The sequence below is a fragment of the Rhizobium sp. LjRoot98 genome, assembly GCF_964252935.1.
GTDB lineage: Bacteria > Pseudomonadota > Alphaproteobacteria > Rhizobiales > Rhizobiaceae > Pararhizobium.
In genome coordinates this window covers 172,278-215,940 of the sequence record NZ_CAXUPW020000010.1, presented here as the reverse complement: position 1 = coordinate 215,940, position 43,663 = coordinate 172,278, and the positions used below count along the sequence as shown (strand labels likewise).

The following is a 43,663-nucleotide window of genomic DNA, read 5'->3' as shown; positions in this document are numbered from 1 at the left end:
ACCGTTGAGGAAGGCGACGATCTCCCTCTTCTCCCCATCGGGGAGAAGGTGGCCCGCAGGGCCGGATGAGGGGGGCGAAGCCACCTTTACCTGACGAAACCGGGCACACTGGGATTGAAAGCCATGGCAAAACGCTTGACTAACAAGACAGTCGCTCTCCCCGCCGGGGAGAAGGCGGAGTCCACCTCCCCCTCGAAAGGAGGTAAACATACCGCTTGCAACAAAGCCGAAAGCCGGAAAAAATCACTGTCAAACCAATCTGATACGAAACGTCCGAAGTCCCCGCATCATCCCGAGGTACCCCGATGCCGAACCTGCCCGCTTCTTCCCTCGGCGCCACGCTCACCGGCAGCGGCACGACCTTCGCGGTCCATTCTTCCTCGGCCTCGGGCATCGAGCTCTGCCTCTACGACGCGAGCGGCAACAACGAATTGCGCCGTCTGCCGATGCAACGCGGCGAAGACGATGTTTGCAGCCTGACAATCCCGGACGCCCCGTCGGGCACGCGGTACGGTTTTCGGGCTTCAGGAGATTACGATCCGGACAACGGCCTCTGGTTCGACCCCGCCAAGCTGCTGGTCGACCCCTATGCCCGTGAACTCGACCGGCCGTTCCATTACGATCCCCGCCTGTCGGCTTTCGGGGACGACACCGCCGATCTGGTGCCAAAGGCGATCGTGACCGCGCCGCAGAGCGCACAACGCCAGCCCCCGGTCTTCCAGACCGGCGGCCTGATTTACGAAGTTGCCGTCCGCCCCTTCACCATGCTGCATCCCGATGTGCCGGAACAGCAACGCGGCACCGTTGCGGCCCTTGCCCATCCCGCCGTCATCGCCCACCTGAAGCGCATCGGCGTTTCCGCCATCGAGCTGATGCCGATCACCGCCTGGATCGACGAGCGCCATCTGCCCCCGCTCGGCCTTACCAACGGCTGGGGCTACAATCCCGTCGCCTTCATGGCGCTCGACCCGCGCCTTGTGCCTGGCGGCATGACGGAACTGCGCGAAACGGTTGCGACCCTGCATGCCGCGGGCATTGGCGTTCTTCTCGATCTGGTCTTCAACCATTCCGGCGAAAGTGACCGCTTCGGCGCGACGCTCTCGATGCGCGGCCTCGACAACCATGCCTATTACCGCCACGCCGAGGACCGGCCCGGCGAACTGATCAACGACACAGGTACGGGCAACACCATCGCCTGCGATCACCCGGTGGTGCGCCAGTTGATCCTCGACAGCCTGCGCCATTTCGTTCTGTCGGCAGGCATAGACGGCTTCCGGTTCGATCTCGGCTCGATCCTCGGCCGAGATGCCAATGGTTTCCGCAGCGATGCCGCCCTGCTTACCGAAATGCGCACCGACCCAGTCCTGAAAGACCGCATCCTGATCGCCGAACCCTGGGATATCGGTCCCGGCGGCTACCAGCTCGGCAATTTCCCGGCCTCCTTCCTCGAATGGAACGACCGGGCGCGCGATGACCTGCGCCGCGTCTGGCGCGGTGATAGCCACACGATCGGCGATCTGGCGACGGCGCTCGCCGGCTCATCCAATATCTTCTCCCGCAATGGCGGTGAAAAGACCCGTAGCGTCAATTTCATCGCCGCCCATGATGGCTTCACGCTGATGGATCTCGTCTCCTATGCCGGCAAACACAACGAGGCGAATGGCGAGCACAATCGCGACGGCCACAACGAAAATCACTCCTGGAACAATGGCGTCGAAGGCGCAACAGCCGATCCCGAAGTTCTGGGCTTCCGCCGCCGCGATGTCATGGGCCTGCTCTCCACCCTGTTTGCCAGCCGCGGCGCCATCATGCTGACAGCGGGTGATGAAGGCGGCCGCAGTCAGCACGGCAACAACAACGCCTATTGCCAGGACAACGCCATCACCTGGGTCGATTGGAGCCAACTGGACGACACGCTTATCGCCCACACCGCCGCTCTGTCGCACATCCGCGCCCGCTTCGATGTCTTCAGCGATACCACGTTCTTTACCGGCAACGGTGATGTCGAGTGGCTGCGTTTCGACGGCCAACCGATGACGACGGGCGACTGGGAAAGCGCAACTACCGACCATCTGGTCATGCTGCTGTCCACCGGCGACAGGGACCAAAGCAGACGCACCCGGCTTGCCATCGCCATCAACCGCAGCCACGCGCCGCATGCGGTTCATCTGCCGGTCCGGCCGGGCTCGGGCTGGCAAAGCCTGCTACCGTCAGCCAACGCCGGTATCGGCATGACGGCGGCACGAAGTGTCAGTTTCCACGTCGAAATTTTGTAACCCTATACTGCTTCCCCGATTGCCGTTTTTCGAAAGAGCGGCATATAGAGAAACGGGGGGATGTTTTTGATCGGAAAAGAGAATGCCGCAGGAAATTTCGCTATCTGACGTCAAGAACCTGGTGGGCACCGAAGTCGGTATTTCCGACTGGATCACAGTGACGCAAGACACCATCGACAGCTTTGCCGGTGCCACCGACGACCATCAGTTCATCCATACGGACCCGATACGCGCCGCCGCAGAAACTCCGTTCGGCGGCACCATTGCCCACGGCTTCCTGTCACTCTCGCTGCTCTCGGCGATGAACTACAACTGCCTGCCGCGTGTGCGCGAACAGACGATGGGTATCAACTACGGCTTCGACAAGGTGCGCTTCATGACGCCGGTGAAAAGCGGCGCCAAGGTGCGCGGCCGCTTCACCATGGCCGAAGCCCGCTTCCGCGGCGCCGGCATGCTGATGGTCACCTATGAGGTTACCGTCGATATCGAAGGCGAACGCAAGCCGGCGCTGACGGCAACGTGGCTCACCATCATCCAGTTCGACCCGAAGGATCGGCCGGAGGATGCGTGATCCAGAGGCGATAGGAGACCCTCGGAACTGACCGCCGATTTCATGACCGTGGGGTCGGATCGCTCGAGTGAGCCCGGATGCCATCGAGACCGGGCTACACCATCAGTTCCCCGCGTCCTCGGCAGCTTCGGCGAGAAGCGTCGAGACATACGGCGAAAACGACCGCCAGCACTCGACCCGGAACGTATCTTCGGCAGTACGCAAAAGCACGATCTCGGCCTTGGCCAGAACCGTGCGCGAGCAGGCGCCAACCGGGAAGGCCGCCAGCGACAGGTCCTGCGGGCAGCCGCCGTTGATCGCCACAGCGGCACCCCGGCCCTTGACGATAATGGCCGTGTTGCGATGGGAAACATCGGTCGCCGAATGCAGCACGTTGCTGGACGCCACCGCTGCCATCAGGTCGGCCCCGTTCTCGTCGATGATGAGCCATTCATCCGGCCCGAGCCAGAGCGCGTGGCGGCCATTCGAAGATGCAGACGTCTTGGCTTTGGTGGGCAGCAACAGGCCGAGCACTCCCGAGAGAGCTGCAACAGCATCTGGCTTGGCCCTGAGCGATATCCGGGTTGCGGGAGAAGCGACGGAAAGCGCGGCAGCACCGGAGCCGCCGTGAAAGCCGGAAAGCGGCAGGGTACGGGTTGCGAGATCAGCCATTGATGCGGCCTCCTTCCTTGTCAAAGAACACCATGTCGCTCACCTCGACGGCGATCGTCTTGTCGGGCATCGGCACATACAGCGTCTGGCCAATCTTCGCCTTGCCGCCAGCAACCAGCGCCAGAGCGATCGAGCGGCCGCAGTTTTCCGACCAGTAGGCCGAGGTCACATGACCGATCATCGTCATCGGCAGCGGCTGGTTCGGATTGGCAACGATCTGCGCCCCCTCTTCCAGCACCACCGCCGGGTCCTTGGTCAAAAGCCCGACAAGCTGCTTGCGGCCATCGGCGACCAGATCGGGACGGCGCAGGCCGCGAATGCCGACGAAATCAGCCTTCCTCTTGCCGACCGCCCAGCCAAGCGAGGCATCGTCGGGGGTCACTGTCCCGTCGGTATCCTGACCGACGATGATGTAGCCCTTCTCGGCGCGCAGGATATGCATCGCCTCGGTGCCATAGGCGCAACCGCCGAGCGCTTCGGTCCGCTCGGAAATCGCCGCCCAGACGGCCGGGCCGAAATCGGCGGGAACGTTGACTTCGAAGCCGGTTTCGCCGGTAAACGACATGCGGAACAGCCGGGTCGGCACGCCGCAGATCTTGCCTTCGCGAACGCTCATATGCGGGAAGGCGTCGTTCGACAGATCGATACCTTCCACCAGCGGTCCGATGATCTCGCGCGCCTTCGGCCCCTGCACGGCGATGACAGCCCACTGCTCGGTAGCGGAGGTCAGCCAGACGTTCAGATGCGGAAACTCGGTCTGAAGATAGTCTTCCATATGGTTCATGACGCGGGCAGCGCCGCCCGTCGTCGTGGTGACATGGAAGCGGTCTTCCGCCATGCGGCCGACGACACCGTCGTCATAGACGAAGCCGTCTTCGCGAAGCATGATGCCATAGCGGCAGCGGCCGGGCTTCAGCGTATCCCAGCTATTGGTGTAGATCAGGTTGAGGAACTGCGCTGCATCCGGGCCGACAACCTCGATCTTGCCGAGCGTCGAGGCATCGAAGATACCGGCGACGTCGCGCACCGTCTTGCACTCGCGGTTGACGGCCTGATGCATGTCCTCACCAGCCCGCGGATAATACCAGGCACGCTTCCACTGGCCGACATCCTCGAACACTGCGCCTTGAGCTTCTTCCAGCGCATGCATCGGCGTCTTGCGGGTCGGGTCAAACAATTCGCCACGCGAATGGTTGATCAGCGTCCCGAAAGTCACCGGGGTATAGGGCGCACGGAACGTGGTGAGGCCAACCTTGGGGATTTCGCGGCCGAGCGTTTCAGCCGCGATCGCCAGACCATGGATGTTGGACAGCTTGCCCTGATCGGTCGCCATGCCATTGGTGGTGAAGCGCTTGATATGCTCGATCGAGTGCATGCCCTCGCGCACCGCAAGGCGAATGTCCTTGGCGCAGACGTCGTTCTGGAAATCGATGAACGCCTTGACGGTCGTGTCCGGTCCAGCGCCCTCCGCAGCGCCGGCCATGCCGCCGGTCCAGGCAAAGGCATTCGCGCCCTGAAGCGCCAGCTTTTGCGAGGCGGTAAAGCCCGAGGCATTCGACATCAGTTCGCCGGCCGCTAGCGATTCCTCGATGGTCGCCTGCAAATCGTTGGTGCCATTGCAGGCACCGACCGACAGGCAGTCCTGCGCATAGGTGCCAGGCAGGAAGCGCTGCGTCTCGGCGTCATAGGCGACCTTACCGCGCGACTGCGAGAACATGTGCACCGAAGGCGTCCAGCCCGCCGACATCAACAGCGCATCGATGGCGATCTTGCGCGCACCGCCGCCGCCATTGCGGGCAACCGACATGGAGGAAACCCGAAGCTTGCCGCCGGTATCGACAACAGCGTGACCAGCCAGCACTTCGATGCCAAGGGAACGCGCTTCGGCCAGCACCGCTTCGCCCGGCTGCTCCCTGGTATCAACGATAGCAGCAACGGTAATACCGGCGCGCTTCAGATCGAAGGCAGCCTCATAGGCGGAATCGTTGGCCGTGTAGACGCCAACCTTCTTGCCGACGGCGACGCCGAAATGGTTGAGGAACGTGCGGGCGGCGGATGCCAGCATGATGCCCGGACGGTCATTGTTGGCAAACACCATATGCCGCTCGATGGCGCCGGTGGCGATGATGACGCGCTTGGCGCGGACCTGCCAGAGGCGCTCGCGCGGCAGTTTTTTATCCGGCTTGGCCAGATGCTCCGTCACCCGCTCGTTCAGGCCGACGAAATTCTGGGCGTAATAGCCGAACGCCGTCGTGCGCGGCAGGACGGTGACGTTGTCCATCTTCGCCAGATTGGCGGCGGTGGCCTGAGCCCAGGAATAACCGTCCTGTCCATCGATCGTGACGCTCTTGTCGTAATGCAGTGCACCGCCAACTTCCGGCTGCTCGTCACAGATGATGACCCGCGCGCCAGTCTTGGCGGCGGCAAGCGCTGCCGAAAGGCCAGCCACCCCGGCGCCAATCACCAGAACATCGCAATGGGCGTAGCGGCTGGAATAATGATCGGTGTCGTCTTCGGTCGGCGACACGCCGAGACCCGCCGCCGCACGGATTTGCGGCTCGTAGACGTGTTTCCAGGCCTGCTTCGGCCACATGAAGGTCTTGTAGTAGAAACCGGCGGCAAAGAACGGTGCCAGCAGGTTGTTGACCGCGCCAACGTCGAAGGCGAGCGACGGCCAGCGGTTCTGCGAGATGACCTTCATGCCGTCAAAGACGTCCTGCACGGTGGCCCGCACGTTCGGCTGCTTGCGGGCAGCATCGCGCTCAACGCCGATCAACGCATTCGGCTCTTCCGCACCAGCCGACACGATGCCGCGTGGACGGTGATACTTGAACGAGCGGCCGACCAGATGAACGCCGTTGGCCAGCAGCGCCGAGGCGACGGTATCGCCTTCAAGGGCGGCATAGCTCTTGCCGTCGAAGAAGATTCGGGCGGTTTTTGCAGGGGTGAGACGGCCTGCACCGGGGATACGATTGGCGCCGCTCATTTAGCATTCGACTCCGTGGCTTCATAGGTTTCGACTGTCGCTTCCGTTGCCGGACGCAGCGTGCTGAGATCCGGGCGCGGCAAGCCGGCCTTGTAAGTGGTCAGGAATTTGTCGCTGACGGTATCGCGGGCAGCATTGAAGAAGCGGCCACAACCGTTCAGATGCCGCCAGCGCTCGAAGGTCAGCCCCTTGACGTTGTCGCGCAGGAAGAAGAAGGCCTCGAATTCCTCATCGGTCATCTCGGTCATGTTGGTGGGACGGGCGATATGCGCGTCACCGGCCTGGCGGAATTCGAGCTCTGAACGCTCTTCCTCGCAATAGGGGCAGTAGATCAAAAGCATGGTGTTTCCCCTTAGTGCGCAACGGCGGCGGCGGCCGCTTCGTCGATCAGGCGGCCCGAACGGAAACGTTCCAGCGTGAACGGCGCATTGATCTTGTGCGGCGCGTCGTTGGCGATGGTATGGGCAAAGACATTGGCCGAACCCGGCGTTGCCTTGAAGCCGCCGGTGCCCCAGCCACAGTTGACGTAAAGGCCGGAAACCGGAGTCTTGGCGAGGATCGGCGAGCGATCCGGCGTCACGTCGACAATACCGCCCCAGGAACGCATCATCTTCATGCGCCGGAAGATCGGGAAGAGTTCGCAGATGGCATCCAGCGTGTGGGTGATGATCTGCAGACCGCCAGTCTGGGAATAGGACGAATACTGGTCAGTCCCGGCGCCGATGACGAGCTCGCCCTTGTCGGACTGCGAGATGTAGGCGTGTACGGTGTTGGACATGACCACGCAAGGAAAGATCGGCTTGATCGGCTCCGACACCAGCGCCTGCAGCGGATAGCTGACCAGCGGCATGCGCACGCCGGCCATCTCCATCAGCACCGAGGTATGACCGGCAGCCACGACGCCGACCTTCTTGGCATTGATCTGGCCGCGATTGGTATCGACACCAGCGACGGAACCATCCGGATTGCGGCGGATGCCGGTGACTTCACAATTCTGGATGATATGAACGCCGCGATCGGCAGCCGCACGGGCGTAACCCCAGGCGACGGCGTCGTGACGCGCAGTACCGCCGCGCCGCTGCAGGGCGGCACCGTTGATCGGGTAGCGGGCGGTGCGGGAAATATCGAGCGGCGGGCAGAATTCTTTCGCCTGTTCCGGCGTCAGCCATTCATTGTCGATGCCGTTCAGGCGGTTGGCATGGATATGGCGTTTGAACACCTGCTGGTCATGGATGTTGTGCGACAGCATCATCACGCCGCGGGCCGAGTACATCACGTTGTAGTTGAGATCCTGGCTGAGCCCGTCCCAGAGCTTCAAGGCGTGATCGTAGATCCCCGCACTTTCGTCATAGAGATAATTGGAGCGGATGATGGTGGTGTTGCGGCCGGTATTGCCGCCACCGAGCCAGCCCTTTTCGAGCACGGCGATATTGGTGATGCCGTGTTCCTTGGCGAGGTAATAGGCGGTGCCCAGGCCATGGCCGCCGGCGCCGATGATGATGACATCATATTCCTTGCGCGGCTCGGGCGAGGTCCACTGAGCCTCCCATCCCCTGTGGCCGCGCATCGCTTCGCGAGCGACAGCAAAAACCGAATATTTGCGCATCCGCTTTCACACTCCGTAGTCCTGCCAGAAGGCCGGTGAATTTCTTGTGGTCGATCCTAGAAATCGCAAATCCCGAACTTCCGCAACGTTTCTTTTGCGACGCGAGACGGCGCTTGTCGCACGAGTTGCGACATGCCGCTTTCCGGGCACAATATAAGGCAGCGCCCATATTGGAAGCTGCAGCACACCGGGCCTGCTTCAGTGCGGTTACCGTTGCCGGAGCCGCGAAGCCATGGTTTTCCGGCGCTTTCGGCCGCCAAAAGCAACTGGAAGCTGGACTTTGAGCAACCGATCTGGTATCCGCTCTCTCAATCGTAAAGCTTCCGGGCTCCGCGAACTATATTTTTTTGCCTCGTTGACCTGATTTCATGAGGCGATCACTCCAAACTGAAGGAACGGGATTCTCGTGCAGGTACTAGTCCGCGACAACAATGTCGATCAAGCGCTTCGCGCACTCAAGAAGAAGCTGCAGCGCGAAGGCGTTTTCCGCGAAATGAAGATGCGTGAGGCCTACGAAAAGCCATCCCAGAAGCGCGCCCGCGAAAAGGCTGAAGGCGTTCGCCGCATTCGCAAGCTGGCCCGCAAGCGCCTGCAGCGCGAAATGGGTATCGTTACCCCCCGCCCTTCGGCGGCAGCGCGCTGATCAGCGTTTACGGCGTATTTGACGCGTAAATTGGGCGGGGGCGACATGATCGCCACCGCTCTTTCTGTTTCAATCGCATGTTGCCGGATATAATTCCTGACACAGGCGACGGGCGCGCAGAGCGTGCTACACTGTCTTCGGACACGGAGCGCATCGATGACGATGCATCTGACGCTCCAGAACATTGAAACTGTGCATGCTGGCCCGGTCTGCCGCTTCAGGCCCGGGACATGCCGAGACGCTTCGCTTAACGAGGGAATCAATCTTGACATCGACTGCCAGGACTGCGGATTTTTCCGACCATACCGGCCTTGCCGGGCGCTCCAATCGGCGCGGTTTTGCCCTCGCCTCCATGCTGGCTGTGACGGGCGCACTTGTCCTTTCCGGCTGCTCGACCGCAGATACGCCAAGCAACATGATGCGGGTCGAGCGGGCACAGGGAAGCAACGAGAACATTGCGTCTCTGTCTGCCGTGATCGCCGCCAATCCGAGCGACCCGGAAGGCTACAATGTCCGTGGTTCCGCCTACGGCCGCGCGGGTGAATTCCGCCGGGCACTCGCCGATTTCAACAAGGCGATCGAGCTCAATCCGCAATTCTATCAGGCCTATGCCAACCGCGCGCTTGTCCAGCGCAACATGGGCGACCAGTCGGCAGCGCAGTCCGATTACAACAAGGCCTTGCAGCTCAACCCGCGTTATGACGTCGCCTTCATCGGCCGCGGCAATCTTTACCGTCAGGCCGGACAGCTGGATCAGGCGTTTGCCGATTTCAACAAGGCCATCGAACTCGACACGACAGACCCGCGCGCCTATCACAACCGTGGCTTGATCTATCAGGCCCGCAAGCAGCATGCCCAGGCGATCGAAGATTTTTCGACGGCGATCTCGCTGTCACCAAGCGCGCCGGAGCCCTATAACGGCCGTGGCATTTCCTATGTTGCCACCAATGACGACGACAATGCGTTCGCAGATTTCAACACCGCGATCAACCTGAACGGCAAGATCGCCGAATCCTGGGCCAACCAGGCGCTGGTCTATGAGCGGCGCGGCGACAAGGCGAAGGCAGCGAAGTCCTACGGTCACGCACTGTCGCTGGATCCGAAATACGAACCGGCTCGCGCCGGTCTTGCCCGCGTCAAGGCTGCCGGCTGACGAGACAAGGCGCGGCGTCACGCCGCGCGCCGGTCACGCGACCGCAGCTACAGGGATTGGGCGCTCAACAATCGTACGATTGCGCCCCTCCCGTTTGGCCTCGTAAAGCAGCTGATCTGCACGATCGAGAGCCGCCCAGGCCGTTTCCTGCGGTTGCAGCAGCACACCTCCGATACTGGCCGTCACGAAAGCGCAGATATCCGAAGTGGCGTGATCGATGCGAAGCCCTCGCACCGCGGCGCAAAGCTCATCCATGCGGCCCTTCAGCGACGCTTCCCCGCAATCGTAGAGAACAAGCGCGAACTCCTCTCCGCCCATCCGGCAGGCCAGGTCGAGCGGACGGTGCGCAAAGGCGTCCAGGCACGCCGCCACGCGTTGCAAGGCCAGATCACCGGCCTGATGCCCGTAGCGATCATTGTAACGCTTGAAAAAGTCGACATCGAGCAACAGCAAGCCGACGGGTACGTTTTCGCGCCGGGCCTGCTGGCGGACCGTCTCAAGCTGCTCATCAAGACCACGCCGGTTGGCAAGCCCGGTCAGCGGATCGTGTGACGCCTGCTCCTTGAGAATGCCGCGCAGAAGGAATTGCTCCCGATGCGCACGCTCCCGCAGATAACCGCCGACTGCCGAGAAGACCAGCGTCAGAAGCAGCATGGCGTTGAATTGCAGCCCTTGCAGTTCCAGTGGTAGCAGCCAGTATCGCAACGCGAAGGTCAGGACGACAACCCCTAAGGCCAGTTCGAAGCTGTGACGGAAACGGAGCCCCAGCGGCGAGAACGCTCCCATGACGAATAGAAGCTGGGCGAATTCGGCGTGCCCCAGACCGTTGCGCTTGTAGAGGCAGACCGACACCGCCCCACACACCGCAAGCGCCAGCACGGTAGCGATCGACAAAGGTGCTGCCCGCGACGCCCCACCCTGGCGATGGCAAAGATACAGGCAGACAAGCAGGAACAGGACCGCCACCACCCGGCTTGCCAGAATGCCCCACATATCGGCGGTGAGATCTGGAAACTGCCCCATCAAAGGGAGCCGGACAAAATCGGAAACTCCGAAGAGAATGATGAATGCCAGGGAGAAAACCGCACTGACCATCGCGGGCCGGCGCTCGTCCTTGTCGATCTGAAGCGCATATTCGCGCTCCATCTCGTCCGGGAAGCGCAACCACCCGATGCCCGCATCAAGCTGCCGGGCGTAGCGCCCGATCCGGGCATGACCGAATTGCGAAGATGAACTCATGATCCTCTTTCGTACCGGCGCCACGCATTGCAGCTGGCACCCGACGATAGGCGAGGACAATTGAATTTCGATTAAAATGCCGGGCGGGAAGGACGTCCGGATTGATACACGATGGAGTGCCGCCTTAACGGACGGCACTCCAGGTTCAGCGGTTCATCGCTTAGTGGTTCATGGCCTTGACGATATCATCGGTCATCTTCTTGGCGTCGCCGAGCAGCATCATGGTGCCGTCCTTGTAGAACAGCGTATTGTCGATGCCAGCATAACCGGAGCCGAGAGAGCGCTTGACGAACAGGCAGGTCTTGGCCTTATCGACATCGAGGATCGGCATGCCGTAGATCGGCGACGTCTTGTCGTCGCGCGCCGCCGGATTGGTGACGTCGTTGGCGCCGATGACATAGGCGACATCGGCCTGCGCAAACTCGGAATTGATATCCTCAAGTTCGAACACCTCATCATACGGCACGTTGGCTTCGGCGAGCAGCACGTTCATATGGCCCGGCATACGGCCGGCAACCGGATGAATGGCATATTTCACTTCGACACCGTTGGCCTTCAGCGCATCGGCAAGCTCGCGCACGGCGTGCTGCGCCTGCGCAACAGCCATGCCGTAGCCCGGCACGATGATCACTTTCGACGCATTGGCCATCAGGAAGGCGGCATCGTCGGCCGAGCCCTGCTTGACCGTACGCTGCACGCCATCGTCGCTGGTTGCGGCTGCGGCATCGCCGCCAAAGCCGCCTAGGATGACCGAGATGAAGGAGCGGTTCATGCCCTTGCACATGATGTAGGACAGGATCGCGCCGGACGAGCCGACCAGCGCACCGGTGATGATCAGCGCCAGATTGCCAAGCGTGAAGCCGATACCGGCGGCGGCCCAGCCGGAGTAGGAATTCAGCATCGAGACGACGACCGGCATGTCGGCGCCACCGATCGGCACGATCAGCAGAACGCCGAGCGCCAGCGACAGAACGACAATCGCCCAGAAATCGAAATGACTTTCCGACGCCGCAAGACCGACGATGAAGAAGATGATCAGCAGCAGAAGCGCCGCGTTGATGACATGGCGGAACGGCAGCATGATCGGCTTGCCCGACATGCGCCCGTCAAGCTTCAGGAAGGCGACGATCGAGCCGGTAAAGGTGATCGCACCGATGGCAACGCCGAGCGCCATTTCGACCAGCGCCTGCGCGTGGATCGAACCAATCTCGCCGATACCGAAGGACGACGGCGTATAGAGTGCGGAGGCTGCGACCAAGACGGCGGCAAGGCCGACCAGCGAATGGAAGCCGGCCACCAGCTGCGGCATCGAGGTCATCGGGATGGAACGGGCGATGTAGGCACCTGCACCACCGCCAATGGCAAGACCGAGCACGATCAGCACCAGGCCGCCAAACGACGGGGTGGCAAGGAGCAGCGTCGTGACGATGGCGATGCCCATGCCCACCATGCCGAGGATATTGCCGCGGCGCGAGGTGGTCGGATGCGATAGGCCGCGCAGCGCCATGATGAACAGGACACCGGAAACCAGATAGAGGAAGGCTGCGATATTGGCACTCATGACGGCAGCCTCACTTCTCTTTTTTCTTGTACATAGCGAGCATGCGCTGGGTCACCAGGAAGCCGCCGAAGATGTTGACCGAGGCAAGGATCAGCGCCACGAAGCCGAAGCCTGTGGCGAGGCCGGACGCCGAGATGCCGACCGCAAGCAGCGCGCCGACGACAATAACCGAGGAAATCGCGTTGGTGACCGCCATCAGCGGCGTATGCAGCGCCGGCGTTACCGACCAAACCACGTAATAGCCGACGAAGATCGACAGAACGAAGATTGCCAGCTGAAACACGAACGGGTCGATCGCGCCACCACTCAATCCGTGAACAACATTACCGGCGGCATCCGGCACATATTCGGCGGCAGTGCGCACCGCTTCGACCGCCCGGTCGAGGTCGCCGATCGCCTTGTCGAGCATCTCATTGGCCATCATATTTCTCCCTTAGGCAGCCGCACTTCTCCCCGAAGCACGCGCGCTGCCCTCTCCAATTTTCAAGCTGTTGCTGTGGCCACGGCCGGCGATGCAAAGTTTGGATGCACCACGGCACCGCCATGCGTCAGCATCGTCGCCTTGACGAGTTCGTCCTCGGCATTGAGCGCAAGCGCCTTGGTCTCCTTGGAAACCATGGTTTCAAGGAAGGTCACGAGGTTCTTGGCATAGAGGACCGAGGCGGAAGCGGCGATACGGCCCGGCATATTCGTATAGCCGACGACCTTGACGCCCTCGACCTCGACCACTTGATCGGCAACCGCACCTTCGACATTGCCGCCACGCTCGACAGCGAGATCAACGGCGATCGAGCCGGGTTTCATGGCTTTCAGCATCTCGCGGGTAATCAGCCGTGGTGCCGGACGGCCCGGGATCAAAGCCGTGGTAATGACGATGTCCTGCTTGGCGAGGTGCTCGGCGGTCAGCACCGCCTGCTTGGCCTTATATTCCGCCGACATCTCCTTGGCGTAACCGCCTGCAGTTTCGGCCGCCTTGAATTCCTCGTCCTCGACCGCAATGAACTTGGCGCCGAGCGAAGCGACCTGTTCCTTGGAGGCCGGGCGAACGTCGGTGGCGGAGACGACCGCGCCGAGACGCCGTGCCGTGGCAATCGCCTGCAGACCGGCAACGCCCGCCCCCATGACGAAGACTTTCGCAGCAGGAACAGTGCCCGCCGCCGTCATCATCATCGGCATGGCCCGGTCATATTCGGATGCAGCTTCGATCACCGCCTGATAGCCGGCAAGGTTGGCCTGTGACGACAGCACGTCCATCGACTGGGCACGGGTGATGCGCGGCATCAATTCCATCGCAAAGGCAGATACACCGGCCTTGGCCATATCTGCCAGCGCCTGATCATTCCCATAGGGATCCATGATCGCCAGCACGATGGCGCCGGACTTGTAGCCGGCAACTTCGGCAGAGGACGGACGGCGCACCTTCAGCACCACATCGGCACTTGCAGCATCGGCAGCAGAACCGATTACAGCGCCGGCCTTCTCGAACTCGCTATCAGGAATACGTGATAACGTGCCGGCACCGGCCTGCACGACAACCTCGAAGCCGAGGGTCTTGAGCTTCTTCACACTCTCGGGTGATGCCGCAATACGGCCCTCGCCCGGAAATGTTTCCAACGGTATGAATACGGTTTCTGCCACAGGTTCCTCCCTGACACGGGCGGGAACACGGCGGACCGCGATTTCCACTCTCCCGCACACTCTTAAATCACGCTTTGAACCACCCTCCGGCAGCCCGCGCGCATGTCTACCATGGCCTGGAAACCGCCGGGCCATGGAAAAGCCGGCACCTCACTCCCAAGTGCCGCTTTCATCAAAACTTTGGAAAACCGGTCAGCGCAGAAGAACGAAACCGGCGATATTGAGGAGAATGAAGAGAACGAAGGCGGTGAAGAAGCCGGCGCTGGTGAAGAAACCGGCAGCCATGGCGATCAGCAACGCGACGCAGAAGATCGTGACAATCTTAGTGCCTTCGAGGAAGAAGTTGTAGGTCTTCTCGTGTTCGGCATAATCCATCGGTGCGCCCAATTCGGCCGGTCCGGAATGATGTTCAGCCATCGTCCATATCTCCCTGAAATTCAGCCACACCCTACTCTGCCCCTGGTGGCGAGCGCAGCATCCCGTCTCTATTCCATTCTATGCGCATCCGACGTGCCCGAAAGCATCGATCGCGCATAGGTGGCCTTACACAAAGCCACAGTCAAACGCAACGAAAACTGCAGGCGCAACATGCGGCATAACGGTTGATAAGATAGCCACCTCCGCTACGCCAAAGCCCGATCAGGACTGGCTGCGCGCGCGGCTCTGCATCGTCAACGCCAGACGCGCGGTTGGCAGCACCGTCAGTGGCGCATACTGCGCCTCCCGGTCATCGCCGAACATCATGCGCCGCTCGAACGGTTCCGAATCGAAGAACGGAAACCGGGTATAGAGCCAGGGACGGATCTCGCGGACGCGGGCAGCGAGCAGCGTCAGGTCGATCTTGTAGTCGCCGCAGTTCTTTTGCGGGGAGACAATCGTATCGGCATCGAAAACCCGCTTGTAGAAGGCTGCGTGCTGCGGCTTTACCAGCGACAGGCAGCGATCGACGTCGAAATGCTCGGACGCCATGGTGGCAACGCGCAGAGTGAGATACGGGATGGCTGGCATTTCCTTCAGGATTTCCGGATCGGCGGCAAGCCGGACCGGATCGATCAACGACAGACCCGCATCGAGAAAGCTGTCGATCTCCGCCCCAAAGACGGACCCGGACGAACTGATCCGATGCTCCGGCGTCACATGGTGCACCCGCACGGTGCTGATCAAGCGCTCTTCGAAATAGATTCCGAAAACATAGGCGTGACTGTCGAAATCAATGTCATCAATGAGCATCGTGCCGGACAAGGGCAATATATCGGCCATCTTATAGGCCTTGAAACGGATACGGGCGACATCTTCCATGTCCTCCCCTGTTTCGACCCTTCGATATTCAACATGATCCAACAGTTCCAGCAGTCGCTCTGAAAACCTGTTCTGCTGCTCCACTTTCATTTCATCAAACGCCCCCGTTGAAGGGGGCATTCATCTTCCAAACGGAGGCACCTCACAATGTTTTAATAGATTATTAAGCATAAACCATTTGTTAAGGTTAACAGGTAGTTAATGCTAAATTATCATTGTGTATTTTGGCAGCGTAACAGCTTGAAACAGGTCGCATTCCGGCATCTCGGAATGATCACCTGGCTGGATCAAAAAAAGCTGCAGAAAGAGGTTGGATATCTAAGCCGTGCGCCGATTGCGCCGTTTTGGCACGGAAAGCTTCTTCAACAAGGTATCCGACAGGCTTTCGATCGCCAGCGAAGGCATGGGGGCTGCGAAGACATATCCCTGGATCAGGTCGGCACATTTGTACTGATTGATCAGCGCCAGCTGATCGTTGGTCTCGACCCCTTCGATGACGATTTTCAACCCGAGCTCGCGCGACAGGTTGACCATGCCGCGCAGAAGCTTGAAGCGTCGCGCATCCTCGCGGATGTTGCGCACGAAGGAGCGGTCGATCTTGATGATATCGAGCGGCAGTGCATCGAGATAACTGAGGCTCGAATACCCTGTTCCGAAATCATCGATGGCGATGGTAATACCGCGGGCGCGCAATTCCTGGAGGATCGTCTGCACCTTGGCCGCTTCTTCCATCAGGCAGCTTTCGGTCACCTCAAGGTGAAGCCGCGATGGATCCAGGCCGGTTTCAGACAGAATATCCGCGACGATCGGAATGATTTCGCCATTGCGCAGATCAAGGACTGACAGATTGACGGAAACGGCGATGTGACTGGGCCATTTCAGGCAATCAAGGCAGGCTTGGCGCAGCATGAATTTGGTGATGTTGGAAACAACACCGATTTCCTCGGCCAATTGAATGAACACATCCGGCGCGACCGGGCCGCGCTCGGGGTGGATCCAGCGCGCGAGCGCCTCGCAGCATTCGACGCGCGAGCCATCGGCGAGGAACATCGGCTGATAGGCAATCGACAGCCCACCCGTTTCAATCGCATCTCGCAGATCGGTCTTCATTTTCTGCCGGTCGAGATAGTTCGCGTCCATTTCCGCTTCGAACGCGGTGCAGCTTCCCTTTTCACGGCTCTTGCTTTCAAACAGCGCCAGGTCGGCCTTGATCTGCATGTCTTCAAGACGGAAATCTGAGCTATCGGCAATCACATAGCCGGCGCTCATCGCGATATTGAAGGTAAAGCCGCTGGCAAGATAAGCGCCGCGCATTTGCGCATGCACCGCCCGTATCCGCTCTTCGAGAAGACGGCGGTTGCTTTCGCCCGCAAAGAACAGAACGAATTCGTCGCCCATCAGGCGTGCAGCAATCGCCTTGTCTCCCGTCACCTTCTTCAATCGTTCGGAAATCGCACACAGCAACCTGTCGCCAACGACGTGGCCGCGCGTATCGTTGACATGCTTGAATTCGGCGACATCCAGAACCATGAAGCCGGTCACGCCGGTGCGGTTCTGATCGGCAAGCGCATTGCTCACCAGTTCGCCGAAATAATCACGATTTGGCAGACCGGTCAGCGTATCGAACCGCACCATCTGCAGGATTTTCTTTTCCGCCCGCACACGCGCCGTGACGTCTTCAAAGATCAACACAATGCCGCCATTGGCACGGCGGCTTGCTGAAAACTCGAGAAACAGATCGTCGGAGAACGGAATGAGCGCACGCGACTGAATGCCCTGCATCAACTGGCCCAGCTGCTTCAGCACCTGTTTTGCCTGATCCTGTTCCAGAAACGTGTGACGGACACCATAGCGCAGAACGGCATCGAGATGGCAATCCTTCAGGCGATCGCGATCGCCGAGATTGAGCAGTTCGCAGGCCCGTCGGTTGGCGACCAGAATACGGTTGTCGGCATCGAGCATGAACAGGCCATGCGGCATATTGTTGAGCGCAAGGTCGAAACGGCCGGCGATGGTTGAAATCTCCCGCGCGGCCAAAACGTTCTTGTGCAAGGTTTCGCGCACACCCCGGGCCATCGCCCAGGTCGTCAGAACAAACGGCACGATCAAGACGGCCAGCAATGCCATGAACCAGTCCATCAGGCCCAGCAGGCCGAGGATGATCGGGCCGCAAGCCGACAGGGACATGACGACGACGGCACGCGCCGAACCATAATTGCGGCCGACGAGCGACACCATGGTGGCAAGCGTCACGGAAATGCAGGCGAGTTCGGCAAAGGGATCGCGGCTGACGAGAATTGCGTAACCACAGGCTATGCCGAGCGTCATGGTGGCGCAGACACCTCCGGCATTATAGCGATTTTCCCAGCGGCGGATGCCTTCAAAATCCAGAGAGGCCAGGTTCTCGCGATCAAACCGCCGCATATCGATGCCACGCACGAACCAGATCAGCACAATCGCGATCGTGCAGCCGATGAAGAAGGGGTCACTGGTTTTTGCAAAGACGAGCAGGAATGTCACGACATGCGACAGCATGCCGATCAACAATGTCTGGCGGTAATCGTAGAGCGAGCTTACGAACGAAAGATACACATCGGTCGGAAGAGCGCTCTGTTCATTTGACTTCATGAACCCCCTGCTCCGGTTTGGCGAAGTGTTATTCCCGAGGGTTTAACGAAAGATTTCGCGCGCTTACCGGAAAAAATCTTCCCATATATTAGGCAAATTGGCTCAAACACGCCGGCATTGCAGATATTCAACCCAGTATTGCAGCAGGCTCCGCGGAGTAATGCTTTTATACAACCTTGCATGGTTTCGGCTGCGAGCCGGTTATTCGCGCACGCCAAAGCGAAGCCTTCTTCAAAACTGTTCCCAAGGATTTATCTGTCGCAATGGTTACTGCAGTTCTAAGGCAAAAAGCCAGATCTTGCCAGTCGCTTGCAACCGGTTTAGGCACGCTGCAGCCAGCATCGGAATTGACTTCTCCCCTCCCTGAGCGCAATGGCTTTATACCGTGATATGAGGCTGGGCTTCGAGCGAGGTGACCAGCCGTAGGTGGAGATCCAGCAGTGCCCAAACCCGTTGTTGCCATACCCGCTGATTTCAGGTCCTTCGACGGCAATGTTTGGCATGCCACGCCGCATCAATATGTTCGCGCTGCTGTCGAAGGCTCCGGCGTTATGACATTCCTGGTGCCAGCCCTTGAGAGTGGCAACGATGCCGATGAAATCCTCGACCGGGTGGACGGCGTTCTCGTCAGCGGATCGCGCACCAATGTGCATCCCTCCCTCTATGGACAGGAACCGTCGGAGGCCTATGGTCCCTTCGATCCCGGCCGCGACGCGACAAGTCTGCCGCTGATCCGCCGCGCGTTGGAACGGGGCGTGCCTTTGCTTGCCATTTGCCGCGGCATCCAGGAATTGAACGTTGTCCTGGGCGGCACGCTGGCAAACGAAATCCAGGACCTGCCCGGCATCTCGGATCACCGCAAGCCGGATGTGCCGGAACTCGATATCGCCTACGGCATCCGCCAGAACGTCATCATCAAGGAAGGCAGCTGCCTCGCTTCGGTGCTCGGCGCTGGCGAAGTACAGGTGAATTCGCTGCACCGGCAGGCGATCTCGAAGGCCGCCCCGCGTCTCGCTGTCGAGGCCATCGCCGAAGACGGCACGATCGAGGCGGTATCGGTCATCGACGCCAAGGCCTTTGCCGTCGGCGTGCAATGGCACCCGGAATACTGGGTCGGCAAGGACGCTCCGTCCTCGACCCTGTTTCAGGCCTTTGGCGATGCGGTTCGCGCCTATGCCGAAACAAAGAAGAAGGCGTTGACGGCTGTTTAAGCCGTCTTCCGCTTGAACGGCGTTTCCGGCACTGGCGTCAATGCGGCACCGGTATCGAACCACGCAACGAGATTATCCACGACCAGATCGGCCATCGCATTGCGCGTCGCTTGCGAGGCTGAGCCGACATGCGGCAGCAGCGAGAGGTTCGGCAGGGAAAGCAGCGCCTCGGGCACATGCGGCTCGTTCTCGAAGACATCGAGGCCGGCTGCCGCGATGACGCCGCGCTGCAAGGCATCGGCAAGGGCAGCCTCATCCACGGTGGTGCCGCGGCCGACGTTGATCAATACACCCTGTGGCCCCAAGGCCTCCAGGACGCTGGCGTTGATGGTTTTGCGGGTGCTTTCGGTGCCTGGCACGATCACGATGATCGTATCGACCGCCTCTGCCATTCCCTTGAGCGTTGGATAATGGGTGTAGGCCAGCCCCTCACGCGGCGTGCGGGTATGATAGGCGATGGAAACGCCGAACGCTTCCAGTCTCTTGGCAATCGCCAGCCCGATACGGCCGAGACCATAAAGGCCGACCGTCCGGCCGCGCAGGGTCAAGGGCGAAAGGCCAAAGGCTCCGTCTTTGACCCAGCGGCCCTGGCGCAGCCATTGTTCGGCGACGGGAAAACGGCGCAGGGTGTTGAGGAGCAGGCCAATCGCGGTATCGGCCACCTCATCCGTGAGCACATCCGGCGTATTGGTGACGGCAACGCCACGCTTGGCCGCATGCCCGGCATCGACACCATCATATCCGACACCAAAGCTGGCGATGATCTCGAGATTGGGAAACGCATCGATGAATTCAGCCGCGATTTTGCCCTGAACGGCGATACCGGAAACACTGGATGCAAGGTCAGCCGTCACCAGGCCGGGATCAGCGGCTACGATGAAAACAGGCTCAAAATGAGCCGGCAAACGGTCGAGCACACGCTGGCTCATTTTTCCGGGTACGAGAATACGCGGGCGACCGTTGGGCATGGTTTGCTCCTTGCGGAATTGGATCGAATTATTCGGAGGGATTGGGCCGAAACGGGCCGGTCGACTGGCGTATCCGCATTTCCGGCTTGATCAGGTGGATACCATCCGGCTCATGGCTGCCGTTCAGCTTATCAAGCAGCGCACGGGCGGCACTGCGGCCGACATCAGACTGTCCGTTCCAAACGGTGGTCAGCGCCGGCGTGGAGATCGAGGCTTCCTCGAGATCGTCGTAACCGGTGACCGACACATCGCGGCCGGGCACAAGACCGGCGCGGGCAATGCCATTCATCATGCCGATGGCGACAAGATCATTCCAGCAGACGACGGCCGTCGGCTTTTGCGGCAGCGACAACAGATGAACGGCAGCCTCGAAACCGCCCTGCATCGACCGGGGGCCGGGAATGCGCAGGTCCGGATCGACATCGATATTGGCCTTGCGCAGCGCGTTGACGTAGCCCTGATAGCGATCACGTCCTGTCGAGGTCTGGTCCGTGCCACCGACCATGGCGATGACACGATGACCAAGGCTGATCAGATGGTTGGTCGCGAGAGAAATGCCGTAGGCATCATCACCCCGGAAGATCGGCACATCGAGGCCTTCGATCGAACGGGCAATCAGGATTGCCGGCATGCCATTGTCTTCGGCGAGCTGGATGTCCTCCGGCGGCGTGCCGATGGCAGGCGACATGATGACGCCGTCGCCGCCCAGCTGTAGCAGGGTTTCGATGAAGGCGCGCTGTTTTTCGACGGAATCGTAATGGTTGGACAGAATGAAGGTTTGCCGGTCGCGATCGAGCTCAGCCTCGATGGCTTTCAGGATTTCGCCGTAGAACGGGTTCATGATGTCGTGCACGACAACACCGATAATGCCGGAACGGGACGTCCGAAGGCTGGCTGCGCGGCGATTGTAGATATAACCGAGTGCGCGCGCCTGATCCTTGATCTTGTCGCGGGTCATGGCCGCAACAAGCGGACTATCGCGCAAAGCCAGGGAAACGGTCGCCGTGGACACACCAAGCGTTTCCGCAATGGTGGAGAGCTTGATCTTCTGCGCCACGTTTCCCCCTCAGATATCCCGGCTAAATACCGCTATTTTTAAATCCTCTTTAAACTGTTTAAATTGCAACCGCAATCTCCAATTAAGGCACGATCGGAGAAGGGATTATTCGGCGGCGGCCGTGCCCTGAAGGTTGCCATCGACCGTGCGCAGAAGCTTCATTAGGGTCTTGATCTGCTTTTCGCTCAAGCCCTTCGTCGCCATGTCTTCAGAGGTCTTGCCCGCTTCAGCAATGGTCTGGAGGCGGTCGCGGCCGGTGGTGGTCAGATAGACCTTGGTCAGCCGTGCGTCCTCGTCATCGGCGCGGCGCTCCAGAAACCCTTGCGCTTCCATCCGGCCGACAGTGCGGGTCATCGTCGGTGCCTTGACGCCGAGCTTCATCGCCAGGACACCGGCGGTCAGACCATCGGTCTCGGCCAGCGCCAGCATGACGCCGTCCTGACCGGCATAGAGACCACTATCGAGGAGATTGCGCGACAACACCGTGCGCATCGAGCGCGCCGCCTGCACCAGCACCGATGCAAGGTCCTGTGCGTGGACTTCGATGTCATGATGTTTTTTCTTGCCGCCCTTGGCTTTCTTTTCGGCCTTGCTCTTCTTTCCCATCGGTCCTCCACCAAATTTCTTGCACGGCCATCCGTCACCTGTATGACTCGAATGACCTTCATACCGCAAGTACAACCGAAAGGCTCTCAGGAGCATGACAGTCCCCGCACCGCGTTGGAAAGACAATGATTCCGATCTGCCGGCCGCAGCAAGAGCGGACTGGATCGCCGTGCTGCCGCTCGGTGCCCATGAACAGCACGGACCACACCTGCCGTTCGAGACGGATACGCTGATTGCCGAAGGTTTCGCTGAACGGATCATCGCCCGCCTGCCACCGGCCCTGCCCGTCACGTTCCTACCGGTGGAACCCGTTGGCTATTCGATCGAGCATCTGGATGTCGAAGGCACCCGTTCACTGGGATACGATGAGGCGGTGCAGCGCTGGCTGGGCATCGCGCAGAATCTGAACGACAAAGGCATCCGCAAATTCGTCATGCTGAACGCGCATGGCGGCAACTCGCCACTGATGACCATTGTTGCGACGGAAGCGCGGGTGCGGTTCGGCATGCTGGCGGTGACGACGAGCTGGACGCGGTTCGGGCAACCAGATGGGTGGATGAGGCCGCAGGACAAAGCCATCGACATTCATGGTGGCGATATCGAAACCTCGGTGATGCTGGCGATGTATCCAGACCGGGTAGATATGTCGAAAGCGCAGAGCTTCACGTCACACCAGTCCGATTTCGCCGATCGTTTCAAACATCTGCGCGCCTATGGGCCGCACGCTTTCGGCTGGAAGATGACGGACTTGAACGAACAGGGTGTCGCCGGCGATGCCTCAGCGGCCACTGCAGAGCGCGGCGAGCAACTGATTGCCCATGCGGCCTCCGGCATTATCCAGTTGCTGGAGGATGTTGCCGCCTTCGATCTTTCGAACCTGCACTGACCCGCATGGTGCGCAGAAAAACGGCGTGAAGTTCACGCCCCCATTTGCGCTGGGGCTCACCATCTCCTATATCAGCATCACCCCCATGCCCGTAGGCATCCCGAATTTTCCGAGGTTCCCATGACCGAAGCAACCACAGCTGCCGCCAAGCCCATTCCCGTCACCGTGCTCACCGGTTATCTCGGCGCCGGCAAAACGACGCTCCTGAACCGCATCCTGTCTGAAAACCACGGCAAGAAATACGCTGTTATCGTCAACGAATTCGGCGAGATCGGCATCGACAACGACCTGATCGTCGAATCCGACGAAGAAATCTATGAAATGAACAATGGCTGTGTCTGCTGCACGGTGCGCGGCGACCTGATCCGCGTCGTCGAAGGCCTGATGCGCCGCCCGGGCCGCTTCGATGCGATCATCGTCGAAACCACAGGCCTTGCCGATCCGGTACCGGTTGCCCAGACCTTCTTCATGGATGATGATGTGCGCGCCAAGACCGAACTCGACGCTGTTGTCGCGCTGGTCGATGCCAAGCATCTGCCGCTGCGTCTGAAGGATTCGCGCGAAGCCGAAGACCAGATCGCCTTTGCCGACGTCGTGCTGCTCAACAAGACCGATCTCGTCACGCCGGAAGAACTGGCCAAGATCGAAGCGACGGTGCGGGCGATCAATCCGTCGGCGCGCATCCATCGTACCGAACGCTCGAATATCGACCTGACGAAAGTGCTCGACCAGGGCGCTTTCAGCCTGGAACGGGCACTGGAAAACGAGCCGCATTTCCTTGAGCAGGATCATCACGACCACGATCATACCTGCGGTCCGGATTGCGGCCACGATCATCATCACCATGATCACGACCATCATCACCACGATCATGATCATCACGGCCACGAACACCATCATCACGACCATGCCCCCTCGCCGATCCATGACGTTACGGTGCAGTCGGTTTCGCTGCGCGGTGGTGAAATGAACGCCGAGCGCTTCTTCCCGTGGATCCAGAAGATCACCCAGACGGAAGGTCCCAATATCCTGCGCCTCAAGGGCATCATCGCCTTCAAGGACGATCCCGAACGCTATGTTGTGCAGGGCGTGCACATGATCATCGAAGGCGACCACCAGCGCGCCTGGAAGGACGGCGAGAAACACGAAAGCCGCCTCGTCTTCATCGGCCGCGAACTCGACCGCGAAAAACTCGAACGCACGTTCAAGGCGTGTGAAGCCGCTCCCGCCGGAGCCGCAGCTTACTGATGCCGACAGTTGCTCCTCTCGATCTCCAGGGTCACGTCGCCGGCGTGGCCTTTCTCGGCGACATACCGTTCTTTGCCGAATCCTCCGGCCTCGTCCATCGCCTCGATCACGGCCATAAAACCGTCGAGGCGCACGAAGGCCTGCTTTCCTCCATCCGCGACGAAGCGAGCGACACGCTGCTGACCGGCGGTGAGGATGGCAAGGTGCTGCGGATCAAGGCGGACGGCACGGTGAGCGAGCTTGCCAATGTTCCGCGCAAATGGATTTCGCAGGTCGCTGCCGGACCACAAGGCGCCATTGCGTATGCCTATGGCAAGACAGCGCATGTGCGGCTGGCCGATGGAACAATCAAGGATTTCGCCGAGGAACGCACGGTCGAGGGCATCGCCTTTGCACCGAAGGGCCTGCGCATAGCGGTTGCGCGCTACAACGGCGTCTCCCTGCATTGGGTGGCGATGGCGAGCCAACCGGTCGATCTTGAATGGAAGGGCGCTCATACCGGCGTTACCTTCTCGCCCGACGGCCGTTTCGTCGTCACCTCCATGCAGGAAAATGCGCTGCACGGCTGGAAGCTCGATACCAAGCCCGGCGCCGAGACCCGGCATATGCGGATGACCGGCTACCCGGCCAAGATCAAATCAGTTTCATGGTCCGCCAAGGGCAAGTGGCTTGCCTCTTCCGGGGCACCGGCCGCCATCGTCTGGCCCTTCCAGGCCAAGGACGGCCCGATGGGCAAGGCGCCGCTGGAACTCGGCACCCGTGCCAATATCATGGTCACCCAGGTCTGCTGCCATCCCGTCGAAGAGATTGCGGCCATCGGTTATGCCGATGGCATGATCATGGTGGTGCGCTTCGCCGACAGCAAGGAAGTGTTGCTGCGCCGTCCCGGCAAGGGCGCGATATCAGCCATGGCCTGGAACAAGAACGGTCGGCAGCTTGCCTTCGGCTCAGAGGCGGGCGATTGCGGCGTGGTCGATATCGCCGGCTGACCTTGCGCCCTCAGCATCGGCGGCAGGCTTGACGATAAAGGTCTGCCGCGCGAAAACCTTTGAATGCTGTTCAAAAAGGACGTGCTCGAGGAGATCGCGAAAGGCGCCGTGACTCTGGCATTCCGGCGCTGGCAGAAGCCGACCGTGCGGGCCGGCGGGACGCTACGCACCGCTGCCGGCGTGCTGGCCATCAATGCGATCGATATGACGGACGCTGGCAGCCTCACCGATGAGGATGCTTCCCGTTCAGGCCATTCGTCGTTGGACGCGTTGCTTGCCGATATCGCGGGACAACGTGCAGGTACCCTCTATCGCATCGCCTTCCATGTTGCAAGCGCCGACCCGAGAGTTAAGTTGCGTGACATCTGCAGTTTTGGCCTTGGCGAACGGGACGAACTGCGGCGCCGCCTGACAGCCTTTGATGCTGACACTCCCTGGACATTGCAAACGCTGCGGCTGATCGCGGCGCGCGAAGGCATCACGGCCGGAGAGCTTGCCACGAGCATCGGCTTTGAAAAGGCCGCCCTCAAGCAGAAAATCCGCAAGCTGAAGGAACTCGGCCTGACGGAAAGTCTGCAGAGCGGCTATCGCATCTCGCCGCGAGGACGCACATTCCTCGCGGAAATCTGAGTATCCGTTTTCACCACGCCAACTCCACCTGCGGCCGGCCATTCGACGTTTTCTCAACCGTTCGTCCTGTCTCGTCGATCGTGCAGTGGACGCGCTTGCGGAAGGCGGAGAAACTATCAAAGGTGACGACATCCACGGGCTCATCGAAATCCAGCGTTAGCCGGTAACGGCCCGGCTGCGCAGTCACGGCCTGCACCCCGAGAATGGTCGCTTCAAACGGCTGGCCGAGATAGTGACCCTTGACTCGCGAGCCGAGCATCCACGGATTGAGCGGCGGCCGGTTGCCCACCACGGCATGCAGCGTGTTCCAGTCGCGAAATCCGTATTGCGCGGCCAGAAGTTCCAGCGATTTCGAATGGGTGATGTCCTGACCATCGGCACCAAGACCGGCACGCAGCCGCTTTGCCTGATCTTTCAGGGCATCGAGTGAGGGAAGCGGGATCGATCCACGCATCGTTCAGTCTCCAACATGGAGCGTGCAATCATCCGGAGGGGGTCCGCCTTGCCACCGTTCGCACGCCACAATCATGGACGACCGAAAAGGAACGAGAGACTTCACCAAAAGCTTGGAGCTTGCGGACGGCCGGGGCTCTCACCCGTTGGCGGACATCTAATCCATTGCGCAGATACTGTCAAACATCCGGCCCAACGAGAAACGGTGGGCGTTACCTTCCGGTATCGCCCACCGTTATGATGCAGAACCGCTCGGCCACAGGGAAAGCAGGTCCTGCCCCTCGCCCTGCGTCTCAAATGTCAGCGGCTAGAAACGATAGGTAATACCCGTACCGATCAGCCAGGGATCGATCTTGGCCTTGCCGCTCAAAGGACCAAGCGTATCATGATCAGCCGACCATTCGGTTTTGAGGAAAATCTTCTTCACGTCGAAGTTGACGCCCCAATTGTCGTCCAGCATGTAGTCGAAACCGACCTGAAGCGCTGCGCCCAAATGGCTCTTGACGTCGAGATTGCTGAAACCGGGCTTCTCAGACTGATTGTAGAACAGCGAATAGTTGACGCCCGCCCCGACATAGGGCTTGAACGCGCCGAAATCGGTGAAGTGGTATTGCAGCGTCAGAGTGGGCGGCAGCAGCCAGGCCTTGCCAACCGGCACACCCACCGCGCCATCCTCATGGATATTGGCATAAGTGGTGCCGAGGATCAGTTCGGCCGCGATATTGTCGGTGAAAAAATAGCTGATATCGAGCTCCGGGATCAGCGTATCCGAATAACTGAGATCGGAGCCGGGCACGCCGTCGATGGAGCCAGTGTCGCGCGTGATGACGCCAAGCGCACGCACACGTATCTGCCAGGGATTGCGCGCCGTCAGGGTCTCGATGGAGACCGGCTCCAGCGGAGCCTGCGCCAAATCCGCCGCTGCGGCTTGCCCCGTCACAAACAATGCACATCCCGCCACCAGCGCAGCGATGACTTCACGCCCGTATCCCATATTGCCTCTCCTTGAAATGTCGAATGACCTTGGCAAGGGAGGGCTACGCCGACGCGGCAGCAATGCTTTGATTCAAATCAATTTATGAGAGAAGCGGCGATCCAATTTCCCAAACGGGAAACAACCGGCCAAGACCGTTGCATCCCTGTCACAGGAGAAGCCCCGCCCCCTGGAGGCAGGCGGGGCTTTTGCAACATTGGCGGATTACCGTGCCGCCCTGGCAAAGGTGCAGCCGCTCGCCACCATGATGCCGGCAGCCCCCTCCAGCCAGCCGTCCTTGAGCTCCAGCGCCAGAAAACGGTGGCGCTCGAACGGACCGGGCATGACGAGATGGCGGGCCTTTTCAGCGAAAAAGCCGAAGCGCTCATAGTAAGGCGCATCACCAACGAGCAGAATGGCACCGTGGCCGCGGGACTTCGCCTCACCGATGGCTGCGCGCATCAGCGCGCCGCCTATGCCCTTGCCCTCATGGGCGCAATCGACAGCCAGCGGGCCAAGCATCAAGGCATCAACCGGAACGCCTTCGCGGCTCACGCCAGCCTCGACATTCCACAGGCGCACGGTGCCGATGACGTGACCATCCGGATCGCGGGCAACCAACGCCAGGCCTTCGGCCGGTACACGGCCACGGCGCAGCGCCTCGGACGACTTGCGGCGGCGGTTTGGACCCATGGTGAGGTCAAGCAGGTTTTCGCGCGCGACAACGTCGCCCGGGTTTTCCGCGTCGATGGTAAAGGAATTCTGCGCAAAGAATGCGCGGACAGAATCAAGAACAGCGGCCATCGGGGCCTCCCGCACTCAAAACCGATTCAAACGGTATCGAAAACAAATTGTGAGGGTGCTGCTCCGGCGTGAACCGGAGCAGGCTTTTTAGATCACGTAAGCCTTCAGCGGATCGAAGCCATTGAAGGCAACAGCCGAGTAGGTCGTCGTGTAGGCGCCGGTGCCTTCGATCAGGACTTCGTCACCGATCGAGAGCGTGATCGGCAGCGGGTACATGTTCTTCTCGTACAGCACGTCGGCCGAATCGCAGGTCGGGCCGGCCAGAACGCAAGGCTCCATTTCGTCGGCATCATGGATCGTGCGGATCGGGTAACGGATCGCTTCGTCCATGGTTTCGGCGAGACCGCCGAACTTGCCGATGTCGAGGAACACCCAGCGGTGATTGTCATTGTCCGACTTCTTCGAGATCAGGACGACCTCCGCCTTGATCACACCGGCATTGCCAACCATGCCGCGGCCCGGCTCGATGATCGTTTCCGGCAGGTTGTTGCCGAAGTGCTTGCGCAGCGAACCGAAGATCGCCTTGCCATAGGCTTCAGCCGACGGCACGTCGCGCAAGTACTTGGTCGGGAAACCGCCGCCCATGTTGACCATCTTCAGCTCGATGCCCTGCTTGGCCAGCTGAACGAAGACGCGCTTGGCATCGGCAAGGGCCGAATCCCAGGCGTCGACCTTGGTCATCTGCGAGCCGACATGGAACGAAACGCCGTACGAAACCAGGCCCAGCTGATGCGCGTAGACGAGAACGTCGACGGCCATCTGCGGAACGCAGCCGAACTTGCGCGACAGCGGCCATTCGGCGCCTTCGCCATCCGTCAGGACACGGCAGAACACGCGGGCACCGGGAGCGGCACGGGAAATCTTTTCGACTTCCTCGTGGCTATCGACAGCAAACAGCGAAACGCCGAGCGCATGCGCCTTGGCGACATCGCGTTCTTTCTTGATGGTGTTGCCGAAGGAAACACGCGACGCAGTCGCACCGGCATCGAGCGCCATTTCGATTTCAGCGACGGACGCGCAATCGAAGTTGGAGCCCATGGATGCGAGCAGGCGCAGTATTTCCGGCGACGGATTTGCCTTGACGGCATAGTAGATCGAGCTATCCGGCAGAGCGTGACGGAAAGCCTTGAAATTGTCGCGCACGACATCGAGGTCAACCACGAGGCAAGGACCTTCGGGACGTCGGGTGTTCAGGAAGTCGATGATACGTGCAGTCGTCATGGTTCTATCCCCAATCAGGTACGCTCCACGAAAACGTGGAGGACAAAGGACATACGCGAACATGCCCCGGAACCAGCCGGTGGAGACCCCGGATCCAGACATGCGCACGATGCGCGAATGATGGAACAACGCTCCGCCAAGAGCTTTGATCCGCTTTGTCTGCCATTGATTGGAAGGATGACCTACCGCACTTCCGGCAATGAAGGTGTGCCTCTTCAGTAACCCCCGCTGATGGAAAGCAGGGAGAGAACAAAAAGGCCCGCACCGTCGTTGCTTCGGATGTCCTCGCATTTTCCGGTTGGCCGGAATAGCGACTGGAGGGGTTAATTCCAGGTACCTTACCGATTTCCTCACCAATTCGAGGGTCGGCGGACAGCCATGGGCACGTGCGACTTTGGGCTGAAGCGGAGATAAGAAAAAACCTTGTCGTAATCAAGACTTTTTTCACATTGGCTGCTGATTTTTTATGCGCGCCAAAACCCGTTAAGATGTTCAGATTTCCTGAACAATCTCCGCCAACCCGTCGCAGAAACCAACGTCTTGTTTTAAGATCGTTTTTGGAGCGGTGCGGCAGCGGCCGGCGGAGGTGACAAACGTTAACGCCGTAACAGTTCTTCGTCTTTACGCAACGCCGGTCTATCGTTGCAACGGCCCCAAACCGCGAATCAGAAACAGGGCAGCAGCCCGAGCAGGCAGGATAAAGCAGCCCGATGGATACACTGACACGCATCCGCGCCTTCATCGATGTCGTCGATGCCGAGGGATTTTCCGCAGCCGCCCGGCGTGTCGGGCGCTCAAAGGCGCTCTTGTCCAAATATGTGCGGGAACTGGAAGACGAACTGGGCGCCCTTCTGCTCAACCGCACGACCCGGCAGTTTTCTCTGACTGAAGCCGGCCATACCTATTACCGGACGGCATCGGAGATCCTCAAGGAGATCGACAATCTCGCCGATCTCGTCCGTGCCAGCAATTCCGACCTGAAAGGCCGGTTGCGCATTTCCGCGCCGCGCACATTCGTCGACGCGGAGATCGGCCAGTCCTTGATCGATTTCGGTAAGGCGCATCCGGAACTGTCATTGGAAATCATCTCCGACGACCGTTTTGTCGATCTGGTCGAGGAAGGTTTTGACGTGGCTATCCGCATCACCAAGCTGGAGGATTCGACACTGATCGCCCGCAAGCTTGACGATTTCCAGGTTCTGTACTGCGCGACACCGGCATTCCTCGAAGAATTCGGACCGATTAACCACCCATCCGAGCTGTCGCGGCACGCCTGCATCATCGATACCAACGGCCGTTCCTACAGCAATTGGCGCTTCACCGAGCCGGATGGCACAGGGTTCAGTGTTCCCGTGGGCGGCCCGATCGAAGTCAACAGTCCGCTGGCCGCCGTGCGCGCGGCGGAATCCGGCATGGGCGTCGCCAGCATTCCCGATTTCATCGCCCGGCCGAAAGTGGCCGCCGGTACGCTGGTTTCCATTTTCGAAGACTACATACCAAAGGATCGCGGCATCTACGCGATCTATCCGCATCGGCGTTATCTGCCGACCAAAGTGCGCACATTCGTCGACTTCCTGCATCAGTGGTTTCGCAAGAACGCGGAAAATTGACCGGGCCACGATGGGCAGAAGTCCCAATTCCGTCCCATTTACCCCACATTGCATGAATGCTGCGTTGCGCCAAAACAGCCAGAGGAATCACGACAGAATGAAACGATCGTCCCTGATCCTGACGGTAGCGGCTGTGCTTGCGCCCGGCGCAGCACTCGCTCATCCGCATATTTTCGCCGAGGCGCGGCTGGAAATCGTTGCGGATGCGACCAACCAGATCACCGAACTGCGCAATGTCTGGCGTTTTGACGAGTTGTTTTCCGCCAGCGTGGTGATGGATTTCGACAAGAACTCCAATGCGCAACTCGATCCCGATGAACTGCAGGAGGTCGGCCAGACGGTTCTCGATTCCCTGCAGGAATACAATTACTACACGACGATCACCGACAACGGCAAAACCATCAAGGTCAGCAAGCCGGACGAAATCACGGCTGATTACAAGGACGGCCAGTTGCTCTTAATGTTCGCCGTCAAGCCTGCCGAGCCGATGCTGCTTAAGGGCAATATGTCATTCGGCGTCTATGATCCCACCATGTACACGGCGATGGATTTCCCGACCGACGGCGATCTCGTTGCGGTTGGCGACCAGTTGAACGCCTGCGAGCACAAGGTGGTCCGTCCCGACCCGGATGAAGTGCTTGCCCAGAATCAGGCAAGCCTCACCGACGCCTTCTTCAACGATCCGACAGGAACCGACATGTCGAAGATGTTTGCCACACGAATCGAGTTCAAATGCTGATGCTGCGGCATCCCGCGCGCCTGCTGGGTTTGGCGCTGGCTCTGGCCGCCGCCGGCATCAGCATCGCCCACGCACAGTCGCCGCTCGGTATCGGCACCGCTGAGCCGGCCTTCAATACCAGCGGCATTTTCGGCGGCTTCTTCGCCTGGATCAACATGGAGCAGCAGCGTTTCTACCACACGCTGACAGAGGCGATCAAAGCCATGCGGGACGACCCGTGGCACCTCTGGTCGCTGATCGGCCTGTCCTTTGCCTATGGTGTGTTCCACGCTGCCGGCCCCGGTCACGGCAAGGCGGTCATTTCCTCTTACATGATCGCCAACGAGACCGAACTGAAGCGCGGCGTGCTCCTGTCCTTCCTGTCGTCGATGATGCAGGGAGGCGTCGCCATCCTGCTCGTCGGCGCCGCCTATCTGGTGCTGCGGGGATCATCAATCTCGATGACGCAGGCCACGCATTTCCTCGAAGTGGTCAGCTACGCCCTGATCGCTGCCTTTGGCGGCTGGCTGCTGTTTCGCAAGCTGAAGGCTATACGGACGCGGCGGCTGGCCCCAGTGGTTTCGTATGACCACGGACACGGCCACAGTCCTCACTCCCATGATCATGGCCATAGCCATGGGCCGGGCGAAGTCTGCGACACCTGCGGCCACGCACATGCACCCGATCCTTCAATGCTCAAGGGTGATCGCTTCGCGCTCCGCGAGGCCTGGTCGGCGATTGTTGCCGTGGGCTTGCGCCCCTGCTCCGGCGCGCTGATCGTGCTGAGCTTCGCGCTGTTAAACGGGCTTTATCTCGGCGGCGTTCTATCGGTCTTTGCCATGTCGATCGGCACGGCCATCACCGTCTCCGTGCTGGCGACGCTCGCCGTCACCGCCAAGGACCTGGCTGTGCGCTACGCGTCTAACGGATCATCGGCCATGCGCATCAGCAACGGCATCGAAATCTCCGGCGCCTTGCTGGTGCTGGTACTGGGCATTGTTCTGCTTGGGGCGTCGCTGCAGGGCTAAACCTTCAAAGTCCACGCCCGCGCTGGTATCGGGCGCGCAGCCAGAAGATCAGGAAGAAGCCGAGCACGAAAACCGCACCGAAGGCCGCGGCCAGCCAGGGCGAAAACGTGCCAAGCCAGAGCATGATTTTCGGCAGGATAAAGAAGCCGGCCCCGACGATGACCAGGATAACGGCCGCGGCGATCGCTGGCGAGTGTTCCTTCTTTTCCGGGGTATTCATGCGGTCTCCTTTTGCGCCAGTCCGGCGCGAATATCTTCAAGCTTTCGCTTCTGCGTGCCATCACCGGCAAAATTCTCAGGCGACAGCCAAGCTTCGAAAGCAGCGTTGAGCAACGGCCATTCGCCATCGATGATCGAGAACCATGCCGTATCGCGATTGGCGCGCTTCGACAACATGTGCTGGCGGAAGACCCCTTCAAAGCTGAAGCCAAGCCGGCTCGCCGTTTTCTTGCTGGCTTCATTACGGTTGTCGCATTTCCACTCGTATCGCCGGTATCCCAGGTCCTCGAAGGCGTGCCTGGCCATCAGGTAATGAACTTCGGTGGACAAGGGCGACCTGGCCATCGAAAAAGAATGCGCTACACCACCGACCTCGACCACACCATTGGCGGGATCGGGCCGCATGTAGTTGGCCATGCCGACGACATCGCCGCTGGCCTTGTCACAGAAGACTTCCGTAACCCAGCCGCCCTTCTGCACCGCCGTGAGCCAGGCATCGAAATCCTCGATGCCGCGAAAATCATCCTGCGAGAAATACTGAAGGCGCACATTGATCTCCAGACCACCAAAGGCTCGCCATAGCGCTTCCAGGTGGCTCACCCGATCATAAGGCACGATCCGCACATAACGGCCTTCCAGAGTCACCGGTTTCGGGGCCGGGCGGGCTGTCCAATTGGTCAAATCACGCATCTGCAAACTCCGGAAGAGACGACACCAGCAACCTTGAAACCGGCGCAGAAACCGCACCGGTCATAACAAAGGCTTTGACGCTGGCATAGGACAGCTCAGGCATCGGCACAAATGCAAAGTGATGATGGATTGATCACCACGGCGACTTGATTGGGGGCTGACCGGTCTGCGGCACCGAGGTCTGCTGCGGATTGGCCTGTGCTTCGATAACCGGTGTCTTGGCCGACGAGACCGTCGCCTCGATATGGTCGATCAGAGCATCGGCAAGGCCAAGGCGTCCGGCCAGTTGATCGAGATATCCGCGCTCGGCGCGGCTGTCGGCATCGATGGCAAGACGCGACGCGGTATAAAGCTCGACACGCTCCTCTTCGGTCACAGCCGCCGCGACGATGGCATCGAGGTCGACCGGCTGGCTTAGCTCCTCATGCAGGAACTGCTCAGCTTCCGAATCGAGGCCGGAGACTTTCACCTTGTCCATGATGCGGGCGCGCTCGACATCGTCGATGTGACCATCGGCGCGGGCGGCGGCAATCATGGCGCGGACCAGAACGAGCACAAAATCATTGCGAATGACAGCGGGTTCGGTGCTGAAGCCGGAATCGGCCGGTGGCGGCAGCAGTTCTGGCTGCGCCTGCGCTTCCGGCTGCGCGATAGGTTCCTTGCCGGCCTGATAATTCTTGTAGGCTTGGTAGCCAAGACCGGCGATGGCAGCGAGACCACCAAGTTTCAGGGCCGAGCCAGCCACCTGGCGGCCAGTACCGGTGCCGAGCAGAACGGCAGCGATGGCGCCGGCGGCCAGCGGATTGTCCTTGGCCAGCTGCGTCGCCTGACCGGCCCGCTCCCGCACCGATCCGCCAGCACCGGGGATTTGCGAACCCAAAAACTGATCCAGCAATTTCTTCGCATCAAACATTCGGTCCACTCCCTTGAGGCCGGTTTCGGTCGGAAAGAAACATAGGAATGCAACGACAGAAATACAAATGAAAGACGCCTGCCATGAAAAAGGCCGGGCGCACGCGCCCGGCCTTTTGAACAGTCATAACGAAACGATCGATCAGCCGCGCAACGCGAAAGCCTCGGCAGCCAGCTTGGTGATGCCGGCCCAGTCGCCCTTGGCAACCAGTTCCTTCGGCGCCACCCAGGAGCCGCCAACGCAGACGACGTTGGGCAGCGACAGGTAATCCCGGGCATTCGACAGCGAAATGCCGCCGGTCGGGCAGAACAGCGTGCCGGCCAGCGGCGAGGACAGCGACTTCAGGTAGGCAGCGCCGCCAGCCTGTTCGGCTGGGAAGAACTTCATCACCTTGTAGCCTTCTTCGCGCAGGCCCATGACCTCGCTTGCCGTGGCAGCACCCGGCAGAAGCGGGATATCGGAATCATTGGCAACGTCGATCAGCTCCTGCGTCGTGCCGGGGCTGACGATGAACTGCGAGCCCGCCTCGACAGCCGCTTCGTATTGGGCCGCATTGAGGATGGTTCCGGCACCGGCAACGGCACCTTCCACCTCGTTGGCCACAGCCCGGATCGCTTCGAGCGCAGCAGTCGTGCGCAGCGTAATTTCGATCGCTTTCAAACCACCGGCGACAAGGGCACGCGCCAAAGGCACGGCGGTCGCGAGGTCATCAATGACCAGCACCGGAACGACCGGCTGCAATTTCAGGACAGAAAGAAGTCTCTCGGTTTTCTCGCTCATGCCGGACAGCCTTTTTTAAAACGATTGAAGTGAGGCTCGAATACTCTTCCCATCCGCTTTTGTCGATACCAAACGGGACAGCCAAGCCTATTCGGACATGGTGACGCATGCTTGACAATAGACAGGCCCGAACGTGCTTCAAAGCCGCCGGCAGGTCAAAGTGCTTGCTTGTTCGAATGTGACAATCCTGTAGTGTGCTTGGCGTGGGCATTCAAACGGCAGGCGTTATCAATGGCCAAGGAAATTGAACGCAAGTTTCTGGTGGCTTCCGATGGCTGGCGCGAGGCCGCAGACGGCGGTACGCGTTTTCTGCAGGCCTATATCGTCACCATGGACGACCGTTCCGCACGTGTGCGGCTGATCGATGACAGGCGCGCGAAACTGACGATCAAGATCGGCACTGGCTCGATGACCCGCGATGAGTTCGAGTATGAGATTCCCGTGGAAGACGCCAAGGATATGATGTCTTTGGCCGTCGGCCTTGTCATCGAGAAGACCCGTTATGAGGTTAGCCACCACGGCTTCGTCTGGGAGGTCGATGTCTATGGCGGCGCGCATGAAGGGCTGATTGTCGCCGAAGTCGAACTTGAGGCCGAAGATGACACACCGGACCTGCCCTCCTGGCTGGGTAACGAGGTGACCGGAGACCCGCAGTACTCCAACCAGTATCTCTCGACCAATCCGTTGGTATCCAAGGCAGATCATGAGCTATCATATTCGCCCTTCTGAACACTTCACGGATGAATTCAAAGCGGTTGGTAGCGAGCAACTGACACTTGCCATTGCAGTATTGACCGACCGTCCGCAGGGGCTGCCGGAGGCCATTCACGATGCCCGCAAGAATTTCAAAAGACTGCGTTCTCTCTATCGCCTCGCCGCGGCAGACATTCCCGCATTCCAGCGCTCGGAGAATGCACGCATCCGCAAGATGTCCCAAATGCTCTCGATTTCCCGCGACGCGACTGCCCTTGTCGAAGTCAACCGGTATCTGCTGGAGCATGCCGAAACCAACGACGAACGCGCCGCCCTGAAACGGATCGGCAAAGTGCTGATCACCCGGCGCGATGAGCGGGCCGCGGAGGGAGATCAACAGGAAGAAAGCGTCGCTTTAGCGCTCTCAACCTGCGGCAGGGCACTGGATTCACTCGCCTGCATCACTTTTCGGGACGGTGGCAAAAAGGGTGCCAAACGCATCGCCAAGTGCTGGCGCAAGGCATTGGAGAGAGCTTCCACCGCGCTGGAAGCCTGTACGGACACCACCGATGCACATCTGTTTCATGAATTGCGCAAACGCAGTCAGGACTACCGTTTCTATCTGGATCTTTTGCAACGTCTGTGGCCCTCGGCGATGCACGCAAAGCGGGTCGAGGTCACGAAGGTGGTCGATCTGCTTGGCCATCACAACGATCTGGCGCTCCTTGCCTCCCTGGTCGATGAACACCCGCATCTATTGGGCAAGAGCGAGGACGTCGCCTATCTCCTCTCGGCCGTCATCACGCGGCAGAAAGCCCTGCGGGAACAGGCCCTGACAGTTGCTGCTTCGGTTTTTCGCGATGACCCGAAGGACGAAAGCCGCAAGATCATGCTCCTGTGGCAGGACGCAGTCTGACGCGGCACTCGCGGCATTGATACTGCCAATCCCTGTCAGTATGATCGCGGCCATGTCCCGCTCCACCCGTCTTCTCGATCTTATCCAGCTTCTGCGAACCTACCGGCGGCCGGTGAGCGGCAACGCGCTTGCCCAGCGCATGGGCATCAGCATCCGCACGCTCTACCGCGACATCGCCACACTGCAGGCGCAAGGTGCCGACATCCAGGGCGCGCCCGGCTTCGGCTACGTGCTCAAACCCGGTTTCCTGATGCCGCCGATGATGTTGAGCGAAGAGGAAATCGAGGCACTGGTGCTCGGCGCACGCTGGGTCGCGGCGCGGACCGACGACGAATTGAAGGATGCCGCCCGCAACGCCCTGACAAAGATCGCCGCCGTACTGCCCGCCGATCTGCGCCATGAGCTGGAAACGAATTCACTGCTCGTCTACAACACCCGCGACCTTCGGCTGGGAACCATCGATTTTCCGGCCATTCGCGAGGCTATCCGGCTGGGTATGAAGATCGACATCGACTATGCCGACGTCAATGGACAGCCGACAACGCGGCGCATCTGGCCTTTTGCGCTGGCTTATTTCGAGGAAACCCGCGTGCTGGCGGCCTGGTGCGAGCTGCGCAGCGACTTCCGTCATTTCCGCACCGACCGTTTTACCACCATGACCGTGACCGGCATCCGCATTCCACGCCGGCGCGACCGGTTGCTGGCCGAATGGCGAAACACCCACAAGGTCCCTCAGGACATGTGAGCCTACTGCCATAAATTGACAGCAGAACGGAATAGAAACGTCTCCGGACCCACCGAGAGGAGACTGCCATGAAAACCGACTTTGTTCTGCCCGTCGACAGCCCGGCCGAAAGCGCCGTTTTCTACATGGCGATGTTCGGTGCGCTGCCGCTGGAGCTGTCGCCGACCTATGCGGTCGTCCTGATGAACGATGCGTTGAAGCTTGGCCTGGCAAAGAGAAAGAGGCTGCCAGCCGCCGTGAATACCAACGACGCGGAGCTTCCAATCTTCGTCGCTGGCCGCGAAGGCGTCGATGCGCTTCACGACGAATGGCGCCGGAAAGGCGTGACGATCCTGCAGGAACCGGTCTCGTCGGACAGTGACTATACGTTTATCTGCACCGACCCGGACGGCCATCGCCTGCGTGTCTTTACGCCGCAGGCCGCATGACCATCTCCATGCCGGCCGCGCACCCGATTGCGCGCGCGGCCGGAAAGCTGTATTTCACGCCGCATGACAGACACGATCCACACCCCTCGCCCGGAAGCCAATGGCCAGTTTCTGGTGGCAGCGCTTTATCATTTCGCCGCATTCGAACGCTTCGCCGACTTTCGCGAACCGCTGCAGGCGATCTGCGACGCCCATGGTGTCAAGGGCACGCTGCTGCTCGCACATGAGGGCATTAACGGCACGATTGCCGGGCCGGCAGACGGGATCCGGACTGTGCTTGCCTTCCTGCGCGCCCAGCCGGAATTCGTCAGTCTCGAGCATAAGGAAAGCTGGGCGTCGTCCATGCCGTTCCTGCGGATGAAGGCGCGGCTGAAAAAAGAAATCGTCACCATGGGCGTCGAGGATATCGACCCCAACAAGATCGTCGGCACCTATGTGGCACCGAAGGACTGGAACGCACTGATTTCCGATCCCGATACGATCGTGATCGATACCCGCAACGACTACGAGACGGCCATCGGCATGTTCCGTGGCGCGGTTGATCCCAACACCAAAAGCTTCCGTGAGTTCCCTGACTGGGTGAAGAACAATGCCGATCTCGCCGCAAAGCCGAAGATCGCCATGTACTGCACCGGCGGCATCCGCTGCGAGAAGGCGACAGCCTTCATGAAGGAACAGGGCTTTGACGAGGTCTACCACCTCAAGGGCGGCATCCTGAAATATCTGGAAGACATGCCGGAAGAGGAAAGCCTCTGGGATGGCGCCTGCTTCGTCTTTGACGACCGCGTCTCGGTGACGCATGGCCTGAAGGAAGGCGAGCACACGCTCTGCCACGCCTGCCGCCAGCCGCTGACCCCGCAGGACCTTCTGTCACCCCATCACGAGCATGGCGTCACCTGCGTCCACTGTCATGATACCCGCAGCGAGGAAGACCGCCAGCGTTACCGCCAGCGGCAGCGGCAGATGGAGCTGGCAAAGAAACGCGGCGAGCGGCACCTCGGAAGCTGACGGCCCTTTGCTGCATCGCCGCTTTTACAGTGATGCAGCTGTTTCGCCTCAACCGGGCTTGTGATTGCCCTTCGGAAACTGTTCGGCCAGTTCCTTGTACCAATGACCGCTTTTCTTGATGGTGCGGACCTGGGTGTCGTAATCGACATGAACGATGCCGAAGCGCATCTTGTAGCCTTCCGCCCACTCGAAATTATCCATCAGGCTCCAGGCAAAATAGCCTTTCATCGGATAACCTTCCCGGATCAAATCTGCCGTGACGGCAAGATGCTCGGCGATGTAATCGAGCCGCGGCTGATCATCGACCACGCCGTTTTCGACGCCCATATTGTAGGCCGCCCCGTTCTCGGTGATATAACAATCCGGCAGCGCGTAGCGGTCATTGACCGCGCGGATGAGATCACCCAGCGCCTGCGGAAAGATCTCCCAGCCGATATCGGTCTTCACGTCGTTGACCGGCTTGGCGTTCACCGTCGCCGGGAATTCGGAGCCTTCGGCCGGATCATGCGAAACGCGCATCGGCGTGTAGTAGTTGACGCCCCACCAGTCGGTTTTCTGGCTGATCGTCGCCATATCGCCATCCTCGATGGCGGGCATGCGATGGCCAAGCGCCGACAGGAAGCTTTGAGGATATTCACCCTTGAAGATCGGGCCGAAGAAGACACCGTTGTGGAAATCAAAGGCCCGCTCAGCCGCCGCCTTGTCCTCGGCGCTGTCGCTACCGGGATAGACATGCATCGGGTTGATGACGATGCCGACCGGCAGGTTCGGCTGAAGTTCGCGAACGGTGACAACGCCAAGACCATGGGCGAGGTTGGTGAAATGCAGCGCATGCAGGGCCGCATCCATATTGCGCTCACCCGGGGCGTGAATGCCGTAGAGATGGCTGAGCCAGACGGAGCACCAAGGCTCGTTGAACGTCGCAACAGCATCGAGACGATCACCGAGGCGGGCGATGACGGTTTTGGCGTAGCGCTGGTAGGCATATGCGGTCGTGCGCGCCGTCCAGCCGCCGTCGCCCATCAGCGCCAGCGGCAGGTCCCAATGATACAGCGTCGCAAAGGCCTTGATGTTGCGCTGCTTCAGGCCATCGACAAGGCGATCGTAGAAATCCAGCCCCTTTTCATTGACCGGCCCGGTGCCCTCCGGAATGATCCGCGGCCAGGCAATCGAGAAGCGATAGGCTTCGACACCAAGGCTCTGGATCAGGTCAAGGTCCTCATCCAGCCGGTTGTAATGATCACAAGCGACATCGCCGTTGTGCCCCTGATAGACCCGGCCCGGCATGTTGGAAAACGCATCCCAGATCGACGGCTTGCGCCCATCGGTCTTGGTTGCCCCTTCGATCTGGAACGAGGCGGTCGCCACACCAAAAATGAAATCGCCGGGGAAGCGTTCGGCCAGTTTCTTTGCTTCGATCATCATCGCCCTCATCGGATTGCGCGGCAAACGATCAAATTCGCTCCACGCCCATCAGGAAATCTGAAACGTTGCAGTAACTCGGAATGACCAAAAGTCAACCACAGAATCGCCTAGGGACGATATCACCCCGCCCTTTCGGAGCGGAGTGAATGAGAGCACGTATCTGGGATCGATCAGACCTTGATCCAGGCGCCGTTGCGCTTCGACGATTGCACGCAGGCATCGACAAACACCATGCCCTTCATGCCATCATCGATCGTCGGATAGACAACGGCCGGATCGACCGCCACACCCTTGCGCTTGGCAAAGATGGCGCGGGCGGCTTCGGTGTAGATATTGGCGAAGCCTTCGAGATAGCCTTCCGGATGGCCGGACGGAATGCGGGAGACACGGGCCGCGGCCGGGCCTGAGCCCGCACCGGCGCGGGTGATCAGGCGCTTGGGTTCACCGAACGGCGTGTACCAGAGATAGTTCGGGTCCTTCTGCGTCCATTCCAGACCACCCTTGGTGCCATAAACACGGACCATCAGGCCGTTCTCGTGGCCGGGGGCAACCTGGCTGCACCACAGCATGCCCTTGGCGCGCTGGCCGTTCTTTGCCTTGAAACGCATCATCACATGGGCATTGTCATCCAGCGCCCGGCCCTCGACGAAGCTGTCGAGATCGGCGGCCAGCTCTTCCAGCTCAAGACCCGAAACGAAAGCGCCGAGATTATAAGCATGGGTGCCGATATCGCCGGTGGAACCACCCGCGCCCGACTTTGACGGATCGGTGCGCCATGCGGCCTGCTTCTGGCCGGACTGTTCGATATTCTCCGTCAGCCAATCCTGCGGATACTCCATCTGCACCAGCCGGACGGCACCGATATCGCCATTCTCGATCATCTCGCGAGCCTGGCGGACCATCGGATAACCGGTGTAATTGTGGGTGAGGACGAACAGCGCGTCGCTCTCATCCGCCAGCTTCTTCAGCTTCCTGGCGTCTGCCAGCGTCGAGGTCAGCGGCTTGTCGCAGATCACATGAATACCGCGCTTGAGGAATTCGCGGGCGGCCTCGTAATGCACGTGGTTCGGCGTAACAATAGCGACGGCCTCGATACCGTTCTTCAGCTTGGCTTCGCGGATCGCCATTTCCTTGAAATCGGAATAGCTGCGTGCCGGGTCAAGACCGAGTTCGGCACCCGAATTCTTCGCCTTTTCCGGTGTCGACGACAGCGCGCCGGCGACCAGCTCGAATTGATCGTCAAGCCGCGCAGCCATGCGGTGGACGGCGCCAATAAACGCACCAGACCCGCCGCCGACCATGCCGAGACGGATGCGTTTTTCGCGAACCTCAGTGGTTCCTTCGATTGCCATAGAGTGTCTCCTCAATTGTGTTTTATGTTGGTGGAGAATTTTTCTCCCCCACCGAGGGTGGCGACCTCTTCTCCCCCACGGGGAGAAGTGCCGAGCGCATGCGAGGCGATGAGGGGGGCACGCGTCACGTATCGAGCCAGCCGCCCCCTCATCCGGCCCTTCGGGCCACCTTCTCCCCGAGGGGGAGAAGAGGCTTTAAAGCCCCAGCATACGCCGGTTGGCCGCGTCGTCTGCCCCACTGTCGGCAAAATCATCGAAGGCTTTTTCGGTGACGCGGATGATGTGGTGTTTGACGAATTCCGCGCCTTCGCGGGCACCGTCTTCAGGATGCTTCAGCGCGCACTCCCATTCGACGACTGCCCAGCCGTCGAAATCATTGGCCGTGAGCTTGGAGAACACCGCACCGAAATCGACCTGACCGTCACCCGGCGAGCGGAACCGTCCCGCCCGGTTGACCCAGCCCTGATAGCCACCATAGACGCCCTGGCGTCCGGTTGGATTGAACTCGGCATCCTTGACGTGAAACATCTTGATGCGCTCGTGATAGATATCGATGTTGTCGAGATAATCCAGGCACTGAAGAATGTAGTGCGAGGGATCATAGAGCATGTTGGCGCGCGGATGGTTGCCGACGCGCTCGAGGAACATCTCGAAGGTGATGCCGTCATGCAGATCTTCGCCGGGATGGATCTCATAGGCGATATCGACGCCACACTCGTCGGCGTGGTCAAGGATCGGCTTCCAGCGGCGGGCCAGCTCATCGAAAGCGGTTTCCACCAGACCGGCCGGACGCTGCGGCCACGGATACATGAACGGCCACGCGAGCGCGCCGGAAAAAGTCGCATGTGCCTTGATGCCGAGATGCTTCGACGCCGTCAGCGCCATCTTGACCTGTTCGACAGCCCATGCCTGACGGGCCTTCGGATTTCCGCGCACTTCAGGCACAGCAAAACCGTCGAAGGCTTCGTCATAGACCGGATTGACCGCGACCAGCTGACCTTGAAGGTGGGTTGAAAGCTCGGTCACCTCGACGCCGTTCTCGCGCGCTTTGCCGGCAAACTCGTCACAATAATCCTTCGATGATGCTGCCTTTTTCAGGTCGATCAACTGGCTGGCCCAGGTTGGAACCTGAACGCCGATATAGCCGCAATCGGCCGCCCATTTGGTGATCGAATCCCATGAATTAAAGGGAGCGGCATCACCCGCAAATTGGCCAAGGAAAAGCGCGGGGCCTTTGATGGTCTTCATGTCAGATTCCTCCCTGATTATCGACCGTAAACGTTTCCGTAGTGTTTAACACGCCATTTATAGAGGGCAAGGCGCCTCTTTCCGATAAAGCCAGTTGGCGGCGATGGCGAGAATTCCAGTGCGCCGGAACCTAATCACGGACTTTGCGTGGCGGCAAGAGGTACGTGCCGCAAAAATCCGGTGAGACAGTCCGAACAATGTCCCATCATAAAAATAGGCGCCCGTTTTCGCGGGCGCCCGGTCGTTGGCTTAACCGATCAGAACGGTGAATCGGGGAAATAGAAGTCCTTGGCATTGTCCTTGGTCACGAGCGTTGCGTCGATGGTGTAGACGCCGCGAACCGGAACCTGGCCATAGAAATTGGCAACGGTCATTTCGAGCGCGGTACCAACCATTGCCGGCGGATAAAGCACGTCGACCGGGATCATCTTGTCGCCGTCCATGACCTTCTTGATCATGTCCTTCGAACCGGCACCGGCCACGACATACTGGATGTCGGTGCGCTTGGCTTGCTCGATGGCCTGCAGCACGCCGACAGCCATATCGTCGTCCTGGCACCAGACCACGTCGATCTTCGGGTACTTGGTCAGATA

Annotated in this window: 43 protein-coding genes (1 of these 43 running past the window's edge); 17 read left to right on the top strand and 26 right to left on the bottom strand. The window is 60.1% G+C overall.

Annotation, left to right across the window (positions count from 1 at the left end; all coding sequences use genetic code 11):
* Window positions 1–305 precede the first annotated feature (305 nt).
* Window positions 306–2,276: a glycogen debranching protein GlgX gene (glgX, locus tag ACSQ3J_RS25370; RefSeq protein ID WP_060502990.1), complete on the top strand. Its 1,971-nt coding sequence runs from the start codon at window positions 306–308 to the stop codon at window positions 2,274–2,276.
* A gap of 82 nt (window positions 2,277–2,358) precedes the next feature.
* Window positions 2,359–2,847 carry a MaoC family dehydratase gene (locus ACSQ3J_RS25365; RefSeq protein ID WP_060502991.1) on the top strand — a complete coding sequence of 163 codons (489 nt, stop codon included), beginning with the start codon at window positions 2,359–2,361 and terminating at the stop codon, window positions 2,845–2,847.
* 102 nt (window positions 2,848–2,949) lie between these two features.
* On the opposite strand, the gene soxG is transcribed toward ACSQ3J_RS25365, so the two are convergent.
* From soxG to ACSQ3J_RS25345, 4 genes are read right to left on the bottom strand one after another with little or no spacing between them, the layout of a single operon-like run.
* Window positions 2,950–3,498 carry a sarcosine oxidase subunit gamma family protein gene (gene soxG / locus ACSQ3J_RS25360; protein WP_060502992.1) on the bottom strand — a complete coding sequence of 183 codons (549 nt, stop codon included), beginning with the start codon at window positions 3,496–3,498 and terminating at the stop codon, window positions 2,950–2,952.
* Window positions 3,491–6,484, bottom strand: coding sequence for a sarcosine oxidase subunit alpha (locus ACSQ3J_RS25355; RefSeq protein ID WP_060502993.1), 2,994 nt, complete (start codon window positions 6,482–6,484; stop codon window positions 3,491–3,493). Before ACSQ3J_RS25355 ends, soxG begins: the two co-directional genes overlap by 8 nt.
* Complete coding sequence (locus ACSQ3J_RS25350) at window positions 6,481–6,825, bottom strand: sarcosine oxidase subunit delta (protein ID WP_060502994.1); 345 nt, start codon at window positions 6,823–6,825, stop codon at window positions 6,481–6,483. Before ACSQ3J_RS25350 ends, ACSQ3J_RS25355 begins: the two co-directional genes overlap by 4 nt.
* An 11-nt stretch (window positions 6,826–6,836) precedes the next feature.
* On the bottom strand, window positions 6,837–8,090 hold the full coding sequence (locus ACSQ3J_RS25345; protein WP_060502995.1) for a sarcosine oxidase subunit beta: 1,254 nt from the start codon (window positions 8,088–8,090) through the stop codon (window positions 6,837–6,839).
* Between the two features lie 406 nt (window positions 8,091–8,496).
* Here ACSQ3J_RS25345 and rpsU point away from each other — a divergent pair, with 406 nt between their 5' ends.
* Window positions 8,497–8,733, top strand: coding sequence for a 30S ribosomal protein S21 (rpsU, locus tag ACSQ3J_RS25340; protein ID WP_060502996.1), 237 nt, complete (start codon window positions 8,497–8,499; stop codon window positions 8,731–8,733).
* Between the two features lie 265 nt (window positions 8,734–8,998).
* Entirely contained in the window at window positions 8,999–9,886 is an 888-nt protein-coding gene (locus ACSQ3J_RS25335) for a tetratricopeptide repeat protein (protein WP_060503156.1), read from the top strand.
* 33 nt (window positions 9,887–9,919) lie between these two features.
* Here the strand turns inward: ACSQ3J_RS25335 and ACSQ3J_RS25330 are convergent, their stop codons facing one another.
* The 7 genes from ACSQ3J_RS25330 to ACSQ3J_RS25300 form a co-directional block, all read right to left on the bottom strand.
* The gene (locus ACSQ3J_RS25330; protein WP_060502997.1) at window positions 9,920–11,125 is read right to left on the bottom strand and encodes a GGDEF domain-containing protein; all 1,206 of its coding nucleotides are present in this window, start codon (window positions 11,123–11,125) and stop codon (window positions 9,920–9,922) included.
* Window positions 11,126–11,285: 160 nt separating this feature from the next.
* Entirely contained in the window at window positions 11,286–12,686 is a 1,401-nt protein-coding gene (locus ACSQ3J_RS25325) for an NAD(P)(+) transhydrogenase (Re/Si-specific) subunit beta (protein ID WP_060502998.1), read from the bottom strand.
* Window positions 12,687–12,696: 10 nt separating this feature from the next.
* Complete coding sequence (locus tag ACSQ3J_RS25320; RefSeq protein WP_060502999.1) at window positions 12,697–13,107, bottom strand: NAD(P) transhydrogenase subunit alpha; 411 nt, start codon at window positions 13,105–13,107, stop codon at window positions 12,697–12,699.
* Window positions 13,108–13,169: 62 nt separating this feature from the next.
* The gene (locus tag ACSQ3J_RS25315) at window positions 13,170–14,324 is read right to left on the bottom strand and encodes a Re/Si-specific NAD(P)(+) transhydrogenase subunit alpha (RefSeq protein WP_060503000.1); all 1,155 of its coding nucleotides are present in this window, start codon (window positions 14,322–14,324) and stop codon (window positions 13,170–13,172) included.
* 192 nt (window positions 14,325–14,516) lie between these two features.
* A complete protein-coding gene (locus tag ACSQ3J_RS25310) occupies window positions 14,517–14,741 on the bottom strand; it encodes an aa3-type cytochrome c oxidase subunit IV (RefSeq protein WP_060503001.1) in 225 nt (74 codons plus the stop codon).
* 222 nt (window positions 14,742–14,963) lie between these two features.
* Complete coding sequence (locus tag ACSQ3J_RS25305; RefSeq protein ID WP_060503002.1) at window positions 14,964–15,713, bottom strand: N-acyl amino acid synthase FeeM domain-containing protein; 750 nt, start codon at window positions 15,711–15,713, stop codon at window positions 14,964–14,966.
* A 228-nt stretch (window positions 15,714–15,941) separates the two neighbouring features.
* Window positions 15,942–18,251: a putative bifunctional diguanylate cyclase/phosphodiesterase gene (locus ACSQ3J_RS25300; protein ID WP_060503003.1), complete on the bottom strand. Its 2,310-nt coding sequence runs from the start codon at window positions 18,249–18,251 to the stop codon at window positions 15,942–15,944.
* A 440-nt stretch (window positions 18,252–18,691) separates the two neighbouring features.
* Here ACSQ3J_RS25300 and ACSQ3J_RS25295 point away from each other — a divergent pair, with 440 nt between their 5' ends.
* On the top strand, window positions 18,692–19,462 hold the full coding sequence (locus ACSQ3J_RS25295) for a gamma-glutamyl-gamma-aminobutyrate hydrolase family protein (protein WP_060503004.1): 771 nt from the start codon (window positions 18,692–18,694) through the stop codon (window positions 19,460–19,462).
* On the opposite strand, the gene ACSQ3J_RS25290 is transcribed toward ACSQ3J_RS25295, so the two are convergent.
* The 3 genes from ACSQ3J_RS25290 to ACSQ3J_RS25280 form a co-directional block, all read right to left on the bottom strand.
* Entirely contained in the window at window positions 19,459–20,430 is a 972-nt protein-coding gene (locus ACSQ3J_RS25290; protein ID WP_060503005.1) for a 2-hydroxyacid dehydrogenase, read from the bottom strand. The two genes, ACSQ3J_RS25295 and ACSQ3J_RS25290, sit on opposite strands and share 4 nt — an antisense overlap.
* A gap of 28 nt (window positions 20,431–20,458) precedes the next feature.
* Window positions 20,459–21,487 carry a LacI family DNA-binding transcriptional regulator gene (locus ACSQ3J_RS25285; protein ID WP_060503006.1) on the bottom strand — a complete coding sequence of 343 codons (1,029 nt, stop codon included), beginning with the start codon at window positions 21,485–21,487 and terminating at the stop codon, window positions 20,459–20,461.
* 105 nt (window positions 21,488–21,592) lie between these two features.
* Window positions 21,593–22,093 (bottom strand): MarR family winged helix-turn-helix transcriptional regulator, encoded by a 501-nt coding sequence (locus tag ACSQ3J_RS25280; RefSeq protein ID WP_060503007.1) that lies wholly within the window; start codon window positions 22,091–22,093, stop codon window positions 21,593–21,595.
* A gap of 94 nt (window positions 22,094–22,187) precedes the next feature.
* Between ACSQ3J_RS25280 and ACSQ3J_RS25275 the strand changes: the two genes are divergently transcribed.
* From ACSQ3J_RS25275 to ACSQ3J_RS25260, 4 genes are all read left to right on the top strand, one after another.
* Window positions 22,188–22,979, top strand: a complete 792-nt coding sequence (locus tag ACSQ3J_RS25275) for a creatininase family protein (protein WP_060503008.1) — start codon at window positions 22,188–22,190, stop codon at window positions 22,977–22,979.
* A gap of 120 nt (window positions 22,980–23,099) precedes the next feature.
* Window positions 23,100–24,227 carry a CobW family GTP-binding protein gene (locus tag ACSQ3J_RS25270; protein WP_060503009.1) on the top strand — a complete coding sequence of 376 codons (1,128 nt, stop codon included), beginning with the start codon at window positions 23,100–23,102 and terminating at the stop codon, window positions 24,225–24,227.
* Window positions 24,227–25,216 (top strand): WD40 repeat domain-containing protein, encoded by a 990-nt coding sequence (locus ACSQ3J_RS25265; protein WP_060503010.1) that lies wholly within the window; start codon window positions 24,227–24,229, stop codon window positions 25,214–25,216. The genes ACSQ3J_RS25270 and ACSQ3J_RS25265 overlap by 1 nt, the downstream gene beginning before the upstream one ends.
* A 63-nt stretch (window positions 25,217–25,279) precedes the next feature.
* Window positions 25,280–25,846, top strand: coding sequence for a MarR family transcriptional regulator (locus ACSQ3J_RS25260; RefSeq protein WP_060503011.1), 567 nt, complete (start codon window positions 25,280–25,282; stop codon window positions 25,844–25,846).
* A gap of 10 nt (window positions 25,847–25,856) precedes the next feature.
* Here ACSQ3J_RS25260 and ACSQ3J_RS25255 read toward each other — a convergent pair whose 3' ends face one another.
* The 4 genes from ACSQ3J_RS25255 to odc2 form a co-directional block, all read right to left on the bottom strand.
* Window positions 25,857–26,300 (bottom strand): glyoxalase superfamily protein, encoded by a 444-nt coding sequence (locus ACSQ3J_RS25255; protein ID WP_060503012.1) that lies wholly within the window; start codon window positions 26,298–26,300, stop codon window positions 25,857–25,859.
* 306 nt (window positions 26,301–26,606) lie between these two features.
* Window positions 26,607–27,293 carry an OmpW/AlkL family protein gene (locus ACSQ3J_RS25250; RefSeq protein WP_060503013.1) on the bottom strand — a complete coding sequence of 229 codons (687 nt, stop codon included), beginning with the start codon at window positions 27,291–27,293 and terminating at the stop codon, window positions 26,607–26,609.
* 204 nt (window positions 27,294–27,497) lie between these two features.
* Complete coding sequence (locus tag ACSQ3J_RS25245; protein ID WP_060503014.1) at window positions 27,498–28,076, bottom strand: GNAT family N-acetyltransferase; 579 nt, start codon at window positions 28,074–28,076, stop codon at window positions 27,498–27,500.
* Between the two features lie 87 nt (window positions 28,077–28,163).
* Window positions 28,164–29,297 carry an ornithine/lysine decarboxylase gene (gene odc2, locus ACSQ3J_RS25240; RefSeq protein ID WP_060503015.1) on the bottom strand — a complete coding sequence of 378 codons (1,134 nt, stop codon included), beginning with the start codon at window positions 29,295–29,297 and terminating at the stop codon, window positions 28,164–28,166.
* 710 nt (window positions 29,298–30,007) lie between these two features.
* Between odc2 and ACSQ3J_RS25235 the strand changes: the two genes are divergently transcribed.
* The 3 genes from ACSQ3J_RS25235 (at window position 30,008) to ACSQ3J_RS25225 (ending at window position 32,653) form a co-directional block, all read left to right on the top strand.
* Entirely contained in the window at window positions 30,008–30,907 is a 900-nt protein-coding gene (locus ACSQ3J_RS25235) for a LysR family transcriptional regulator (RefSeq protein WP_060503016.1), read from the top strand.
* 97 nt (window positions 30,908–31,004) lie between these two features.
* On the top strand, window positions 31,005–31,646 hold the full coding sequence (locus ACSQ3J_RS25230) for a DUF1007 family protein (protein ID WP_060503017.1): 642 nt from the start codon (window positions 31,005–31,007) through the stop codon (window positions 31,644–31,646).
* Window positions 31,640–32,653, top strand: coding sequence for a nickel/cobalt transporter (locus tag ACSQ3J_RS25225; RefSeq protein ID WP_060503018.1), 1,014 nt, complete (start codon window positions 31,640–31,642; stop codon window positions 32,651–32,653). Before ACSQ3J_RS25230 ends, ACSQ3J_RS25225 begins: the two co-directional genes overlap by 7 nt.
* Before the next feature lie 4 nt (window positions 32,654–32,657).
* Here the strand turns inward: ACSQ3J_RS25225 and ACSQ3J_RS25220 are convergent, their stop codons facing one another.
* From ACSQ3J_RS25220 to ACSQ3J_RS25205, 4 genes are all read right to left on the bottom strand, one after another.
* On the bottom strand, window positions 32,658–32,873 hold the full coding sequence (locus ACSQ3J_RS25220) for a hypothetical protein (protein WP_060503019.1): 216 nt from the start codon (window positions 32,871–32,873) through the stop codon (window positions 32,658–32,660).
* Entirely contained in the window at window positions 32,870–33,562 is a 693-nt protein-coding gene (locus ACSQ3J_RS25215) for a GNAT family N-acetyltransferase (RefSeq protein WP_060503020.1), read from the bottom strand. Before ACSQ3J_RS25215 ends, ACSQ3J_RS25220 begins: the two co-directional genes overlap by 4 nt.
* A gap of 133 nt (window positions 33,563–33,695) precedes the next feature.
* A complete protein-coding gene (locus tag ACSQ3J_RS25210) occupies window positions 33,696–34,475 on the bottom strand; it encodes a tellurite resistance TerB family protein (RefSeq protein WP_060503021.1) in 780 nt (259 codons plus the stop codon).
* Window positions 34,476–34,616: 141 nt separating this feature from the next.
* Window positions 34,617–35,255, bottom strand: coding sequence for a 2-dehydro-3-deoxy-phosphogluconate aldolase (locus ACSQ3J_RS25205; protein WP_060503022.1), 639 nt, complete (start codon window positions 35,253–35,255; stop codon window positions 34,617–34,619).
* Between the two features lie 231 nt (window positions 35,256–35,486).
* Here ACSQ3J_RS25205 and ACSQ3J_RS25200 point away from each other — a divergent pair, with 231 nt between their 5' ends.
* From ACSQ3J_RS25200 to trhO, 5 genes are all read left to right on the top strand, one after another.
* Window positions 35,487–35,984, top strand: coding sequence for a CYTH domain-containing protein (locus tag ACSQ3J_RS25200; protein ID WP_060503023.1), 498 nt, complete (start codon window positions 35,487–35,489; stop codon window positions 35,982–35,984).
* Window positions 35,959–36,864, top strand: coding sequence for a CHAD domain-containing protein (locus ACSQ3J_RS25195; protein ID WP_436040570.1), 906 nt, complete (start codon window positions 35,959–35,961; stop codon window positions 36,862–36,864). The genes ACSQ3J_RS25200 and ACSQ3J_RS25195 overlap by 26 nt, the downstream gene beginning before the upstream one ends.
* 52 nt (window positions 36,865–36,916) lie before the next feature.
* On the top strand, window positions 36,917–37,609 hold the full coding sequence (locus ACSQ3J_RS25190; protein WP_436040569.1) for a helix-turn-helix transcriptional regulator: 693 nt from the start codon (window positions 36,917–36,919) through the stop codon (window positions 37,607–37,609).
* Window positions 37,610–37,677: 68 nt separating this feature from the next.
* Window positions 37,678–38,037 carry a VOC family protein gene (locus ACSQ3J_RS25185; protein ID WP_060503025.1) on the top strand — a complete coding sequence of 120 codons (360 nt, stop codon included), beginning with the start codon at window positions 37,678–37,680 and terminating at the stop codon, window positions 38,035–38,037.
* Window positions 38,038–38,100: 63 nt separating this feature from the next.
* A complete protein-coding gene (trhO, locus tag ACSQ3J_RS25180) occupies window positions 38,101–39,045 on the top strand; it encodes an oxygen-dependent tRNA uridine(34) hydroxylase TrhO (protein ID WP_436040568.1) in 945 nt (314 codons plus the stop codon).
* Window positions 39,046–39,093: 48 nt separating this feature from the next.
* Here trhO and ACSQ3J_RS25175 read toward each other — a convergent pair whose 3' ends face one another.
* The 4 genes from ACSQ3J_RS25175 to ACSQ3J_RS25160 all read right to left on the bottom strand — a co-directional run.
* Window positions 39,094–40,470 (bottom strand): GH1 family beta-glucosidase, encoded by a 1,377-nt coding sequence (locus ACSQ3J_RS25175; protein ID WP_436040567.1) that lies wholly within the window; start codon window positions 40,468–40,470, stop codon window positions 39,094–39,096.
* Between the two features lie 170 nt (window positions 40,471–40,640).
* The gene (locus tag ACSQ3J_RS25170; RefSeq protein ID WP_436040566.1) at window positions 40,641–41,822 is read right to left on the bottom strand and encodes a Gfo/Idh/MocA family protein; all 1,182 of its coding nucleotides are present in this window, start codon (window positions 41,820–41,822) and stop codon (window positions 40,641–40,643) included.
* A 195-nt stretch (window positions 41,823–42,017) separates the two neighbouring features.
* Window positions 42,018–43,070 (bottom strand): sugar phosphate isomerase/epimerase family protein, encoded by a 1,053-nt coding sequence (locus tag ACSQ3J_RS25165; protein WP_436040565.1) that lies wholly within the window; start codon window positions 43,068–43,070, stop codon window positions 42,018–42,020.
* A 257-nt stretch (window positions 43,071–43,327) separates the two neighbouring features.
* A protein-coding gene (locus tag ACSQ3J_RS25160) for a substrate-binding domain-containing protein (RefSeq protein WP_436040564.1) crosses the window boundary here: on the bottom strand, window positions 43,328–43,663 show its 3' portion. The gene runs 618 nt beyond the window's last position; 336 of the gene's 954 nt are visible here — the last part of the coding sequence; the start codon falls outside the window, past its right edge; it ends in the stop codon at window positions 43,328–43,330.

Bases quoted from the DNA above. Each gene is read 5' to 3' on its own strand.
- ACSQ3J_RS25220 (WP_060503019.1), bottom strand. From the start codon at position 32,873: ATGAATACCCCGGAAAAGAAGGAACACTCGCCAGCGATCGCCGCGGCC.
- ACSQ3J_RS25255 (WP_060503012.1), bottom strand. From the start codon at position 26,300: ATGCGTGGATCGATCCCGCTTCCCTCACTCGATGCCCTGAAAGATCAG.
- ACSQ3J_RS25330 (WP_060502997.1), bottom strand. From the start codon at position 11,125: ATGAGTTCATCTTCGCAATTCGGTCATGCCCGGATCGGGCGCTACGCC.
- ACSQ3J_RS25300 (WP_060503003.1), bottom strand. From the start codon at position 18,251: ATGAAGTCAAATGAACAGAGCGCTCTTCCGACCGATGTGTATCTTTCG.
- trhO (WP_436040568.1), top strand. From the start codon at position 38,101: ATGACAGACACGATCCACACCCCTCGCCCGGAAGCCAATGGCCAGTTT.
- ACSQ3J_RS25250 (WP_060503013.1), bottom strand. From the start codon at position 27,293: ATGGGATACGGGCGTGAAGTCATCGCTGCGCTGGTGGCGGGATGTGCA.
- ACSQ3J_RS25215 (WP_060503020.1), bottom strand. From the start codon at position 33,562: ATGCGTGATTTGACCAATTGGACAGCCCGCCCGGCCCCGAAACCGGTG.
- ACSQ3J_RS25345 (WP_060502995.1), bottom strand. From the start codon at position 8,090: ATGCGCAAATATTCGGTTTTTGCTGTCGCTCGCGAAGCGATGCGCGGC.
- ACSQ3J_RS25305 (WP_060503002.1), bottom strand. From the start codon at position 15,713: ATGAAAGTGGAGCAGCAGAACAGGTTTTCAGAGCGACTGCTGGAACTG.
- ACSQ3J_RS25290 (WP_060503005.1), bottom strand. From the start codon at position 20,430: ATGCCCAACGGTCGCCCGCGTATTCTCGTACCCGGAAAAATGAGCCAG.
- ACSQ3J_RS25265 (WP_060503010.1), top strand. From the start codon at position 24,227: ATGCCGACAGTTGCTCCTCTCGATCTCCAGGGTCACGTCGCCGGCGTG.
- soxG (WP_060502992.1), bottom strand. From the start codon at position 3,498: ATGGCTGATCTCGCAACCCGTACCCTGCCGCTTTCCGGCTTTCACGGC.
- ACSQ3J_RS25195 (WP_436040570.1), top strand. From the start codon at position 35,959: ATGAGCTATCATATTCGCCCTTCTGAACACTTCACGGATGAATTCAAA.
- ACSQ3J_RS25280 (WP_060503007.1), bottom strand. From the start codon at position 22,093: ATGGGAAAGAAGAGCAAGGCCGAAAAGAAAGCCAAGGGCGGCAAGAAA.
- ACSQ3J_RS25200 (WP_060503023.1), top strand. From the start codon at position 35,487: ATGGCCAAGGAAATTGAACGCAAGTTTCTGGTGGCTTCCGATGGCTGG.
- ACSQ3J_RS25355 (WP_060502993.1), bottom strand. From the start codon at position 6,484: ATGAGCGGCGCCAATCGTATCCCCGGTGCAGGCCGTCTCACCCCTGCA.
- ACSQ3J_RS25190 (WP_436040569.1), top strand. From the start codon at position 36,917: ATGTCCCGCTCCACCCGTCTTCTCGATCTTATCCAGCTTCTGCGAACC.
- ACSQ3J_RS25365 (WP_060502991.1), top strand. From the start codon at position 2,359: ATGCCGCAGGAAATTTCGCTATCTGACGTCAAGAACCTGGTGGGCACC.
- ACSQ3J_RS25175 (WP_436040567.1), bottom strand. From the start codon at position 40,470: ATGATGATCGAAGCAAAGAAACTGGCCGAACGCTTCCCCGGCGATTTC.
- ACSQ3J_RS25245 (WP_060503014.1), bottom strand. From the start codon at position 28,076: ATGGCCGCTGTTCTTGATTCTGTCCGCGCATTCTTTGCGCAGAATTCC.
- ACSQ3J_RS25225 (WP_060503018.1), top strand. From the start codon at position 31,640: ATGCTGATGCTGCGGCATCCCGCGCGCCTGCTGGGTTTGGCGCTGGCT.
- odc2 (WP_060503015.1), bottom strand. From the start codon at position 29,297: ATGACGACTGCACGTATCATCGACTTCCTGAACACCCGACGTCCCGAA.
- ACSQ3J_RS25205 (WP_060503022.1), bottom strand. From the start codon at position 35,255: ATGAGCGAGAAAACCGAGAGACTTCTTTCTGTCCTGAAATTGCAGCCG.
- ACSQ3J_RS25170 (WP_436040566.1), bottom strand. From the start codon at position 41,822: ATGGCAATCGAAGGAACCACTGAGGTTCGCGAAAAACGCATCCGTCTC.
- ACSQ3J_RS25310 (WP_060503001.1), bottom strand. From the start codon at position 14,741: ATGGCTGAACATCATTCCGGACCGGCCGAATTGGGCGCACCGATGGAT.
- ACSQ3J_RS25320 (WP_060502999.1), bottom strand. From the start codon at position 13,107: ATGGCCAATGAGATGCTCGACAAGGCGATCGGCGACCTCGACCGGGCG.
- ACSQ3J_RS25325 (WP_060502998.1), bottom strand. From the start codon at position 12,686: ATGAGTGCCAATATCGCAGCCTTCCTCTATCTGGTTTCCGGTGTCCTG.
- ACSQ3J_RS25165 (WP_436040565.1), bottom strand. From the start codon at position 43,070: ATGAAGACCATCAAAGGCCCCGCGCTTTTCCTTGGCCAATTTGCGGGT.
- ACSQ3J_RS25260 (WP_060503011.1), top strand. From the start codon at position 25,280: ATGCTGTTCAAAAAGGACGTGCTCGAGGAGATCGCGAAAGGCGCCGTG.
- glgX (WP_060502990.1), top strand. From the start codon at position 306: ATGCCGAACCTGCCCGCTTCTTCCCTCGGCGCCACGCTCACCGGCAGC.
- ACSQ3J_RS25185 (WP_060503025.1), top strand. From the start codon at position 37,678: ATGAAAACCGACTTTGTTCTGCCCGTCGACAGCCCGGCCGAAAGCGCC.
- ACSQ3J_RS25230 (WP_060503017.1), top strand. From the start codon at position 31,005: ATGAAACGATCGTCCCTGATCCTGACGGTAGCGGCTGTGCTTGCGCCC.
- ACSQ3J_RS25350 (WP_060502994.1), bottom strand. From the start codon at position 6,825: ATGCTTTTGATCTACTGCCCCTATTGCGAGGAAGAGCGTTCAGAGCTC.
- ACSQ3J_RS25275 (WP_060503008.1), top strand. From the start codon at position 22,188: ATGACAGTCCCCGCACCGCGTTGGAAAGACAATGATTCCGATCTGCCG.
- ACSQ3J_RS25235 (WP_060503016.1), top strand. From the start codon at position 30,008: ATGGATACACTGACACGCATCCGCGCCTTCATCGATGTCGTCGATGCC.
- ACSQ3J_RS25270 (WP_060503009.1), top strand. From the start codon at position 23,100: ATGACCGAAGCAACCACAGCTGCCGCCAAGCCCATTCCCGTCACCGTG.
- ACSQ3J_RS25210 (WP_060503021.1), bottom strand. From the start codon at position 34,475: ATGTTTGATGCGAAGAAATTGCTGGATCAGTTTTTGGGTTCGCAAATC.